Genomic DNA, 56,853 nt, shown 5'->3' with positions numbered 1-56,853 from the left:
GATCTTCTCGCGGGGATTCACCTCGTCACAAGCCGGACGGAGCGCGGTCGTCTAGCGCAGGTCTATCGCGATCAATGCGTAACAACGACAAAGAGCGGGACCCAGTGAGACTGGTTCCCGCTCTTCATGCATGGCACCTACGCTGGTCAACCGCATCATCGTGCTGGTTGAGGCGAAGTGCCCCCGGCAGGATTCGAACCTGCGCACACGGCTCCGGAGGCCGTTGCTCTATCCCCTGAGCTACGGGGGCGTGTCGGGCGCGGTTTTTGCGGCGACGGGTAGAACCCTACCAGCTCTTTCGGGGTCGTCATGAACGGTTTCTGGGGGTGCGGGAGGCGGTGATGGAGGGGGTTCGGATCTTGAGGGGCGGGTGGGGGAAGGATCGCCCGAGCGGGGTGGAAGTGGGGAAAAGCCGGACGCGATCGTGGGTGCGGACCTACTCTCGACTTGTGCCAGGCGCGTCGGGTCGGGTGCTTGTTGTGGACGACAACAAGGTCATCCGGCAACTGATCAGGGTCAATCTCGAGCTGGAGGGTCTCGAGGTCGTGACCGCGGCCGATGGTGTCGAGTGTCTGGATGTCGTCCATCAGTTTCGGCCGGATGTGGTCACCCTGGACGTGGTGATGCCCAGGCTGGACGGACTGCGCACCGCCGCCCGTCTTCGGGACGATCCGCGTACCCGCAACCTTCCCCTCGCCATCGTGAGCGCCTGTACGCAGTACGAGGTCGAGAGCGGTCTCGAAGTGGGCGTCGACGCCTTTCTGGCCAAGCCCTTCGAACCCGCCGAACTCGTGCGGCTCGTACGGCAGTTGATGGAACGGCGGAGTGCTCCGGCCGTTGGTTCCGGCACCACCTCGTTCGGGAGCGCCGAGAGTGCCGAGAGTGTGTACGGACCCGGGGAGACCGAGCGCGCCGGGCAGGCCGGCGGCTGAGGCCCAACCGCTGAGGCCCGGCGGGGCGGGGAGGGCTACTCGCTGTCCGCGGCCGCGTCGGCCGTTCGCCATGCATGTCCCTGTGCCCATTCGTCACGTGCCGCTTCCTCGACGGCGGTAGACGCGCGCCTCACCAAACCCACCAAACCCACCAAACTCACCGAGCTCATCAAGTCCGCCAAGCCCACCGCGTCCCCGGTCGGCACCGCCTCTCGCCAGCCGGCACCGACCCTCAGCAGCCGCCACCGGCCCTCTCCACCAGCCTGCCCCCGCCCCCGAGCCGTCCACATCCCGGACCCTCCCCAAACCCATTCGCCTACCCACCCCCCTCCTCGCCTACGCTTGTCCCGTGACCCCCGTCGAGCTCTCCCGTACCGTCCTGTGCGCCGTCCGGCGTGCAGTGGACGCGGGCGAGCTCACCGTGCCGGTGCCCGAGCGGGCGGTCGTCACGGCCCCCGGGCCCGGGGGATGCGGCGACTACGCCACGAACGTCGCTCTGCAGCTGGCCCGCCCCGCCGGACGTCCACCCCGGCAGGTCGCCGAGATCCTCCGGCCGCACATCACCGGCGCCCAGGGTGTGACGCGGGTCGAGATCACCGGTCCCGGCTTCCTCAACATCACCCTCGCCGGGGGAGAAGAGGCGCTGGTCCAGGAGATTCTGCGACGCGGCGACCGGTACGGGTTCATCGACGAGCCGCTCACGGACACCGAGCCGCCCGCAGAGACTGGGCCGACCACAGAGACCGAGCACGCCCGGAAGCCCGTGCAGCCCATCGTGCAGCTGCACCACCCCTGCGAAGTCCGCGCCGCCGTCACCGCCCAGGTTGTCGCGCGGATCCTCCGTTCCCAGGGCGCCCTCGTCCGTACGTCCTGCGACTCGTCCCGCGACTCGTCCTGCGAGGCCGAGCTCGACCCGGCATGGGCGGCCCCCCTCGGCGTGACCGTCGACGCCCACGGCGATCGTCCCGGCGCCCCGGCTCGCGTCGACATCGACCCCGTAGACCTCGTCGCCCCCGTTGACCTCGCTGAACCCGTACTCCTCCGGCCCGTACCCCCCACCCAAGACCCCACCCCCCTCGGCCGCGACGCCGCCCGCTGGGCTCTGCTTCATCCCGCCGGGCACGATCGGTCCCGGATCACCGCGGACCATCTCGTCCAGCGTGAGAGCAACCCCCTCTTCCGGGTCAGGTACGCCCACGCCCGCACCCGGGCCCTCACCCGTAACGCCGCCGCCCTCGGCTTCACCGGCGCCGTTGGCGACGTACGAAACACCCACCACGACACCCACCACGCCGAGGACCTCCTCGGCGCCCTCGCCGCGTACCCCCACGTGCTCGCCGCCGCAGCCCGGCACCGTGCGCCGGATCGGCTTGCCCGGCATCTCGTCGTCGTCGCCGACGCGCTGCTCGCCGTTCAGCACACGGTGCTCCCGCTCGGCGACGAGAAACCCTCGGCCGCCCACCGCGCCCGGCTCGCGCTCGCCGAAGCCGCCGGGACGGTGCTGGCCGGCGGCCTGTCCCTGCTCGGCATCAGTGCCCCTGACCATCTTTGAGGAAGCCCACACAGACATGAGCCGTTCCGCACACCCCGCCGGGCCCCGCCACGCCGACGTCCTGACCGAGGGCCACTACTCCGCCCCGGCCGCCGACCTCAACGCCCTCGACCCGAAGGTGTGGGCCCAGACCGTCACCCGTACGGCCGACGGAGTCGTCAGCGTCGGCGGCCGGGAGGTGACGGCGCTCGCCGAGGAGTTCGGCACCCCCGCCTACTTCCTCGACGAGGCCGACTTCCGGGCCCGCGCCCGCGCCTGGCGTACCGCCTTCGGGCATGACGCCGACGTGTTCTACGCGGGGAAGGCCTTCCTCTCCCGTGCCGTCGTGCGCTGGCTGCATGAAGAGGGACTCAACCTCGACGTCTGCTCCGGCGGCGAACTCACCACCGCGCTCTCCGCCGGCATGCCCGCCGACCGCATCGCCTACCACGGCAACAACAAGTCGACGGGAGAGATCCAGCGGGCCATCGAGGCCGGCGTCGGGCGGATCGTCCTCGACTCCTTCCAGGAGATCGTTCGCGTCGCGCACATCGCGCAGAGCCTGGGCAAGCGGCAGCGCGTGCAGATCCGGGTGACCGTCGGCGTCGAGGCCCACACGCACGAGTTCATCGCCACGGCCCACGAGGACCAGAAGTTCGGGATCGCGCTGGCCGACGGGCTGGCCGCCGAAGCCGTACGGCGCGCGCTCACCCTCGACGGGCTCGAACTCATCGGGATCCACAGCCACATCGGGTCGCAGATCTTCGACATGGCCGGCTTCGAGGTCGCCGCCCGCCGGGTCGTCTCCCTGCTCGCCCAGATCCGGGACGAGCACGGTATCGAGCTGCCCGAGATCGACCTCGGCGGCGGCCTCGGCATCGCGTACACGAGTGAGGACGACCCGCGCGAGCCCCACGAGATCGCCAAGGCGCTCGGCGAGATCGTGACGAGGGAGTGCGAGGCCGCCAAGCTCCGTACGCCCCGCATCTCCGTCGAGCCCGGCCGCGCCATCGTCGGCCCGACCGCCTTCACCCTCTACGAGGTCGGCACCATCAAGCCCCTCGACGGACTGCGTACGTACGTCTCCGTCGACGGCGGCATGTCCGACAACATCCGTACCGCGCTGTACGACGCCGAGTACAGCGTCGCCCTCGTCTCCCGTACGAGCGACGCCGAGCCGATGCTCGTACGCGTGGTCGGCAAGCACTGCGAGAGCGGGGACATCGTCGTCAAGGACGCCTTCTTGCCCGCCGACCTGGCGCCCGGCGACCTCATCGCTGTGCCGGCCACCGGCGCGTACTGCCGCTCGATGGCCAGCAACTACAACCACGCCCTGCGCCCGCCGGTCGTCGCGGTCCGCGACGGCGAGGCGCGGGTGATCGTCCGCCGGGAGACGGAGGAGGACCTCCTGCGTCTCGACGTCGGTTGAGAGAATCAAGGGCAATCATCCCGGGTCGGGCGGAAGATCTCCTGTCTTCCGCCCGCCTGCAAATGAAATAGACATCTCACGATCCGGACGAGGGATAGAAACTCCCGTCCGGTGAGTGAGACTGGTCCCACCGTTACGGTATGAGGAAACGAGGTCGGATGATGCGTACGCGTCCGCTGAAGGTGGCGCTGCTGGGCTGTGGGGTTGTCGGCTCAGAGGTGGCGCGCATCATGACGACGCACGCCGACGACCTCGCCGCGCGCATCGGAGCCCCGGTGGAGCTGGCGGGTGTCGCCGTACGGCGGCCCTCCAAGGTCCGTGAGGGCATCGATCCGGCCCTCGTCACCACCGACGCCACCGCGCTCGTCAAACGCGGGGACATCGACGTCGTCGTCGAGGTCATCGGCGGTATCGAGCCCGCTCGTACGCTCATCACCACCGCCTTCGAGCACGGCGCCTCCGTCGTCTCCGCCAACAAGGCGCTCCTCGCCCAGGACGGCGCCGCGCTGCACGCCCTCGCCGAGGAGCAGGGCAGGGACCTCTACTACGAGGCCGCCGTCGCCGGTGCCATCCCGCTGATCCGCCCGTTGCGCGAGTCCCTCGCCGGCGACAAGGTCAACCGGGTGCTGGGAATCGTCAACGGCACCACCAACTTCATCCTCGACAAGATGGACAGCACGGGCGCCGGTTACCAGGAGGCGCTCGACGAGGCCACCGCCCTCGGGTACGCCGAAGCCGACCCGACCGCCGACGTCGAGGGGTTCGACGCCGCCGCCAAGGCCGCGATCCTCGCCGGCATCGCCTTCCACACGCGCGTACGTCTCGACGACGTGTACCGCGAGGGCATGACCGAGGTCACCGCCGCCGACTTCGCCTCGGCGCGGCGGATGGGCTGCACCATCAAGCTGCTCGCCATCTGTGAGCGGGCCGCGGACGGCGGGTCCGTCACCGCGCGCGTGCACCCCGCCATGATTCCGCTCAGCCATCCGCTCGCCTCCGTGCGCGGCGCGTACAACGCCGTCTTCGTGGAGTCGGACGCCGCGGGCCAGCTGATGTTCTACGGGCCCGGCGCGGGCGGCGCCCCGACCGCGTCCGCGGTCCTCGGCGACCTCGTCGCCGTCTGCCGCAACAAGCTCAGCGGCGCGACCGGACCCGGCGACTCCGCGTACACCCAGCTGCCCGTCTCGCCCATGGGCGAGGTGGTGACCCGCTATCACATCAGTCTCGACGTGGCGGACAAACCGGGCGTTCTCGCCCAGGTTGCGACCGTGTTCGCCGAGCACGGTGTTTCGATCGATACGGTTCGCCAGCAGGGTAAGGACGGCGAGGCCTCTCTCGTCGTCGTCACCCACCGCGCGTCCGACGCGTCCCTGAACGGGACCGTCGAGGCGTTGCGCAACCTCGACACCGTGCGGGGTGTCGCCAGCATCATGCGGGTTGAAGGAGAGTAGCCAGCAATGACCCACCAATGGCGCGGAATCATCGAGGAGTACCGGGACCGGCTGCCGGTGTCCGACACCACGACGGTCGTGTCGCTCCGCGAGGGCGGTACGCCGCTCGTGCCGGCGCAGGTGCTCTCCGAGCGCACGGGCTGCGAGGTCCACCTCAAGGTCGAGGGCGCCAACCCGACCGGGTCCTTCAAGGACCGCGGTATGACCATGGCCATCACGCGGGCCAAGGAGGAGGGCGCGAAGGCCGTCATCTGCGCGTCCACCGGCAACACGTCGGCCTCCGCCGCCGCTTATGCCGTACGGGCCGGAATGGTGTGCGCCGTTCTCGTCCCGCAGGGCAAGATCGCGATCGGCAAGATGGGCCAGGCCCTCGTGCACGGCGCGAAGATCCTCCAGGTCGACGGAAACTTCGACGACTGTCTGACGCTGGCGCGCGCGCTGTCCGACAACTACCCGGTGGCGCTGGTCAATTCGGTGAACCCGGTGCGTATCGAGGGCCAGAAGACCGCCGCCTTCGAGATCGTGGACATGCTCGGCGACGCTCCCGACATCCACGTCCTGCCGGTGGGCAACGCGGGCAACATCACCGCGTACTGGAAGGGCTACACCGAGTACGCCGTCGACAAGATCGCCAAGGGGACCCCGCGCATGTGGGGATTCCAGGCCTCCGGTTCCGCTCCCATCGTGCGCGGCGAGGTCGTCAAGGACCCCTCGACGATCGCCACCGCGATCCGGATCGGCAACCCGGCCTCGTGGAAGTACGCGCTGGCCGCGCGGGACGAGTCGGGCGGCTTCATCGACGAGGTGACGGACCGTGAAATCCTGCGCGCCTACCGGCTGTTGGCCGCGCAGGAGGGCGTCTTCGTGGAGCCCGCGTCCGCCGCGTCCGTCGCCGGCCTGCTGAAGGCCGCCGAGCAGGGCAAGGTCGACCCGGGGCAGCGCATCGTCTGCACGGTGACCGGAAACGGCCTCAAGGACCCCGACTGGGCCGTCGCGGGCGCCCCGCAACCCGTCACGGTCCCGGTCGACGCGGCCACCGCCGCAGAACGGCTTGGCCTGGTGTAACGCGGGTTCCTGCCCCTTATCGGCTCCCTTGTCGGCCGCCAGCGAGTGAGCCGAAGGGGCGCGCCGGTGTCGAGAGGCCGAACGCGCGGAGGCCCGACGAAGGAGGGTCGAGCACGATCGGCCTCTCGACACCGGCTTCTGCGCCCCGGAGGCGAACCGAGCTCCAAAAAAAGGGGGGTGCACAAGGGGCTTACGACACGCATCGTGCGCCTCCTGTGCGCCCTATGTCGCCACAGAACCTTCCTTCGATAGGCTGTACCGAACCCGCCCGCCGCATATGCCGCGGTGCCGCGCCGCCGTTGCGGCCTCCGGGTCTTCCGCATTTTCCGTATGTCTCGCAGGATTTCGAAAATCTCGCAGCTCAAGCTCAAGGAGAGTCATCGAGCGATGGCCGGTCCAGCGTTCCGCGCCGCCGCCGTCCGGGTGCGCGTCCCCGCCACCAGTGCCAACCTCGGCCCGGGCTTCGACGCCTTCGGTCTGTCACTGGGGCTGTACGACGACGTGGTCGTCCGGGTGGCCGACTCCGGACTGAACATCGACATCGCGGGTGAGGGCAGCGAGACGCTCCCGCGCGACGAGAGCCACCTCCTCGTACGTTCCCTGCGCACCGCCTTCGATCTGCTGGGCGGTCAGCCGCGCGGTCTGGAGATCGTCTGCGCCAACCGCATCCCGCACGGCCGCGGTCTCGGCTCCTCGTCCGCCGCGATCTGCGCCGGCATCGTGGCCGCACGCGCTGTGACCATAGGCGGCGACAGCAGGCTCGACGACGAGGCGCTGCTGGAGCTCGCCACCGAGATCGAGGGCCACCCCGACAACGTCGCGGCGTGTCTGCTGGGCGGTTTCACACTGTCCTGGCTGGAGGGCGGTTCGGCGCGCGCGATCAGGATGGAGCCCGCCGGTTCCATCGTTCCGGTGGTTTTCGTACCGGCCAGGCCGGTACTGACCGAGACCGCCCGCGGACTGCTGCCGCGCACCGTTCCGCACGTCGACGCCGCCGCCAACGCGGGCCGCGCCGCACTGCTCGTCGAGGCGCTGACCAGGCGCCCCGAGCTGCTGCTGCCCGCCACCGAGGACCGGCTGCACCAGGAGTACCGCGCCCCCGCCATGCCGGAGAGCACGGCGCTGGTGGAGCGGCTGCGGGCCGACGGAATCCCGGCGGTGATCTCCGGCGCGGGGCCCACGGTGCTCGCGCTCGCCGAGGACACCGTGGCCGACAAGGTCGCACGACTGGCGGGCGAGGGCTGGGCCGCCAACCGGCTGGGCCTCGACGCCACGGGAGCGAGCGTGCTGCCGCTCGCTCCGGTCAGCGTCCATTGACTACTGACTACGTACGGTTGCCGGATTTGGAGAGGGGGAATGTTTGTTGGATCCGGTAGTGTTAATCTCAAGTCTGCACCCGACCCCACCATGGCGAGGTGCTTCGTGTCCCCGTCCGGGACAACACTTCTTCCGGGAGCCTCCCAAACTGCTCTGTGCCACGCATTTGGGTGCTACGCGCTGAGCGGTGCTGAGCACGCTCCGGAACCGGCGTGACCGAGCCGATCGACACCGCACCTCAGTGCCGCGGCTCCGGGAAACGCCATCCCAGAAATTCCCTCCGCCTTTTGGCGGACCACCGCCCCGGCACGGTCCACACAAGCAAGGACCACTGTCGGACAGCACAACCGGTCGCCGAGCCAGACAGGCCGACGTCCGCTCCAGGGAAGGACCCTTCGTGAGCGACACCACCGATCTGATGGGCGCACGTGTCGAGGAGACCGTTGCCGCGCCCGCCACGGACGCCTCCGCGCCTGCCACCGGTGCCGGCTCCCGTCGGCGCCGCGGTACCGGCCTTGAGGGCATGGTGCTGGCCGAGCTGCAGCAGGTCGCATCCGGCCTTGGCATCAGGGGCACCGCGCGGATGCGCAAGAGCCAGCTGATCGAGGTCATCAAGGAGGCGCAGACGGGCGGGGGTGCTTCGGCCAAGTCCGCTGCTCCCGCCGCGGATGCCGCCGAGACCAAGCCCAAGCGCCGGGCCACCTCGAAGGCCCGTACGGGCGCCGGCGAGGAGGCTGCGCCGCCCGCCGCCAAGTCCGCCGACAAGAAGGCGGACCAGGGCGAGAAGGCCGAGAAGGCCGTGGCCCAGCAGCAGATCGAGATTCCTGGTCAGCCCGCCAGCGACGACGCCCCGGCCGAGCGCCGTCGGCGTCGCGCCACGGCCGAGGCCGGCAGCCCCGATTCGGGGACCAGCATCGCTGCCGAGGCGAAGACCGAGCCGAAGGCCGAGGTCTCCGTGGCCTCCGGCGAGGCCAAGGGCGACGCCGGTGACGGTGGGGCCGACGGCCGTCAGGGCCGCCGCGACCGTCGTGACCGGGACCGCGGCGACCGCAGTGGCCGGGACCGCGACCGCCGTGGCAAGAGCGACGAGCAGCAGGGCGGCGGCCAGGGCGGCCAGAGCGCCGGCAACCAGGAGCGCCAGCCGCGCCAGGACCGGCCGGACCGCCAGGACCGTCAGGACCGGCCGGACCGCCAGCAGCAGGGCGGCGGCCGCCAGGACCGGCAGGACCGTCAGCGTGACACCGGGCCGCAGGACGACGACGACTTCGACGGCGGACGCCGTGGACGCCGTGGCCGTTACCGGGACCGCCGAGGCCGCCGAGGCCGCGACGAGTTCGGCCCCAACGAGCCGCAGGTCGCCGACGACGACGTCCTGATCCCCGTCGCGGGCATCCTGGACATCCTCGACAACTACGCGTTCATTCGTACGTCGGGCTACCTGCCCGGTCCGAACGACGTGTACGTCTCGCTCGCCCAGGTCCGCAAGAACGGTCTGCGCAAGGGTGACCACGTCACCGGCGCCGTCCGGCAGCCCAAGGAAGGCGAGCGCCGCGAGAAGTTCAACGCGCTGGTCCGCCTGGACTCCGTCAACGGCATGGCGCCCGAATCAGGGCGCGGGCGACCGGAGTTCAACAAGCTGACGCCGCTCTACCCGCAGGACCGCCTCCGTCTGGAGACCGACCCGGGCATCCTCACCACCCGCATCATCGACCTCGTCGCGCCGATCGGTAAGGGCCAGCGCGGTCTGATCGTGGCCCCGCCGAAGACCGGCAAGACCATGATCATGCAGGCGATCGCCAACGCGATCACGCACAACAACCCCGAGTGCCACCTGATGGTCGTCCTGGTCGACGAGCGTCCGGAAGAGGTCACCGACATGCAGCGGTCGGTGAAGGGCGAGGTCATCTCCTCGACCTTCGACCGTCCGGCCGAGGACCACACCACGGTCGCGGAGCTCGCCATCGAGCGTGCCAAGCGCCTGGTGGAGCTGGGCCACGACGTCGTCGTACTGCTCGACTCGATCACGCGTCTGGGCCGTGCGTACAACCTGGCCGCTCCGGCCTCCGGCCGCATCCTGTCCGGTGGTGTCGACTCGACCGCGCTGTACCCGCCGAAGCGCTTCTTCGGTGCCGCGCGCAACATCGAGGACGGCGGCTCGCTGACCATCATGGCCACCGCGCTGGTCGACACCGGCTCGCGCATGGACGAGGTGATCTTCGAGGAGTTCAAGGGCACCGGCAACCTCGAACTCAAGCTGGACCGCAAGCTCTCCGACAAGCGGATCTTCCCGGCGGTGGACGTGGACTCGTCCAGCACCCGTAAGGAAGAGATCCTGCTGGGCAGCGACGAGCTCGCCATCACCTGGAAGCTGCGTCGCGTGCTGCACGCGCTCGACCAGCAGCAGGCGATCGAGCTGCTGCTCGACAAGATGAAGCAGACGAAGTCGAACGCCGAGTTCCTGCTGCAGATCCAGAAGACGACACCGTCGCCGGGCAACGGCAACGACTGACGTCATCAGGCCAGTTGGTACCGCTGAGGGCCGTCCCCGTTCACACGGGGGCGGCTCTTCGCGTTGCCGGGTCGAAGGCTGGCTGAAAAGCGTCGGTGGAGAGACCTTCACCACAGCTGTGAAGATCGCCACGGGTTCCCGGAGGGATCACTTCAGCGGTCGAAGACGCAGGTGAGCGGCCACCTGCCGGTCTCGGCTCTCACTCAGCGTGTCCACCGGGGCACAGTGCGGACACAGAGCGCTGTGCAACCCTTTTTTCGGTTTCAACGTCTGAACAGACGGGTCCTGACAGAGACGTCACGGCAGACGACCATGCCTGACCCCGACAGCAGGGGGTAACCGACCGCACGAGGACTGAGGAGCTCATGTCTGCCGAGAGCACGCCGGAACCCGGCACCCCGGAGCACTCCGGTACCAGCGGCCCGCGCCACCGCGCCAAGGGCCAACGCCGCAAGCCGCGGAGCAAGCGCCACAAGGCGCTCGTCGTCACGGCCTGGGCGGCCGCGGGTGTCGTCGTCCTGGGCGGCACCGGCCTCGGGTACATGTACTTCACGCTCAACGGCAACATCAAGAGCGTCGACATCAACCAGGCACTCGGCACCGACCGGCCCCTGGACGTCGACAACGGCTCGCAGGACATCCTCGTCCTCGGCTCCGACACCCGCTCCGGCAGCAACAAGAAGCTCGGCGGCGGCACCGACGACGGCAGCGCCCGCTCGGACACCGCGATGGTCGTGCACGTCTACGAGGGCCACAAGAAGGCCAGCGTGGTCTCCATACCCCGCGACACCCTCGTGGACCGCCCCGAGTGCACCGACGCCGAGGGCGACACGCACGAGGCCGACGACGGGGCGATGTTCAACTCGGCGTACACGACAGGCGGCGCCGCCTGCGCGGTCAAGACCGTCGAGTCGATGACCGGCATCCGCATGGACCACTACGTCGAGGTCGACTTCAGCGGCTTCCAGAAGCTCATCGACGAACTCGGCGGCGTCGAGGTCACCACGACCAAGGACATCAAGGACCCCGACAGCCACCTGGACCTCAAGGCCGGCGAGCACCGGCTCACCGGCAAGCAGGCGCTCGGCCTCGTCCGCACCCGGCACGGCGTCGGAGACGGTTCCGACCTCGGCCGCATCCAGCTCCAGCAGGCGTTCATCAAGGCCCTGGTCAACCAGGTCAAGGAGATCGGCGTACTGACCAGCCCCAAGAAGCTGTACGACCTCGCCGACACCGCGACGAACGCCGTCACCACCGACTCCGACCTCGACTCGCTGAGGGACCTGGCGTCCTTCGCCGGCGGGCTCAAGGGCATCAGCTCGTCGAAGATGAACATGGTGACGATGCCGGTCCAGTACGACCCGGCCGACGGCAACCGCGTCCTCGTCGACAAGACCAAGGCCGAGCTGGTCTGGGACGCGCTGAAGAACGACCGGGCGATCCCGAGGGCGGCCACCAAGGGCAACGCCACCGGTGACGCGAAGGGTGTCGTCAGCGGCGGCTGACGGCCGGGGAATAGATCACCGCGTCCCCCGGTTTTGGGGGATGCGGCCAGTCCTGGCAGACTGGTACGTCGGCCCCGGTTCACGCTCCCGCATCCCGCGGCGGCGACCCGGCGCCCTCCCGAAACTAGGAGACACCTTGAAGCGCGACATTCACCCCGAGTACGTCGAGACCCAGGTCAGCTGTACCTGTGGCGCGTCGTTCACCACCCGCAGCACGATCTCCAGCGGCACCGTCCGCGCCGAGGTCTGCTCCGAGTGCCACCCGTTCTACACGGGCAAGCAGAAGATCCTCGACACCGGTGGCCGTGTGGCCCGCTTCGAGGCCCGCTTCGGCAAGGCTGCCGCCGCCAAGAAGTAGCGACCTCACAGCGCCGGTCTTCGGTGCCCCCGCGCAGGGGGTGCCGGGACCGGCGCTTTGCGGTGCAGCCCCTATTCGTCGTACCTACGTCCCTGAGCTCCGTATCGGTGCCGGGACAGCCCATTGGAGCCGGAGATGTTCGAGGCGGTCGAGGAACTCATCGGCGAGCACGCCGATCTGGAGACGAAGCTCGCTGACCCGTCGGTCCACGCCGACCAGGCCAACGCGCGCAAGCTCAACAAGCGCTACGCCGAGCTGACCCCGATCGTCGCGACGTACCGCTCCTGGAAGCAGACCGGGGACGACATCGAGACGGCGAAGGAGTTCGTCGCCGACGACCCCGACTTCGCCGCCGAGGTCAAGGAGCTGGAGAAGCAGCGCGAGGAGCTCACCGAGAAGCTCCGGCTGCTGCTTGTCCCGCGTGACCCCAACGACGACAAGGACGTCATCCTGGAGGTCAAGGCGGGCGCGGGCGGCGACGAGTCGGCCCTGTTCGCCGGCGACCTGCTGCGCATGTACCTGCGGTACGCGGAGCGCGTCGGCTGGAAGACCGAGATCATCGACGCCACCGAGTCCGAGCTGGGCGGCTACAAGGACGTCCAGGTCGCCGTGAAGACCAAGGGCGGCCAGGGTGCCACCGAGCCCGGCCAGGGTGTGTGGGCCCGGATGAAGTACGAGGGCGGGGTGCACCGCGTGCAGCGGGTGCCGTCCACCGAGTCGCAGGGCCGTATCCACACCTCGGCGGCCGGTGTGCTGGTCACGCCCGAGGCCGAGGAGGTCGACGTCGAGATCCACGCGAACGACCTGCGGATCGACGTCTACCGGTCCTCCGGGCCCGGCGGCCAGTCCGTCAACACCACCGACTCCGCCGTACGCATCACGCACATTCCCACCGGAGTCGTCGCCTCCTGCCAGAACGAGAAGAGCCAGCTGCAGAACAAGGAGCAGGCGATGCGTATCCTGCGCTCCAGGCTCCTTGCCGCGGCGGTGGAGGAAGCGGAACGGAATGCAGCGGACGCCCGCCGCAGCCAGGTCCGTACCGTCGACCGCTCCGAGAAGATCCGTACGTACAACTTCCCGGAGAACCGCATCTCGGACCACCGCGTCGGCTTCAAGGCGTACAACTTGGACCAGGTGCTCGACGGTGATCTCGACGCCGTGATCCAGGCGTGCGTCGACGCGGACTCGGCCGCGAAGCTCGCCGCCGCGTAAGGCCCGCAAGGCATGTAAGGCACGTAAGGCACGAAAAAGTACCCACAAGTACATATCCGTACGACGGACAACAGCTCAGCCCGGAGGACCAGCGTGCAGCAACATCTTGGGGGGCGACCCCCAAACCCCCGCGGCGTGCTGCTCGCGGAAGTGGCCCAGGCCACGCAGCGGCTGGCCGACGCCGGAGTGCCCTCGCCGCGCAACGACGCCGAGGAACTCGCCGCCTTCGTGCACGCCGTGAAACGGGGCGAGCTGCACACCGTCAAGGACTCGGACTTCGACGCCCGTTACTGGGAGGTCATCGCGCGCCGGGAGGCCCGCGAACCGCTCCAGCACATCACCGGGCGGGCCTACTTCCGGTACCTGGAACTCCAGGTCGGGCCAGGGGTGTTCGTGCCCCGCCCGGAGACCGAGTCCGTCGTCGGCTGGGCCATAGACGCCGTACGCGCCATGGATGTCGTGGAACCGCTGATCGTCGACCTGTGCACGGGGTCCGGGGCCATCGCGCTCGCCCTCGCGCAGGAGGTGCCGCGCTCCCGCGTACACGCCGTGGAGCTGTCCGAGGACGCCCTCAAGTGGACCCGTAAGAACGTCGAGGGGTCCAGGGTCGACCTGCGCCAGGGCAACGCGCTGGACGCCTTCCCCGACCTCGACGGCCAGGTGGACCTCGTCATCGCCAACCCGCCGTACATCCCGCTCACCGAGTGGGAGTACGTCCAGCCCGAGGCCCGGGACCACGACCCCGAACTCGCCCTGTTCTCCGGCGAGGACGGACTCGACCTCATCCGCGGCCTGGAGCGCACCGCGCACCGGCTGTTGCGCCCGGGCGGCGTCGTTGTCGTCGAACATGCCGACACCCAGGGCGGCCAGGTGCCGTGGATCTTCACCGAGGAGCGGGGCTGGGCCGATGCCGCCGACCACCCCGACCTCAACAACCGGCCGCGGTTCGCGACCGCCCGCAGGGCGATGCCATGACCGCGGCGACTTCTTGCGTGGACGACGTGGAAAACGTTAAATGCGCGGCCAAAGGGGCCCGCGTGTTCGAGGAGGCTTGCTGATGGCACGGCGATACGACACCAACGACGCGACCGACCGCTCGACCGGTCTGCGTGAGGCCGCGTCGGCCGTCCGCCGAGGCGAGCTCGTGGTGCTGCCGACCGACACCGTGTACGGGGTCGGCGCCGACGCGTTCAGCTCCGAGGCCGTCACCGATCTGCTGGAGGCCAAGGGGCGCGGCCGGAGCATGCCCACGCCCGTCCTCATCGGCTCCCCGAACACGTTGCACGGCCTGGTCACGGACTTCTCCGAGATGGCGTGGGAGCTCGTCGACGCCTTCTGGCCGGGCGCGCTGACCCTGGTCGCCAAGCACCAGCCGTCCCTCCAGTGGGACCTGGGGGACACCCGTGGCACCGTCGCCGTGCGCATGCCGCTGCACCCGGTCGCCATCGAGCTGCTCACCGAGGTCGGCCCGATGGCCGTCTCCTCCGCGAACCTCACGGGACACGCGGCGCCCGAGGACTGCGACGCCGCGCAGGAGATGCTCGGCGACTCCGTCTCGGTCTACCTGGACGGCGGCCCGACGCCCGGCATCGTGCCCTCCTCGATCGTCGACGTGACGGGCAAGGTGCCCGTGCTCCTGCGTGCGGGCGCCCTGTCGGCCGAGGAGCTGCGAAAGGTCGTACCCGACCTCGAGGTGGCGAATTGACAGCCCCTGACGCGGGGCGTGGCATAGGTACGGGGACGGGGTTCACGGGGGCTTACGGCGACGGGGCCACGGGGGACTCCTTCCGCATCCTCCACGTCAGCACCGGCAACGTGTGCCGCTCGCCGATCACCGAGCGGCTGACCCGCCATGCCCTGGCGGACCGGCTCGGCGACCCGCTGTGGGGCGGCCTGATCGTGGAGAGCGCCGGCACCTGGGGCCACGAGGGCGCGCCCATGGAGGCCAACGCGGAGGCGGTCCTGGCCGACTTCGGCGCGGACGCCTCCGGCTTCGTGGGCCGCGAACTCCTCGACGAGCACGTCATCAGGGCCGACCTGGTCCTGACGGCCACCCGCGACCACCGCGCCCAGGTCATCTCCATGGGCCACTCGGCGGGCCTGCGCACCTTCACCCTGAAGGAGTTCACCCGCCTGGTCCGCGCCATAGACCCCGCCACGCTCCCGCCCCTGGAGGACGGCATGGTCGAACGCGCGCGTGCCCTGGTCCGCGCCGCGGCGGCTCTACGCGGGTGGCTCCTGGCCCCGACGGCGGAAGCCGACGAGGTGTACGACCCGTACGGCGCCCCCCTGCCCTTCTTCCGCTCGGTGGGCGACGAAATCCAGCAGGCCCTGGATCCGGTGGTGACGGCACTTACGGGGGTACCGGCTCGGGCGTAACACCGGGCGCAGCAGGGGACTCGGTTCTACATTGGACATAGCGTCCCCCCGCCGAGGTCCGGAGTCCGCCATGCCGGTCACACATGCGCTTGAAGGTCCGCTGTCGGTCGATGTGCTCGGCCGGCAGGATCCGGAGCTGGCCGAGATCCTCCTCGGGGAGCTGGAGCGGCAGTCGACGACGCTCCAGCTGATCGCCGCCGAGAACGTCACCTCGCCGGCCGTGCTGGCCGCCCTGGGCTCGCCGCTCGCGAACAAGTACGCCGAGGGATATCCCGGCGCCCGGCACCACGGCGGCTGCGAGCTGGTCGACGTCGCCGAGCGGGTCGCCGTGGCCCGCGCGAAGGCCCTCTTCGGCGCCGATCACGCCAACGTGCAGTCCCACTCCGGGAGTTCGGCCGTGCTCGCCGCGTACGCCGCCCTGCTGCGGCCCGGCGACACCGTCCTCGCGATGGGCCTGCCGCACGGCGGCCACCTCACGCACGGCTCGCCCGTCAACTTCTCCGGCCGCTGGTTCGACTTCGTCGGCTACGGGGTCGAGGCGGAGTCCGGGCTCATCGACCACGAGCAGGTGCGGACTCTGGCCCGCGCCCACCGGCCGAAGGCGATCGTGTGCGGGTCGATCTCGTATCCCCGGCACATCGACTACGCCGCCTTCCGGGAGGTGGCCGACGAGGTGGGCGCGTATCTCATCGCCGACGCCGCCCATCCCATCGGGCTCGTCGCCGGGGGAGCGGCGCCCAGCCCGGTGCCGTACGCCGATGTCGTGTGCGCGACCACCCACAAGGTGCTGCGCGGCCCGCGCGGCGGCATGCTGCTGTGCGGGAGCGAACTGGCCGAGCGGGTGGACCGGGCGGTCTTCCCGTTCACCCAGGGCGGCGCCCAGATGCACACCATCGCCGCGAAGGCAGTCGCGTTCGGCGAGGCGGCAACACCGGCGTTCACCGCGTACGCCCATCAGGTGGTCGCGAACGCCCGGGTGCTGGCGCGGGGTCTGGCCGCCGAGGGCCTGGCCGTCACCACGGGCGGCACCGACACCCACCTGCTGACCGTCGACCCGGCCCCGCTGGGCGTGGACGGCCGCACCGCCCGCGGCCGCCTCGCCGCCGCCGGAATGGTCCTCGACACCTGCGCGCTGCCGCACCCGGACGTGCGCGGACTGCGCCTGGGGACGGCCGCCGTCACCACCCAGGGCATGGGCGAGGCCGAGATGGCCCGGATCGCCGTACTCTTCGCCGTGGCGCTGCGGGACGAGTCGGCAGGGCGCCAGGTGCGTGAAGAAGTACGGGAGCTGTCCGGCAGATTTCCGCCGTATCCGGCCTAGAGCGGGGTAGGAGCGCGTTGGTACACAGCCACTCGTGCAACCATCGGCTCTACCCGGAAGTCCCCAACCGTATGCGCACGAAGCTAGGGTGTGGGGCTGAGATGGCCAGCGAGACTTGTGGGGAAGCCCGTGCGTGAATACCTCCTGACGCTCTGCATCACGGCCGCGGTGACGTACCTGCTGACCGGGCCGGTGCGGAAGTTCGCGATCGTGGCCGGAGCGATGCCGGAGATCCGGGCACGTGACGTGCACCGGGAGCCCACACCGCGGCTCGGCGGCATCGCGATGTTCTTCGGACTGTGCGCCGGTCTGCTGACCGCCGACCACCTGACGAACCTCAACGAGGTGTTCACCAACTCCAACGAACCGAGGGCCCTGCTCTCCGGCGCCGCGCTGATCTGGCTGATCGGCGTCCTGGACGACAAGTTCGAGATCGACGCCCTGATCAAGCTCGGCGGCCAGATGATCGCCGCGGGCGTCATGGTCATGCAGGGTCTGACGATCCTGTGGCTGCCGGTCCCGGGCGTCGGCTCGGTCTCGCTGACCCAGTGGCAGGGCACGCTGCTGACCGTCGCGCTCGTCGTGATCACCATCAACGCCGTGAACTTCGTCGACGGCCTCGACGGCCTCGCCGCCGGCATGGTGTGCATCGCGGCCGCCGCGTTCTTCATGTACGCGTACCGCATCTGGTACGGCTACGGCCTCGAGTCCGCCGCCCCCGCCACCCTCTTCTCCGCGATCCTCATGGGCATGTGCCTCGGCTTCCTGCCGCACAACATGCACCCCGCGCGGATCTTCATGGGCGACTCGGGCTCGATGCTCATCGGCCTGGTGCTCGCGGCCGGTGCCATCTCCATCACCGGGCAGGTCGACCCCGACGCGATGAACCTGTTCGCCGGGTCCGAGAAGGAGGCCGTGCACCAGACGGTGCCGGTCTACATCCCGTTGCTGCTGCCGCTGACGATCATCGCCGTCCCGGCGGCCGACCTGGTGCTGGCCATCGTGCGGCGCACCTGGAACGGCCAGTCGCCGTTCGCCGCCGACCGCGGCCACCTGCACCACCGGCTCCTGGAGATCGGGCACTCGCACAGCCGGGCCGTGCTCATCATGTACTTCTGGTCGGCGCTGATCGCGTTCGGCGCCCTCGGCTACTCCGTGAACTCCGGGGCCATGTGGATCGTGCTCGGCATCATGGCGCTCAGCGCGGTGGGCCTCGTGCTGCTCCTGCTGCCGCGCTTCACGCCGCGCGCCCCGCGCTGGGCCGAGCACTTCGTGCCGCCCCGCTACCGCCGCCGCAAGGGGATCGCCCAGCAGGCCGGAGAGGCCTGCGACGGCGCCGAGACCACGGAGGCTGCGGAGAGCGTGCCCGCGGACGCGTATACGGCGAACGGCGGGGCAGACGAGGAGCCGAGCGACGAGTCGGACTCCGGCGAACGTCGTACGCCGGTCACGGTCGGCGTCTCAGGAGTCAACGGGGCGACCGCTGTTGGCCCCCGTTCGCGCCTCCTGGAAGGGCGCGAGGCCGGCACGTCGCGCTGACGGAAGGTAAGAATCCGATAAGAGCGTCGCGAGGGCGCCATCGGAGCCGCATCCGTAAACCGCCCCAATAGCAGACAAGTTGGTCTCCTGAGTGCACAAACGCGCAGGTTCACTCTCATGTGTGACGCCGGGCACACCAACCAGGTAAAGACCTCATCAAATAGTTTGTGATACGGTTCACGAGACCCCGGGGGCAGAGCCGAAGGACCGCAGTGCGACGGTCCATTGGCGTGAGGTTCTCTCTCGTTCCCGGACTACGCTCGTCCATGACGACACCCTTCCCCCTTGAGTAAGCGGAGTTGCCGCCATGCCGTCCAACGACGTCCGGATCCTTCTCCAAGCCGCTGTGCCCACAGCTGCCGTCGGCGCGATCGCCGTCGCTGTCAGTGCTGTGGTCGCCGGTGGCAAGGGGGCGATCGGGGCCGTTGTCGGCACGCTGGTGGTCATCGCCTTCATGGGGCTCGGACTCTTCGTTCTGCAGCGCACGGCCGCATCTCTTCCGCAGCTGTTTCAGGCCATGGGTCTGATGCTCTACGTCTCCCAGTTGCTGCTCCTGCTGATCTTCGTGTCCCTCTTCAAGGACACCACCCTGTTCAATCCCAAGGCGTTCGCGGTCGCCCTGGTCCTGGGGACCGTCACATGGATGGCCGCGCAGGCCCGGGCGCAGATGAAGGCCAAGATTCTTTACGTAGACCCCGATTCGGAGAGTGGGAAGTCCGAAAAGTCCGGGTCGTCGACGTGAAGGGTAGGGCCGGGATAAATGCCTGTTCGGGATCCTGCTATCGTCCGGTGCCAACTGCGGCATCGCGGGCGCGGGCATCTGAGCTGACGCCTGCTCAATCGCGAGGCTCGATGCCCCCCAGCCGCCCCCATATCCGTAACACCAGTCCAGTGCCGACTCGCGGCTGCGCGCCGCGCCGACACAACGAGGTTGCCGTACCTATGCGTCACGCCGAAGGAGCCCGTGGTGAGTGCTGACCAGACCCAGCTCGCCTTTGAGTGGAACTGTCGGATCATGGCCGACAACGGCTGCGGCTTCCCGGCTCCGGGCCTGCACTCGTTCCTCTTCAAGCCGATCGTCGAGGTCGGTGGGTTCGAGTTCAACAAGGTGATGCTGCTCGCCCTGCTCACCACGCTCGTTGTCGTCACCTTCTTCTACGCCGCGTTCGGCAAGGCGAAGGTGATCCCCGGCAAGCTCCAGATGATCGGCGAGATGGGGTACGACTTCGTACGCCGCGGGATCGTCTACGAGACGATGGGGAAGAAGGAGGGCGAGAAGTACGTCCCCCTGATGGTCTCGATCTTCTTCTTCGTATGGATCATGAACATCTGGTCCGTGATCCCGCTGACCCAGTTCCCGGTCTCCTCGGTCATCGCGTACCCGATGATCCTCGCGCTCATCGTGTACCTGATCTGGGTGCCTCTGACGTTCAAGCGGCACGGCTTCGTCGGTGGCTGGAAGAACATCACCGGCTACGACAAGTCGCTGGGCCCGATCCGCTGGCTCGTGTCGTTCATCGAGTTCTTCTCGAACCTCCTTGTGCGGCCCTTCACCCACGCGGTGCGACTCTTCGCCAACATGTTCGCCGGCCACCTGATGCTGGTGATGTTCACCGTCGCCTCCTGGTACCTGCTGAACAGCTGGCTGGTTCCTGCCGCCGGGGTCTCCTTCGTGATGACCATGGGCATGATCCTCTTCGAGCTCTTTGTGCAGGCCGTTCAGGCGTACGTCTTCGTACTGCTGGCCTGCACGTACATCCAGGGCGCTCTCGCCAAGCACCACTGAGCGCCCTCCACAACCCCCTAAGCGCCCGATGGTCAACCCCCATCGGTCCATGAAAGAGAAGGAAGTAACGGCATGTCCGCGACCCTCGAACTCGCCGCTCTCACCGGTGACATCAAGGCCCTCGGCTCCATCGGTTACGGCCTCGCTGCCATTGGTCCCGGCATCGGCGTCGGCATCGTCTTCGGTAAGGGCACTGAGGCTCTGGCCCGTCAGCCCGAAGCCGCCGGCCTGATCCGCGCCAACCAGATCCTCGGTTTCGCCTTCTGTGAGGCGCTCGCCCTCATCGGCATCGTCATGCCGTTCGTCTACGGCAGCTGACAGCTGAAGACGAACAGCCCCGTTAGACGAAAGGCACTGATGTGATCGCCAACCTGGTACAGCTGGCGGCCGAGGAAGAGCAGAACCCGCTCATCCCGCCTGGCCCCGAGCTGCTCGTCGGCACCATCGCCTTCGCCATCGTGTTCTTCTTCTTCTGGAAGAAGCTTGTTCCGAACATCAACAAGGTTCTGGACGAGCGCCGCGCGGCGATCGAAGGTGGTATCGAAGAGGCCGACGCCATGAAGACCGAGGCCCAGAGCGTCCTGGAGCAGTACAAGGCTCAGCTCAACGAGGCCCGGCACGAGGCCGCGCGTCTGCGCCAGGAGGCGCAGGAGCAGGGCGCCACGCTCATCGCGGAGATGCGCGCGGAAGGCCAGCGGCAGCGTGAGGAGATCGTCGCCGCCGGTCACTCGCAGATCGCGGCCGACCGCAAGGCCGCCGCGCAGGCGCTGCGCCAGGACGTCGGCAAGCTGGCCACCGACCTGGCCGGCAAGCTCGTCGGCGAGTCCCTCGAGGACCACGCCCGGCAGTCGCGCACGATCGACCGGTTCCTCGACGGCCTCGACGAGACCGCTTCGAAGGCCGAGGCCACGCGATGAACGGAGCGAGCCGCGAGGCCCTGGCAGCCGCACGTGAGCGTCTCGACGCGCTGACGGACAACACGTCCGTCGACGCGGCGCAGCTCGCCGACCAGCTGGCCGCCGTCACCGCGCTGCTCGACCGCGAGGTGTCGTTGCGTCGGGTCCTCACCGACCCGGCGCAGGGCGGCGAGGCGAAGGCCGAACTGGCCGGACGCCTCCTCGCGGGCCAGGTCAGCGGCACGACCGCCGACCTGGTGGCCGGTCTGGTGCGCTCCCGCTGGTCGCGTTCGCGCGACCTGGTGGACTCCGTCGAGGAGCTGGCCGACACCGCCGACCTCACGGCGGCGCAGCAGGCGGGCGCCCTGGACGAGGTCGAGGACGAGCTGTTCCGGTTCGGCCGGATCGTCTCTTCGAACACCGAGCTGCGGGCCGCGCTGACCCACCGCGGCGCCGGCACCGGACCCAAGAGCGAGCTGCTGCGCAGCCTGCTCGGCGGCCGGGCCAACGCCGTCACCGAGCGGTTGGTCACGCGCCTTGTGACCGCGCCCCGGGGACGTAGCCTGGAATCGGGACTCGAGTCCCTGTCCAAGCTCGCCGCCGACCGTCGCAACCGCATGGTCGCCGTCGTCACCTCGGCGGTTCCGCTGAGCGACGCGCAGAAGCAGCGCCTCGGTGCCGCCCTCGCGAAGCTCTACGGCCGTCAGATGCACCTCAACCTGGACGTGGACCCCGAGGTCCTCGGCGGGATCAGGGTGCAGGTCGGCGACGAGATCATCAACGGTTCCATCGCGGACCGGATCGACGACGCCAGCCGCCGCATGGCGGGCTAGCAGCAACGCAGCAACTCAATACGCACGCATCACCACGTAGTACTTACGGCCCTGGTTGGGCCGTGCAGAGGATTCCTGGGGGCTGACCCCAGACCCCCCAAGAAAACTTCGGGCCCAACAAGGAGAGCAGGGAACCCAGATGGCGGAGCTCACGATCCGGCCGGAGGAGATCCGGGATGCGCTGGAGAACTTTGTCCAGTCGTACAAGCCGGACGCGGCCTCGCGCGAGGAGGTCGGTACGGTCACCCTTGCCGGCGACGGCATCGCGAAGGTCGAGGGCCTGCCCTCGGCCATGGCCAACGAACTGCTGAAGTTCGAGGACGGCACCCTCGGTCTTGCGCTCAACCTCGAAGAGCGCGAGATCGGTACCGTCATCCTCGGCGAGTTCAGCGGTATCGAGGAGGGCCAGCCGGTCACCCGTACCGGCGAGGTCCTGTCGGTCGCCGTGGGCGAGGGCTACCTCGGCCGCGTGGTCGACCCGCTCGGCGCCCCGATCGACGGCCTCGGCGAGATCGAGACGTCCGGCCGCCGCGCCCTCGAGCTGCAGGCCCCGGGCGTCATGGCCCGTAAGTCGGTGCACGAGCCGATGGAGACCGGCTACAAGGCCGTCGACGCGATGACCCCGATCGGCCGTGGCCAGCGTCAGCTGGTCATCGGTGACCGCCAGACCGGCAAGACCGCCCTGGCCGTCGACACGATCATCAACCAGCGTGACAACTGGCGCACCGGCGACCCGAAGAAGCAGGTCCGCTGCGTCTACGTCGCCATCGGCCAGAAGGGCTCGACCATCGCCTCCGTGCGTGGCGCCCTCGAAGAGGCCGGCGCGCTGGAGTACACGACCATCGTCGCCGCCCCGGCGTCCGACCCGGCCGGCTTCAAGTACCTGGCGCCGTACACCGGTTCGGCCATCGGCCAGCAGTGGATGTACGAGGGCAAGCACGTCCTCATCATCTTCGACGACCTCTCGAAGCAGGCCGACGCCTACCGCGCCGTGTCCCTGCTGCTCCGCCGTCCGCCGGGGCGCGAGGCCTACCCCGGTGACGTCTTCTACCTGCACTCCCGTCTGCTGGAGCGCTGCGCGAAGCTCTCCGACGAGATGGGCGCGGGCTCGATGACCGGTCTGCCGATCGTCGAGACGAAGGCCAACGACGTCTCGGCGTTCATCCCGACCAACGTCATCTCCATCACCGACGGCCAGTGCTTCCTGGAGTCGGACCTGTTCAACGCCGGTCAGCGCCCCGCGCTGAACGTCGGTATCTCCGTCTCCCGAGTCGGCGGTTCCGCCCAGCACAAGGCGATGCGCCAGGTCTCCGGCCGTCTTCGCGTGGACCTCGCCCAGTTCCGTGAGCTGGAGGCGTTCGCCGCCTTCGGTTCCGACCTGGACGCCTCCTCGAAGGCCCAGCTGGAGCGCGGTCAGCGGATGGTCGAGCTGCTCAAGCAGGCTCAGTACCAGCCGATGGCCACCGAGGACCAGGTCGTCTCCGTCTGGGCCGGTACCACCGGCAAGATGGACGAGGTCCCGGTCAACGACATCCGCCGCTTCGAGAAGGAGCTCCTGGAGTACCTGCACCGCAAGGAGCAGGGCCTCATGACCTCCATCAAGGAGGGCGGCAAGATGTCGGACGACACCCTGCAGGCCATCGCCGACGCGATCGCGGACTTCAAGAAGCAGTTCGAGACGTCGGACGGCAAGCTGCTCGGCGAGGACACCCCTGCCGCCGCGGGCAAGTGACGACGGAAGGGACCTGACTCATGGGAGCCCAGCTCCGGGTCTACAAGCGTCGCATCAAAACCATCACCGCGACCAAGAAGATCACCAAGGCGATGGAGATGATCGCCGCCTCGCGTGTCGTCAAGGCGCAGCGCAAGGTGGCGGCCTCCACGCCGTACGCGACCGAGCTCACCCGCGCGGTCACGGCGGTCGGGACCGGTTCGAACACGAAGCACCCGCTGACCACGGAGGCGGAGACGGCGACCCGTTCCGCGGTGCTGCTCCTCTCGAGCGACCGCGGACTGGCCGGCGCCTTCAACTCCAACGCCATCAAGGCGGCGGAGCGGCTGACCGCACGTCTTGAGGCCGAGGGCAAGGAGGTCGACACGTACATCGTCGGCCGCCGCGGTCTGGCCCACTACAACTTCCGTGAGCGCAAGGTCGCGGAGTCGTGGTCGGGCTTCACCGACCAGCCCACGTACGCGGACGCGAAGAAGGTCGCCGTTCCGCTGATCGAGGCCATCGAGAAGGAGACGGCGGACGGCGGCGTGGACGAACTCCACATCGTCTACACCGAGTTCGTCTCGATGATGACGCAGACGGCGGTCGACAGCCGCCTGCTGCCGCTGCGCCTCGAAGAGGTCGCGGAGGAGTCGCACGCCAAGGGCGAGATCCTTCCGCTGTTCGACTTCGAGCCGTCGGCGGAGGACGTCCTGGACGCCCTCCTGCCGCGGTACGTCGAGAGCCGTATCTACAACGCGCTGCTCCAGTCGGCCGCCTCCAAGCACGCGGCCACCCGCCGCGCGATGAAGTCGGCGACCGACAACGCGGGAGACCTGATCACCAGCCTCTCCCGACTTGCCAACGCGGCCCGCCAGGCCGAAATCACCCAGGAAATCAGCGAGATCGTCGGTGGCTCCGCAGCCCTGGCCGACGCGTCCGCGGGGAGTGACAGGTAATGACGACGACAGTTGAGACGGCCGCTGCCACGGGCCGCGTCGCCCGGGTCATCGGCCCGGTCGTCGACGTGGAATTCCCCGTCGACGCCATGCCGGAGATTTACAACGCCCTTCACGTCGAGGTGGCCGACCCGGCCAACGCCGGCGAGAAGAAGCTGCTGACCCTGGAGGTCGCCCAGCACCTGGGTGACGGCCTGGTCCGCACCATCTCGATGCAGCCCACCGACGGCCTGGTCCGCCAGGCCGCGGTGACCGACACCGGCAAGGGCATCAGTGTCCCGGTCGGCGACTTCACCAAGGGCAAGGTGTTCAACACCCTCGGTGAGGTGCTGAACTCGGACGAGAAGTTCGAGGGCGAGCGCTGGCCCATCCACCGCAAGGCTCCGGCCTTCGACCAGCTCGAGTCCAAGACCGAGATGTTCGAGACCGGCCTGAAGGTCGTCGACCTTCTCACCCCGTACGTCAAGGGTGGAAAGATCGGTCTGTTCGGTGGTGCCGGTGTCGGCAAGACCGTGCTGATCCAGGAAATGATCATGCGTGTCGCCAACCTCCACGAGGGCGTCTCCGTCTTCGCGGGCGTCGGTGAGCGCACCCGTGAGGGCAACGACCTCATCGCGGAGATGGAAGAGAGCGGTGTTCTTGACAAGACCGCTCTTGTCTTCGGCCAGATGGACGAGCCCCCGGGCACCCGTCTGCGCGTGGCGCTGTCCGGTCTGACCATGGCGGAGTACTTCCGCGATGTGCAGAAGCAGGACGTGCTGTTCTTCATCGACAACATCTTCCGCTTCACCCAGGCCGGTTCCGAGGTGTCCACCCTGCTCGGCCGTATGCCGTCCGCGGTGGGTTACCAGCCGAACCTGGCCGACGAGATGGGTCAGCTCCAGGAGCGGATCACCTCGACGCGTGGTCACTCGATCACCTCGATGCAGGCGATCTACGTCCCCGCGGACGACCTGACCGACCCGGCGCCTGCCACCACCTTCGCCCACCTCGACGCGACGACGGTTCTTTCCCGTCCGATCTCCGAGAAGGGCATCTACCCGGCCGTGGACCCGCTGGACTCCACGTCCCGCATCCTGGACCCGCGGTACATCGCGCAGGACCACTACGACACCGCCATGCGGGTCAAGACGATCCTGCAGAAGAACAAGGACCTCCAGGACATCATCGCGATCCTCGGTATCGACGAGCTCGGCGAGGAGGACAAGCTCGTCGTCCACCGTGCCCGTCGCGTGGAGCGCTTCCTGTCCCAGAACACCCACGCCGCCAAGCAGTTCACCGGCGTGGACGGTTCGGACGTACCGCTGGACGAGTCGGTCGCCGCGTTCAACGCGATCTGCGACGGCGAGTACGACCACTTCCCGGAGCAGGCGTTCTTCATGTGCGGTGGCATCGAGGACCTCAAGTCCAAGGCCAAGGAGCTCGGCGTCTCCTGAACCTCGTGTTCGTGAAGAGGGGCGGGTGCGTCCCGCCCCTCTTCGTACGCCTACTAGACTTTGACCCAACACCCGGCAGCAACCGCCGGGTGGTGACCCGAGGAGCCCACCTTGGCTGCTGAGCTGCATGTCGAGCTCGTCGCCGCGGACCGCAGTGTCTGGTCCGGCGAGGCCACCCTGGTCGTCGCGCGTACCACGTCCGGCGACATCGGCGTCATGCCCGGTCACCAGCCGCTGCTCGGTGTGCTGGAGTCGGGCCCGGTGACCATCCGTACGAGTGATGGTGGAACGGTCGTCGCCGCGGTGCACGGCGGTTTCATCTCGTTCGCGGACGACAAGCTGTCGCTGCTGGCCGAGATCGCCGAGTTGTCGGACGAGATCGACGTCCAGCGTGCGGAGCGGGCGCTCGAGCGCGCGAAGTCGGACGCCGACGCGTCCGCCGAGCGTCGTGCGGACGTCCGTCTGCGTGCGGTGGCGGTGCGCTGAACGCAGCGCACCACAGGAAGTGACTCAGCCGCGGCCAGGACCGGAGATTTCTCCGGACCGGGTCGCGGCTGAGGCGATGCGGATGCTTTTTTCCGTTCCGTTACCTAGGAGACGAGGAGGTCGGTGTCGATGGTCCTCGCTCTGACTGTGTGCGGGTCGGTAATCGTGCTGGTGGCGCTGGCACTCCTCGTCTTCCACCTGCGCCGCAGACTGATCCAGCGCTCCGGCGGCACCTTCGACTGCAGCCTCCGCTGGAACGCCCCCGAGAAGAGCGACACCAGCGGCAAAGGCTGGGGCTACGGCATCGCCCGCTACAACGGCGACCGCATCGAGTGGTTCCGCATCTTCTCGTACGCCCACCGCCCGCGCCGCGTCCTGGAACGCTCGTCGATCGAGGTGATGGGCCGCCGCGCCCCGGACGGCGACGAGGAACTGGCGCTGCTCTCCGACGACACCGTCCTCGCCTGCGTCCATCGCGGTACACGCCTCGAACTGGCGATGAGCGAGGACGCGCTGACCGGTTTCCTCGCGTGGCTCGAAGCAGCCCCGCCCGGTCAGCGCGTCAATGTTGCGTGACAGGCTGGTCAGCCGATAGTTGAGACCGCGTTCACGAGTTCACCGTTCGTCGTGTCGCCGCTGAACTCCCAGAAGAACGCGCCGCCCAGGCCCTGGTTTCTGGCCCAGGTCATCTTCGTACCGATGGTGGCCGGGGTGTCGTAGCTCCACCAGTTGGTGCCGCAGTGCGCGTAGGCCGTGCCGGCGATGGTGCCGGTGGCCGGGCAGGACGTCTTGAGGATCTTGTAGTCCTCGATGCCCGCCTCGTACGTGCCGGGGGCCGCGCCGGTCGCTGTGCCGCCGGGGGCGGACTGGGTGACGCCGGTCCAGCCGCGGCCGTAGAAGCCGATGCCGAGCAGCAGCTTCTTCGCGGGTACGCCCTTGGCCCTGAGCTTGGCGATCGCGTCGGCCGAGTTGAAGCCGGCTGTCGGGATGCCGGGGTAGGAGGTGAGCGGGGAGTGCGGGGCGGTCGGGCCGGTGGGGGCGAAGGCGCCGAAGTAGTCGTACGTCATCACGTTGTACCAGTCGAGGTACTGGGCGGCGCCGCCGTAGTCGGCCGCGTCGATCTTGCCGCCGGCGGAGCCGTCCGCGGTGATGGCCGCGGTGACCAGGTAGTTCGGGCCGAACTCGGCGCGCAACGCGGCGGAGAGGTTCTTGAAGGCCGCCGGGCCCGAGGTGTCGCAGGTCAGGCCGCAGGAGTTCGGGTACTCCCAGTCGATGTCGATGCCGTCGAAGACATCGGCCCAGCGCGGGTCTTCGACCACGGCCTTGCAGGACTTGGCGAAGGCGGCCGCGTTGGCGGCGGCCTCACCGAAGCCGCCGGAGTAGGTCCAGCCGCCGAAGGAGTACAGCACCTTGATGTGCGGGTACTTGGCCTTCAGCTGGCGCAGCTGGTTGAAGTTGCCGCGCAGCGGCTGGTCCCAGGTGTCGGCGGTGCCGCTGACGGACTGGTCGGCGGTGTACGCCTTGTCGGTGGCTGCGTAGGCGTCGTCCAGGACGCACTTGCCGCCCTTGACGTTGCCGAACGCGTAGTTGATGTGGGTGATCTTCTGTGCGGAGCCGGAGGTCACCAGGTTCTTGACGTGGTAGTTGCGGCCGTAGACGCCCCACTCGGTGAAGTAGCCGAGCTTGACCTTGTCGCCGGGGTCAGGGCCCGGTCCTGTGCCGCCGGTGGTGCGCACCGCGACCGAGCCGCTCACCGGTCCTGTCTGGTCGGCGGTGTCGCGGGCCTGGACGGTGTAGGAGTAGTCGGTGCCGGCGGTGAGGCCCGTGTCGGTGTACGAGGTGCCGGTCACCGTGGCGACCTTGGCGCCGCCGCGCAGGACGTCGTAGTTCTTGACGCCCTTGTCGTCGGTGGCCGCGCTCCAGGAGAGCTTCACCGAGGTGTTGGTGACGGCGGAGGCGGTCGGTTTGCCGGGCGCGGAGGGGGCGCTGTCGCCGGGGACGGTGCCGCCGCCGTCACAACTGCCGCCGTTGAGCTTGCAGTTGGCGGGGGAGCCGGGGCCGGAGCCGTTGAAGCCGAAGGAGACGCTGGCGCCGGGGGCGAGGGTGCCGTTCCAGGACTTGTTCTTGGCGGTCCAGTGGGTGCCGGAGGACGTCACGTCCGCGTCCCAGGCCGAGGTGACGGACGTACCGGAGGGGAAGTCCCACTCGACCGTCCACGAGCTGATGCCGGTGGTGCCGGTGTTCTTGACGGTCCACTTGCCTTCGAAGCCGGTGCCCCAGTCCTGGGTCTTGGCGTAGGTGGCGGTCGCCGAGGTGGCGGCGGAGGCGGGGCTCGCGAGCCCGACCATGGCGGCGAACGGCAGGAGCAGGGTGGTGAGCCCTGCCACGGCTCTCTGCCCGAAGCGGTGTCTGAGGCGCATCCGCGTCTCCTAGGGGGAGTTTGATGAGGTGGGCAGGACAATAGAAAGGTCTGGACCATAGGTCAATAGGTCCAGACCAGTGAGAGCGTGCGGTGCGGTTACTTGTTACACGCCCAATTCCTGCGCGAGCACGGCCGCTTGAACCCGGCTGCGCAGCTCCAGTTTTCCCAGCAGGCGGCTGACGTGGGTCTTCACGGTTGCCTCGGCCATGTCGAGTCGTATTCCGATGTCGGCGTTGGACAGTCCCTTTCCGAGGCAGGACAGCACCTCCCGCTCCCGCCTCGTCAGCGAGTCGAGGACGGCCGGGTCGGTGGACGGCTCGCGGGCGGGCCTCGCGGCGAACTCGGCGATCAGCCGGCGGGTGACCGCGGGCGCGACGATCCCCTCGCCGCGTGCCACCGTGCGGACCGCGTCCAGCAGGTCACGCGCCTCGGTGTTCTTCAGCAGGAAGCCGGCGGCGCCCGCGCGCAGCGCCCCGAAGACGTACTCGTCGAGGTCGAAGGTGGTCAGTACGAGCACGTCGGCGAGCTCCTCGGCGACGACCAGGCGGGTGGCGGAGACGCCGTCGAGCCGGGGCATCTGGACGTCCATCAGGACCAGATCGGGGCGGAGTTCACGCGCCAGCGCCACCGCCTGCTCGCCGTCCGCGGCCTCGCCGACCACCTCGATGTCGGGGGCGCTGCGCAGGATGAGGACGAGACCGGCGCGTACGGCGGACTGGTCCTCGGCGACGAGCACGCGGATCATTCGGATTCTCCTTCGGTGACCGGGAGGGTGACGTGTACGGCCCAGATCTTGCCGTCGGCGGAGTCCTCGGGGCCGGCCTCGAAGCTGCCGTGCAGCAGGGCGACCCGCTCCCGCATCCCGACCAGTCCCGCGCCCGAGCCGGGGGCGCGCGGGCCGTCGTCGCGGGCGCCGCCGTACGGGCTGGTCACCCGCACGTCGAGGGCGTGGTCGCGCTGGGCGATGCCGACGGTGACACGGCCGGCGGAGGCGTGCTTGAGGGCGTTGGTCAGGGATTCCTGCACGATGCGGTAGGCGGCCAGTTCGACCGGGGTCGGGAGCGCGGTGTGCGTGCAGTCGAGGTCGACGTCGAGGCCGTTGGCGCGGGCGTGGTCCACGAGCGCGCCGAGTCCGTCCAGTGTGGGCGCGGCGGCCGGCTCGGTGTCACCGCTGCTGTCACGCAGTATGCCGATGAGGCGGCGCATCTCGGCCAGCCCTCCGACGCTGTTCTGGCGGATGACGCCGAGTGCCTCCTTGGAGGTGTCCGGGTCGTCGAGGGAGAGCGCGGCGGTGGAGTGGATGGCGATCGCCGACAGGTGGTTGGCGACCATGTCGTGCAACTCCCTTGCCATGCGGGCGCGTTCGGAGCTGACGGCCTGGCTGCGGTCCATCTCGGCGAGCAGTGCGGTCTGCTGGGCGCGCAGGCGGGCGGCCTCGGCGGCGTCGCGGTGGTTGCGGACGATCCAGCCGGTGGCGGCGGGCGCGAGCGTCACCAGGCCGATGACCACGCCGATCAGCACCCCCTCCGGCACACGCCACACCGCGGTGGGTACCACGGTGCCGATCACCGAGAGCAGTCCCATGATCCAGGGGATGCGGCGGGCCGAGGCGGGCGGCCCGTACAGCACGGACGCGTACACGAGGTCCGTGAACATGACGACGGTGACCAGGCTGCCTTGCGTGACGGTGTCGCAGGTCAGCGCGACTGTGCCGACCAGGAGGACCGTACGCGGGCGGACCCGCCGCAGCAGCTCGCAGCCGGCCATCACGAAGAGCGGCAGCAGGACCGGCCAGCGGCCCTCCCAGAGCACCATCGGCTCGTCGCCGGGCCGGGTGCCGAGTCCGATGCCCCACAGCAGGAGGCCGCCGAGCAGGCCCGCGAGCGCGATCCGCACGTCGTCGGGGTGGGGGCGGGGGAGTCGTACGGCCATGGTTCCCATCCAACACGGCGTACGCGCCCGGCGCCTGATCCTGGGGAACGGTCCGCGGCTACATCGAAGGATGCAGTGCCGTTTCGTCACTGGCGACGACGATCGCGGCCGGTCCCGCCGGGAGCCTGGAAGGGTGACCGAGAGGAGCGAACCGTGATCGTCACGCTGATCATCGTCTGTGAGGTCGGCTTCTGGGTGCTGCTGGCCGCAGGCCTGGCCACCCGCTATCTGCTCAGGATGCCGCGTACCGGCCTCGCGCTGCTGCTGTGCGAGCCGCTCCTGGAGGTCGTGCTGCTTGTCGTCACCGCCATCGACCTGAAGAACGGCGCCGATCCCAGCTGGAAACACGGTCTTGCCGCGCTCTACATCGGCTACACCGTCGGCCACGGCCACCGGACGGTGAAATGGCTCGACGGGCATGCCGCGCACCGGCTGGGCGGAGCCGCGCCCCCGGCAGGACCGCCGCGCTACGGCATGGCCCGCGCCCGCCACGAGGGCAGGGTCTGGCTCGGCACGGTCGTGGCCGCCGCGGTCGCGAGCGGGCTGCTCCTGATCGCGATGTGGTACGTGGGTGACGCGAACCGTACGAGCTCACTGGAGAGCTGGATGTTCACCGCCTGGCGGACGGCCGGCATCCACGGGCTGGTCGCGCTCAGTTACGCCCTCTGGCCGAGGAAGGCGCCGGCCGGCACGGAGGCGGAACACGAGCTCATGTCCACGAAGGAGAGTGCCCGTCGATGAACCGGATGAACCGGATGAGCCGGTCGCGGAAGAACCTGCTGGACGGCACCGCCACCTTCGCGGTCGGCCTGGTGCTGTGGCTGTTCACCGGGGGAGTGGAGGTTCCGGTCGTCACCCTGACGAAGGCCGGCCTGGTGATGATGTGCGTCGGCGCCGTCCTCGTCACGACGGGCCTGTACCAGGCGGCGCGCACCTCGCCGGGTGCCGGACGAGGTTAGGGCCCTCTGATGGGCCGCCGCGGCGTCACGAAGTCCGGTGCGATGACCGTGCCCCGTAGGGGCGCGGGGCAGTGACATTGAGCGGCTCCGCCGCGGGGCGCGACCAGCCACGGACGGCCCGCAGCCGGAGTGCCGCACTTCCGGCGGCAGCGGAGCGCTCAGCGCTCCCCGCCCGGGACCCACAGCACGTCCCCGACCTCCTTGTTCGCCGTCCTGGCCAGGATGAACAGCAGGTCCGACAGCCGGTTCAGGTACGTCGCCGTGAGCGGGTTCATCACCTCGCCGTGGGCCTCGAACGCGGCCCACGTCGAGCGCTCCGCCCGGCGGACCACCGTGCACGCCTGGTGCAGCAGGGCCGCGCCGGGCGTGCCGCCGGGCAGGATGAAGGAGCGGAGCTTCTCCAGCTGCTCGTTGAAGTGGTCGCAGTCCGCTTCGAGCTTGTCGATGTAGAACTGCTCGACACGAAGGGGCGGGAACTCCGGCTTCTCCACCACCGGCGTCGACAGGTCCGCGCCCACGTCGAACAGGTCGTTCTGGACGCGGACGAGGACCTTGACGACCTCCTCGGCGAGGCCGCCGAGGGCGATCGCCGTGCCGATGACCGCGTTCGCCTCGTTCACGTCGGCGTACGCCGCGATCCGCGGATCGGTCTTGGCGGTCCGGCTCATGTCGCCGAGGGCGGTGGTGCCCTGGTCGCCGGTCCTGGTGTAGATGCGCGTCAGATTGACCATGCGGCCAGCGTAGTTACGCCCCGGCCTTCCGGAAGACCCGTGTGCCCACTGTCACGGCGAGTCCCGCGAAACCGAGGGCCACCAGGACGCCGTACAGCATGGAGTCGGTCGCGTACGAGCCGACGTACGCGTCCCGCATCGCGTCCACCAGATAGCGGAACGGCATGAGGTGCGAGAGGACGTCCAGCCAGCCGGGGGCCAGCGTCATCGGCAGCATCAGGCCGGACAGCAGCATGGAGGGCATGCTCACGGCGTTGACCGCGGGGCCGAACGCCTGCGGCGAGGCGCTCCTCATGGCCAGCGCGTACGACAGCGAGGCCAGCGAGACGGTCAGCAGCGCGACGAACCCGAAGCCGATCAGGATGCCGGCGACCGGCGCGCGCAGGCCCATCACCAGGGCGGCCAGGACCAGCAGTACCGCCTGGAAGACGAAGACCGCCGCGTCGCGCAGCACCCGGCCGAGCAGCAGCGCGAGCCGGCTGACCGGGGTGACGCGCATCCGCTCCACGATCCCGGCGTTCTTCTCAAGGATGATCATGAACCCCGCGAACCCGGCCCCGAACAGACCGAGTTGGAGCAGCAGCCCGGGCACCAGGATCTGCCAGGAGCTGCCGCCCCCGCCCAGCGGCAGGTCGGTGAGCAGCGGGCCGAAGAAGAGCAGATACAGCAGCGGCATCAGCACGCCGAAGAGCATCGCGAATCTGGAGCGCAGGGTCTGGCGGGCGTAGCGCCCGAAGATCAGCGCGGTGTCGTGCAGAAGCATGGCGGTCCTAAACGGCAACGGGGGTGGAGTCGGCCGGGGCGGGGCCGCGGCCGGTGATGGCGAGGAACGTGTCCTGGAGCGTGGCGTCGATGGAGCCGCCGTACTCGAGCTTGAGCGCGCCCGGCGTGCCCTCGGCCACGACGACGCCCTTGTCGACGATCACGAGCCGGTCGGCGAGGGCGTCCGCCTCGTCCAGGTAGTGCGTGGTGAGGAAGACGGTCGTGCCGTGTTCGTCGCGCAGCCGTCGCACGAGGTCCCAGAGGTCCGCGCGGCTCGCCGGGTCGAGCCCGGTCGTCGGCTCGTCGAGGAAGAGCACCTGCGGGCGGTGCGTGAGGCCGAGCGCGATGTCGAGCCGGCGCCGCTGGCCGCCGGAGAGCGCCGCCGTCTTCCGGTCGAGGAGGCCGGTCAGGTCCAGGTCGCGGGCCAATTCCTCGGCGCGCTCGACCGCCTGCTCCTTCGTCAGGCGGTAGAGCCGTCCCTGGGTGACCAGTTCCTCGCGTACGGAGATCTGGGGGTCGACGCCGCCCGACTGGGCGACATAGCCGCACGCGCGGCGGACGCCCGCCGGGTCGGTGGCCAGGTCGTGGCCCGCGACGGTGGCGGCGCCGCCGGTGGGGGCGAGCAGGGTCGTGAGCATCCGGAGGGTGGTCGTCTTGCCCGCTCCGTTCGGGCCGAGGAAGCCGAGGATCTCGCCCGGCTGAACGGTGAGGTCGATGCCGCGCACCGCCTCCACGGGGCCGTGCTTGGTCTGGAAGGTCCGGGCCAGTCCGGCCGTACTGATGATTGCCATGCGTCCAAGAAAAACAGAGTCACTTAAATTTTGCAATGCCACCAAAATTTGAGGGAGCCCAGGAATCCTTGATCCGGCCTACGATGAGTCCATGGCAGAGGGGCTCAGGGAGCGGAAGAAGCGCGAGACCAGGCAGCGCATCTCGGACATCGCCACGGGGCTGTTCCTGGAGCACGGCTTCGTGACGGTGACGATCGCCGACATCGCGGAGGCGGCCGACGTCTCCGTGAACACCGTGTACAACTACTTCCCGGCCAAGGAGGACCTCTTCTTCGACCGCAGCAAGGGAGTCGTCGGCCGGCTCTCGCGCTGGGTGCGCGGCCGGGGCGAGGGCGAGTCGGCGGCCGCCGCCGTCCTGCGCGAGCTGCGCGAGGAGGTCGAGGCGGTCTCGCCCCGGGTCGGGCTGATGGAGGGGTACGACCGGTTCATGCGCGTCATCCACGGCGCGCCCGCCCTCCGGTCCCATCTGTGGAGCCTCCAGCAGGAGGTCCACGACGACCTGGAGGAGACCCTGCGCAAGGACACGGGCGCGGCCCCCGGTGATCCGCTGCCGGGTCTGATGGCCGGCCAGATCGGCTGGATCCACCAGACGGTCATGGCCACCGTCGGCCGCGAGATGGTCGCCAGACGCAATCCGGACGAAGTGTCGCGCGAGGTGCTGGTGCTGCTCGACGAGATGGAGGACCTGTTGAGCGAAAAGGTGCTCAACTACGCGGTCCGGGGCGCGCGGTGAGCCATCCGGTGTGATGTCCGTCCTATGGCACGTGACGCGCATTACTTACCGGTCACACAGCCCCTCACGAGCGCTAGGGTCCGCCGGAGAGGCAACATAAACAGTGTGTTAGGGGAGTCGGACAGTGGCACGGAAGCTTGCCGTCATCGGCGCCGGACTCATGGGGTCCGGTATCGCCCAGGTCTCAGCGCAGGCCGGGTGGGACGTCGTCCTGCGGGATGTCACCGATGAGGCGCTGACCCGTGGCACCGACGGCATCAAGGCCTCGTACGACAGGTTCGTGAGCAAGGGGAAGCTGGACGGGGGCGCGGCCGAAGAGGCGCTGGGCCGCATCACCACGACCACCGACCTGGACGCGGTCGCCGACGCCGACATCGTCGTCGAGGCCGTGTTCGAGAAGCTGGAAGTCAAGCACGAGATCTTCCGCGCGCTCGACAAGCTGGTGAAGGACGAGGCCGTACTCGCCTCCAACACCTCCGCCATCCCGATCACCAAGATCGCGGCGGCCACCGAGCGCCCGGAGCGGGTCGTCGGCGTCCACTTCTTCTCACCGGTCCCGATGATGCAGCTGTGCGAACTGGTGCGCGGCTACAAGACGAGCGACGAAACGCTCGCCACCGCACGGGAGTTCGCCGAATCGGTCGGCAAGACCTGCATCGTCGTCAACCGCGACGTGGCCGGCTTCGTGACCACCCGGCTCATCTCGGCGCTGGTCGTCGAGGCGGCCAAGCTGTACGAGTCCGGCGTGGCCACCGCCGAGGACATCGACCTCGCCTGCAAGCTGGGCTTCGGCCACGCCATGGGGCCGCTCGCCACCGCGGACCTGACGGGCGTCGACATCCTCCTGCACGCGACGAGCAACATCTACACGGAATCCCAGGACGAGAAGTTCGCCCCTCCGGAGCTGATGCGCCGGATGGTTGACGCCGGTGACATCGGGCGCAAGAGCGGGCAGGGCTTCTACACGTACTGATTCACGCTGGTGCACGCACTGACTCCGCGGTGATCTTTACCGCTCACTCCTCAGAGTGAATTCGGTATCGGTTCGCTTACAGAGGGCAACTTCTGCCCCCGTACGGCAGTCAGTCCTGGCAACACAGGATCAGTTCTGGCAGCACAGGACACGAGAAGAAGCTGAGCACGAAACGCACTCTCGGGGAGCGCATATGCACATCAGGGGCGACCACGCCGAGCTGGTCGTCGGGGGCCGCCTCGACGTCGTCAGCGCGGCGGACGCCCGTACGGTCCTGCACTCGGCCGTCGACGACGGAGCCGGCGACCTGGTGCTCGACCTGTCAGAGCTGGACTCCTGGGATGCCACCGGACTCGGTGTCATCATGGGGGCCCACCGGCGGGCGGGGCGGTGCGGCCGGAGGCTTGTGCTGCGCGGCGTCCCGCCGCAGATGCAGCGCCTGTTGGTGGCGACCCGGCTCCACCGCATCCTGGCGATCGAGGGCGGTATCGGGGTGGATTCACTGCCGCGGGTGTAATGGGCCGCCCCGCTTGTAGGGACAGCTCGCACAATCCTCACGAAGCTGTGACGTCTCGGACGGCGCGGTACCCCGTGTGTTCGTAGATACTGTGCGAAGGTTTAGGGTTCGGCTGCCCACTGATCGACGAACCCGTCAGCGGGCGCCGGACCAGAAGCGACAGCGCGGTGTGCGGTACGGCCGGGAGGGGCTCGGCACACGACGCTTTTGGGGGGCTTGGACCTATGGACCCGATGAACCGGGGACCCGAAGAGTACGGCCATGACGACGGCTCGGCGCCTCGGCAGCGTCCGCCGCGTGATCCGCTGACGCACGCCCTGGGGGGAAACTCCCAGCACACGCCGGCACCGGCCCGCACCGTCCAACTCGTGTCGGGCGACCATCTGCTCACCGTCAACCCCGTCGACGGCAGCGAGATCGAGCGCTGCCCACCGGGCGAGCGGCCGCCGCGGCCCACGAGGTTCGGCGCCGACGAACGTACCGAGCTGGCCCACGCGGCACGGCCGCCCGTACCACCCGGGCCCGCACTGCCCAGGCTGCCGCTGCTGGAGCGCCAGGAAGAGCGTGAGCGGCTTGTACGCCTGCTCGCGCGCGGGCGTTCCGTACGGCTCACCGGGCCCTCGGGTTCGGGCCGCACCGCGCTCCTGGACGCCGTCGCGGACGACTGCGCGGACCTGGCGCCCGACGGCGTCGTACGCCTCAGCGGCCACCACCGCACCGTGGACGACGTGCTGCACGATCTCCTCGCCGCCGTCTACAAGTCAGCGCTCTACCGACCGGAACAGGACGAACTGCTCGCCCTCGTCCACGACATCGGCGCGGTCGTCGTCCTCGACGACGTGGAGTTCGGCGCCGGCGCGCTCGACGAGCTGCTCGACGCCACACCCGAGTGCGCCTTCCTGATCGCCGCGACGCCCGACATCGCCGCGCCGTCCACCGACTCGCTCCTCGAAGAGGTCTTCCTCGGCGGTCTTGGCCGCGGCGGTGGTCTCGAACTCCTGGAGCGCGCCGTCGGACGCGTCCTGACCGAGGACGAGGCGAACTGGGCGGGCGACCTCTGGTTCGAGTCCGAGGGACTGCCGCTGCGCTTCGTGCAGGCCGGCGCGCTCCTTCGGCAGCGCGACCAGCTTCGCGCCGACCCGAACGCCTTCGACGAGTTCGGCTACTACGAGGACGCGCCCATAGACGCGCCCTTCGACGCCGAGGACGGCCACGACGTACCGCTGCCCTCGCTCGCCGAGGGGGCCGCGCCCGCCGCGCTGCTCGCCTCCCGGCTCAGCGAGTCGGCGCGCGCCACGCTGCGCTTCGCGGTCGCGCTGGGCGGCGAGGTGCCGCACCAGGCGCATCTGCCCGCGCTGATCGGCGACACGCACGCGGACGCGGCGCTCGCCGAGCTGGTCGGCTGCGCGCTCGTCACCCCGGTCGGCTCGCACTACCGGCTCGCGGCCGGTGTGCAGACCCAGCTGGAGGCCGTCGGGTACGCGTCCGACACCGAGGACCGGGCGCGCACCGCCGCGGAGCACTACGCCTGGTGGGCCGCGCATCCGTCGGTCACCCCGGAGCGGGTCGCCGCCGAGGCGGACGCAGTGCTCGCGGCGCTGGCCGCCCTGGTGCCGGTCACCGTGCCGCTGGACGAGGCCGAGGACGCCGAGGACGACGAGAGTGCCACCGCCGTACGGCTGGCGCGGGCGGCCGCGCCGGCGTTCGCCGCGGGGCTGCACTGGAGTGCCTGGGAGCGCGCGCTGCGGGCCGGCAGCGAGGCGGCCCGGCTCGCCGGCGAGGTCTCGGATCAGGCCTATTTCCACCACGAGTTGGGCATCCTCGCGCTCTGCGGCGGACAGCTCGACCGGGCCCGCGCCGAACTGGAGGCCTCCATCGGGCTGCGCGGCGCCCTCGCCGACAAGCGCGGCACCGTCGCGGGCCGCCGGGCCCTCGCACTGGTCGCGGACCGCGACGGCAGCACGCCGCCGGTCGGGATCGGTTCGACGGCGGGCGAGGAGGTGCCCGACGCGCGGTACGAGGAGTCGGCGTCGCCGCCCGGTGGCGTACCGGCCCCGTTCCCGCCGGTCTCCTCGCTCCAGCAGCCCGGCGAGCCCGCCACGTTGATCACCAACCGGAGCGGGTCCGCCTCCTCGGCGAAGCCCGGCCGGGTCCAGGGCCTGGTCAACGGCACCCGGCGCAATCTGGTGGCCGCGGGCGCGGGAGCGCTCCTGGCCGCCGTGCTCGGCACGGTGGTGACGCTCGGCGCGACCTCGAACCCCGACGACCCGTCGGACAAGGTCGGCGTCAACCCGTCGGCCAGCGCGGGCGAGGACGGCAGCGGCCTCGGCGCGGACCGGCCGCAGCGTGACGACGGCAGCAGCGGTGATTCGGACTCGACGGCCCGTCCGACGGACCCGGGGGAGGACGGGATCGTGGGTACCTCGGACGACCCGACGCCGACTTCGAGCACGGAGCCGTCGGACGACCCGAGCGGGTCGAAGGAGCCGAGCGATCCGGCCACGTCCACGTCGAAGCCGCCGTCCTCGTCCAAGCCGCCGACCACCAGCAGGCCGCCGTCCTCGTCGAGGCCGCCGACCAGTACGTCGCCGTCTCCCTCGCCGACACCGACACCGACGGAGACGGAACCCACCGGGGAGCCGACGGAACCTTCGTCCCCTCCGCCGGAGGACTCGACCTCGGCCAGCGGGCCGGCCAGCAGTGCCCCGCAGTCCAGCCCGGCCGAGAGCGGCGGTTCCACGACCGCGAGCGGCCCGGCGAGCAGCGCGCCGCAGTCGCCGACCGGCTCCGGTACGGGGACGGGCACGACCAGCGCGTAGTCGGTGCTCTGAGCGGCCGGCCAGGACAGCCTCGTACGGCATGACGGTGGGCCGGGACCTTGCGAGAGGTCCCGGCCCACCGTCACGTGGTCATGCCGTCAGAACAGCCGGAGCTTGTCGTCCTCGATGCCGCGCAGGGCGTTGTAGTCGAGGACCGTGCAGCCGATGCCGCGGTCCGTCGCCAGCACACGGGCCTGCGGCTTGATCTCCTGGGCCGCGAAGATGCCGCGTACCGGTGCGAGGTGCGGGTCGCGGTTCAACAGATCCAGGTAGCGGGTGAGTTGCTCCACGCCGTCGATCTCGCCGCGCCGCTTGATCTCCACGGCGACCGTCCCGCCGTCGGCGTCGCGGCACAGGATGTCGACCGGGCCGATGGCCGTCATGTACTCGCGGCGGATCAGCGTGTAGCCGTCGCCGAGGGTCTCGATGCGGTCGGCGAGGAGCTCCTGGAGGTGTGCCTCCACGCCGTCCTTGATCAGGCCGGGGTCCACGCCGAGCTCGTGCGAGGAGTCGTGCAGGACCTCCTCCATCGTGATGATGAGCTTCTCGCCCGCCTTGTTGATGACGGTCCAGATGCCTTCGTCCTCCCCCGAGCCCTCCTTCAACGTGCAGGGCGGCGACATCCAGTTGAGGGGCTTGTAGGCCCGGTCGTCCGCATGGATCGAGACACTGCCGTCCGCCTTCACCAGGATGAGGCGGGGAGCCGACGGGAGATGGGCGGTGAGCCGGCCCGCGTAGTCAACGGAGCAGCGGGCAATGACGAGACGCATGGTCGGCAACGCTACTCGACCGGCACGGTTCCACGCGATTCGGCCCGGGATCCCCTCAACCGGAGTCCTTCGGGTCGCCCCTGTTTCCCCGGATAAGCCCTGTTCAAAAGTGGCCGGTTGTGAGCAGGTTGAGTCCTCACGGAGTTCCCAATGTCCTGGTGCGGGCACGAACAGTTGCTTACCGTATAAACGGGAGGTCGCGAAGCGTGTACTCAGCGTGTTCGGTACCGCGCTCTCCCGCCCTGTCCGTCAACCCCCTCCCCCGAGGGGGTGCGAGAGGAGAACCCATGTCGCTGGACGTCTCACCGGCCCTACTCGAACAGGCCGAGCGAGGCGAGGTCGACGAAGCGGAATTCGTCGACTGCGTCCGGACCTCCCTGCCCTACGCCTGGGAGATGGTCAGCTCCCTGGTGGCTCAGCTGAAGGTCGACGGCGGCAACTTCGCCGACAACCAGACGCCGCCGCCGGACGAGCAGGCGCGTGGCCAACTGCTGCGTGCGCTCGCGAGTGACGCGATACGCGGTGCGCTGCAGCGGCACTTCGGAGTGCGGCTGGCCTTCCAGAACTGCCACCGGGTGGCGGTGTTCCCGCTGGACGGTTCGGTGGACGACACGCTGGCCCGTTTCACCTCGGTGCGCAGTCAGCTGCTCAACCAGTCACCGGAGTTCCGGGACTGCTGAGCAGCGGTGCCGCACTGCTTGCCGCTCCGTACGCGGGAGGTGCATCTGTACGGGGCGGCAAGCTCCCCGCGTCCGGGGCCGGTTCGGCCCGGGCGCAAGCCCCGCTCAGTCAGGGCGCGACCCGCTCACCGCAGGCGTGGCAGTACTTCGCCCCCCAGCCGCCGTACGTTCTCCTCCGTCGCCGCCAGATCTCCGGAGCCCTCCACCAGGAGGGCGAAGCGGGTGATCCCCGTACGCTCCGAGGTCGCCGCGAGGCGGTCGGCGCACAGGCGTGGCGTGCCCACCGGGTGGAGCCCGCAGAGGAGTTCGGTGTAGGCCAGCGGATCCCGCATCGAGCGCGCGCGGCCGTCCACCGTCACATGGGCGTCGAGCCCCTGCCGCAGCCAGCCCGGCATGGCCTTGAGGAGCGTCTCGACGGCCTCGGTGCGCCGGTCCGCGATCTGTGCGATACCGGCCGAGACATGGGCGGCGCCCGCGATCTCCTCGGGCGAGTACCCGGCGGCTCGCGCGTGCGTACGCCACAGCGCGACCATCTCGGCCTTCTCCTCGTCCCCCACATGCATGCCGAGGAGCATCGCAAGGCCGCGCTCGGCGGCCATCCGGACACTCGCCGGCGAGGTGCAGGCGACGACGACCTCGGGCCCCGCACTGTCCGTCAGGGCCTCCGACGGCCGGGGGACGACCGCCACCTCACGGAAGCCGAAGCGCTCCGAGCCGCCCGCGACGGACGGTTCGCGCAGCCAGCGCACCAGCAGATCGAGTGATTCCGGGAACCCCGTCTCGTACGCCTCCAGACCCGACCCGAAGACCTCCAGGTCGACCCACGGCCCGCCGCGCCCCACCCCGAGCGAGAAGCGTCCGCCGGACGTCACGTGCAGCAGCGCGGCCTGCTCGCCGAGCGCCACCGGGTGGACGGTGGGCAGCACGCTGACCGCCGTGCCGACGCGGATGCGGCGGGTGCGGCCGAGCAGTAACGCGGCGAGTGTGACGGCCGACGGGCAGGTCCCGTACGGCACGAAGTGGTGCTCGGCCAGCCAGACCGCGTCGAGGCCCGCCTCCTCGGCGACCTCCGCGGACCGCACCGCGCGATGCAGTGCCTCCCCCTGGCCCTGTCCCGGGAACTGGGCCGCCAGTACAAAACTTCCTACGCGCATGGCACTCCTGCCTCCTTGGTGCCGACGCGGCTCCCCGTCCCGCATAACTGTCTGACACGTGCCAAAGACACGGCTTGGCAGAGAGATTGGCGGATTGTCTGCAGAATGAGCCGGCCGTGCGGGGGTTCTGTGGGGGTCGGCACAGGACGCGTACCCGGGGGCGCGCCGCGTAGGCTTAACGCGGCCCGTGCTCCCTGTATAGCTCCGTGAGGTGTCCTGTGTCCCCGCGTCGCAACCGTCCCAAGGACGCCGGCAGCTCCGGCCCGAGCGCGGACGGAGATCCCGCCGACCGCTACGGGGGCTGGCAGTCCCTGGAGAGCTGGCAGGGCGAGGCGTGGAGCGTGCGCCATGTCGCGGGCGCGAGCGCACAGGGCAAGACATACCGCTGCCCGGGCTGCGACCAGCAGATCCCCTCCGGCGTTCCGCATGTGGTCGCCTGGCCCGAGCACTCCGGCGTGGACGAGCGGCGGCACTGGCACAAGGCCTGCTGGAACGCGAAGGACCGCCGCACCACGCGGGTGCAGCGGTCCCGGAACGCGCCACGGTTCTGAGCTCCTGAACCGAATCCGGCTCCCCGCGCCTACACGTCCCGCCTCTCCAGCAGGGCGTAGGCCCCGGCGATCGCCGCGGCGGTCAGGCCGGCGAGCAGGGCGAGCTGAGGGCCGCCGCCCCCGGTCTCGTTGTCCAGCTGGAAGATCCGGGCGAGCGCGTTGGGAGCGTTGTACTCCATCATCTTCTCGCCGATGGGGCGCATGCTCTCGGAGATCATCAGGAACGCGGGCATGATCGCGGGCACCAGCACCACACCGAGCATCGCGGTGATCGCACCCGCCGAGTGCCGCAGCATCGAGCCGACGGCGAGCGCGAGCACACCGAGCAGCGACACGTACAGCGCGCCCATCACGACGGTCCCGGCCCAGCCGACGTCGGACGCCCCGCTGTGCATCCCCGACGTGACGAGGCCGACGAACCCGATGGCGAAGGCCGACACGGTGAACGCGACCGTGAAGAAGACCATCAGCTTGGCGGTGAGCACCCGGTAGCGCTGCGGCGACGCCGTGAACGTCGTACGGATCATGCCCGTGCCGTACTCGGACGAGATGACCAGCACGCCCAGCGTGATCAGGCAGATCTGCCCGAGGATCAGTCCGAAGAAGGCCGGCAGGGTGAACGGGACGTCGACGTAGTCGGCGTCGTTCGTCTGGGCGGCGACCAGGAGACCGATGCCGACGACCAGCAGCAGGAAGATGCCGAGCGTCCACATCGTGGAGCGCAGCGACTTGATCTTCGTCCACTCGGAGGTGAGCGCGTGGCCGAGGTGGGTGCGCGTGATGGGGATCGGCGAGGTGTACGAGGTGCCGGGCGCCGCCTGCCAGTTGGGGGCAGGGGCGGCCTGCTGCTGCATCTGGTGCTGGGGCGGCGTGCTCATCGGGCGTCCTCGGGCTTGGTCAGGTCGGGGGCGGCGGCGGGCGGGGCCGACGCGGCCTGGGCGTACGGGTTCGGCTGGCCGGCGGGCGGTGCGGGGGCGGCCGGGGCGCCGTACGGGCCCGCGGGCGGCTGCGGCTGTCCCTGCGGCATCGTGAAGGGCTGCCCGCCCTGCTGGGGCGGCGGCGGGGCGTACCAGCCCGGCTGGCCCTGACCCGGCACCGGCATCTGCTGCGGCGGCATCATGCCCGGCGGCAGCTCCGGCTGGAGACCCGCGCGCTGGTCGGTGGTGGAGCGGTAGTCGACGGCGCCCTGCGTCATCCGCATGTACGCCTCCTCCAGCGAGGCCTGGTGCGGGGAGAGCTCCCACAGGCGTACGTCCGCGCCGTGCGCGAGGTCGCTGATGCGCGGCAGCGGCAGGCCCATGACACGCAGCGCGCCGTCCTGCTCGGGCAGCACCTGGCCGCCCGCCTCGGTCAGCGCGGCCGTCAGCTTCTCGCGCTGCTGCGGCTCGGTCTCCGGGGTGCGGACCCGGGCGAAGTCCGCCGAGTTGTGCGAGATGAAGTCCCGCACGCTCATGTCGGCGAGCAGCTGACCGCGGCCGATCACCACGAGGTGGTCGGCGGTGACGGCCATCTCGCTCATCAGGTGGGAGGAGACGAAGACGGTCCGGCCCTCCGCGGCCAGCGACTTCATCAGGTTCCGCACCCACAGGATGCCCTCGGGGTCGAGACCGTTGATCGGCTCGTCGAAGAGCAGCACCTGCGGGTCGCCGAGCAGCGCGGCCGCGATGCCGAGCCGCTGGCCCATGCCGAGCGAGAAGCCCTTGGAGCGCTTGCGTGCCACGTCCTGGAGCCCGACGACACCCAGCACCTCGTCCACTCTTCGGGCCGGGATGCCCGACAGCTGCGCGAGGCACAGGAGGTGGTTGCGGGCGTGCCGGCCGCCGTGCACGGCCTTGGCGTCGAGCAGCGCACCGACCTGGCGGGGGGCGTTGGGCAGCTTGCGGTACGGATAGCCGCCGATCGTCACCTGCCCGGAGCTGGGGTTGTCGAGCCCGAGGATCATGCGCATCGTCGTCGACTTGCCGGAACCGTTGGGCCCGAGGAAGCCGGTGACGGCACCCGGCCGCACCTGGAAGGAAAGGTTGTACACGGCCGTCTTGGCGCCATAGCGCTTCGTCAGGCCGACTGCCTCGATCATGCTCCGCACCCATCGAAAGGTTCAGGACGTCGGGGCACACGCCCCCGTAAGGGTTAGGAGGATATCGGGGAGCTGACGGTTCCCTTCAAGACTGAGCAAAAAACCGCGGGTCTCAAGGGCGGGTGGGGAGTGCGGGGAGCGAGTCGTCGAGCGGGGGCAGGTCGTCGTAGAGCCGCAGCACGGGGGAGTCGTCGACGTACGGCAGGAATTCCGTCTGGGGCAGTACCCAGCCCTCCTGGCCGAAGATCAGCGTGCCCTGTTCGCGCAGGTCCCGGTCGGCGCCGGCCCGCAGCACCCAGGTGGCCGGATCGGGGCCGAGCAGGTCCCGCAGCCGGGGTGACGCGGCGAGGAGCGTGGCCAGCAGCGCGGACTGGTCGCCGCCGCCCGGGCGGGGCAGGCCGGTGGCCGGGTCGGCGAGCACGCCGTGCGCGCTGAAGTAGATGTACGCGCCGCCGAGCCGCTCGCCTGACGGCATCGTCATCCCGAACTCGTCGCCCGGGAGTATCGCCCGCCGGTAGTCCGGGAACTCGGTGTCGTCGACCGCCTTGAGCTGCGTCGAGTCCAGCCAGGCGACGACGAGCGTGGTCTCCGCGGCCCGGTCGACGTACGGCGTCCCCGCCACGTAACCCGCCGGGCTGATGTGCCCGGAGCAGCCGACCCCGATACCGCGCACCCGCACCGGCACCATCGGCACCGTCGCCGGGATGCCGAGCCGGGTGAGCTTGTGCGCGACCTGACCGGGCGAGGCGTTGGAGCCGACGGAGATGACCGGGTGGCGCCGGCCGGTGACCACCTGGCCGAGCCCGGCGAGGGCCTCGTCGAGCCGCTGCTGCTCCTGCCGCTCCTCCACGTACCACTCGCCCAGGCGCAGCGGCCGTACGTCGAGCTGGAGCAGTTCGTCACCGGTGAGCAGGGAGGGCTCCGGGGTGGGGCGGCCCGGATACGTCAGAGGTGCCTTGGCGGGCACGTCGTCCAGGCCAAGGGCCGCGAGGCTTCGGTCCTTCGTGGTCACGGTGACGCCCTTCGGAGGTGGTCGCGCGATACGGGCAGAGCCTTCCACACGAGGTGTACCCGGCACGGGCCGAACCTCGCATGCCGGATGCGGTTGGCCGCGGCGGCCGGCGGGCAGAATGCCGTCTCATTGTACGAGCACTGGGGAACTCGGTTACGGGGGAGACGAGTTGAGCACACGGTGGCGAGCGGGGCGGCCCGGCGGGCACCCCCGCTTCCGTACGTCCGTTCGCTGGTGGATCGCGGGCCGGACCGTCCACGCACTGCTGCTGATGACGCTCGGCGCGCTGGCCGCGCTCTCCGTCGCCGTCGCGACGGTGTGGACGCTGACCGAGCACTCGCCGCGGTCGATGGGGGAGCGGTTCTCCGACCGGGAGCGGCTGGTCGCCCTCAGCCTCACGGCGCTGCGGGCCTGCGTCGGCGCGGGCGACCTGGCACCCGAGCAGGACAGCACCGCGCACCAGGTGCTCGCCACGGTCGCCTCGGTCACCGGCTCGCTGGTACCCGCGGTACTCCTCGGCATCGTACTGATCAAGATGTTCGCGCTGCGGCCCTTCGTCTGGCGGCAGCGGGCGAGCGTCTCGCAGGCCTGGACCGCGGACTTCCCGGGCTACTCGCGCCTGCACGCCGACAGCGATCACGCGATCATCGCCGTCCGCTTCTACAACCGCTTCGACAACCTCTCGGTCGTCGACCTGCGGGCCCGCGCCCATCTGCGCTACCTGGAACGCTCGCCCCACGACGGCAGCCTGGTGATCTACAAGCAGTGGCTCAAGGTCCTGGACGCGCAGGGGGACCCGGCCGACGAGCGGTCCTGGCTGGCGGTCGAGCGCGGAGCGCCGTTCACCGTGTGGATACCGGTCGAGGCGCCGGTGCCCGAGCTGCCCTTCCGGCACATCCAGGGCAAGGACCTGTCGGGCTCGCACGGGGTGAAGCTGCTCGTCCGGCTGACGGCGCGGACCGTGGGTCTGGGCACCGAGGTCGCGGACGAGCGGTGGTTCGACCTTTCGGCGGGCGACTTCGAGCTCGGCCGCTTCGTCCCCCTGGAGCCCGACCTGAACAAGGACGTGTGGCGGTGGCGCGGGTGGTCGGGCTTCGACGGCCTGATGCCGCCCCCGCCGCCGGACGACCCGGAACCTACGCGTCCCGCCGCTTGAGCAGCGCGTACCCGCCGAGCAGCGCCACCAGCACCCACAGCACCATGATCCCGAGGCCGCCCCAGGGCCCGTACGGGGTGTCGTCGTCGACCGGTGTCACCACCTGCATGATCCTGCTGCCGGCCTGGTCGGGCAGGTAGCGGCCGATCTTCTCGGTCGCGGAGACATTGCCCAGGATGTTGGAGATCAGGAAGAAGAACGGCATCAGGATGCCGAGGGAGAGCATCGGGCTGCGCAGCATCGTCGCGACACCCATCGAGAAGACGGCGATGAGGGTCATGTAGACGCCGCCGCCGATGACCGCGCGCAGGACGCCCGGGTCGCCGATGGACACCTTGTGGGAGCCGAGCATGGCCTGCCCGAGGAAGAAGGCCACGAAACTGGTGACGAGAGCGACGACGAAGGCAAGCCCGGTCGCCACCGCGACCTTGCTGAACAGGAAGGTGCCGCGCTGCGGGACGGCGGAGAGCGAGGTGCGGATCATGCCGGTGCTGTACTCGTTCGAGACGACGAGCACGCCGAACACGATCATCGCCAGCTGACCGAGGCTCATGCCCGCGAAGCTGATGAACGTCGGGTCGAAGGAGAGCTTGTCGTTCCTGCTCATATTGTCGAACTCGTTCTTCGACAGGGCCGAGATCAGCATGCCGAGGGCGATGGTGACGACCACCGCGAGCCCGAGCGTCCACACCGTGGACGCCACTGACCGGATCTTGGTCCACTCGGACCGGACGACCTGGGTCGCTGCCATGGTTCAGCCCTTCCCCGCCGGTGTGTCCGAGTGCGCGTGGTACTCCACCGACTCCGCCGTCAGCTGCATGAACGCCTCCTCAAGCGAGGCCTGCTGGGGACTCAGCTCATGCAGGACGAGCTGGTGCTGCGCGGCCAGCTCACCGAGGCGCTCCGGTTTCTCGCCGTCCACCTCGACCGTCCCGTCCGCCGTCTCGACGGCGGCGATCCCGGCCCCGTGCAGCACGTCGAGCAGCCCCTCGCGCTGCGGGGAGCGGAGCCGGACGTACGAGCGCGAGTTCCGCTGGATGAAGTCGGCCATGGACGTGTCGGCCAGCAGCCGGCCCTGGCCGATCACCACGAGATGGTCGGCGGTCAGCGCCATCTCGCTCATCAGGTGCGAGGAGACGAAGACCGTACGTCCCTGGGCCGCGAGGGACTTCATCAGATTCCGGATCCAGTGGATGCCCTCGGGGTCGAGCCCGTTGACCGGCTCGTCGAACATCAGGATCCGCGGATCACCGAGCAGCGCACCCGCGATACCGAGCCGCTGGCCCATCCCGAGCGAGAACCCCTTCGCCTTCTTGCGCGCCACCGGCGTCAGACCGACCGTGTCGAGCACCTCGTGCACCCGGCTCTTCGGGATGCCGTTGCTCTGCGCGAGGCACAGGAGGTGGTTGAAGGCGCTACGGCCACCGTGCATGGCCTTGGCGTCGAGCAGCGCGCCGATGTACGTCAACGGGTCCCTGAGCCGGTCGTAGTGCCGCCCGTCGATCCGCACGTCCCCCGCGGTCGGCCGGTCGAGCCCCAGCATCATCCGCATGGTCGTGGACTTCCCGGCCCCGTTCGGCCCCAGAAACCCCGTAACGATCCCCGGCCGCACGGCAAACGTCAGCCGATTAACCGCCATCTTCTCCCCGTACCGCTTGCTCAGCCCTTCAATCTCGATCATGCGGTCACGCTAAAACGCAACGAAGCCCCCTGCCACTTCAAGGCAGAGGGCTCCGTCAGCGCCCCGTAAGGGTCGCGGGGCTGTGTCAATTTGCGGCTCCGCCGCGCGGGCGCGACCAGCCACGGGCCCCTTAAGGGGCGCGGGGAACTGCGCGACCAGCCACAACGGCCCCGCAGATCCCCACAACCCGCACTTACCGAGACTGCTGCGCCGGCACACCACGCGAGATCGGCTCATCTTCAGCGGGCGTACCGGCGGCAGCGACAGCCGCCCCAGTCAGCGTCGCCAACATCTCGCGCACATTCGTCAGCTGCGCGTTGATCGAGTCGCGACGGTTGGTCAGCGCCGCCAGCTCGCGCTCGGACTCGGAACGAATCCGGTCCGCCTTGGCGTTCGCGTCGGCCACGATGTCCTCGGCCTGGCGCTGAGCCGTCTCGACCGTCTGACGGGCGCGACGCTCCGCGTCCGTACGCAGCTTCTCGGCCTCCAGGCGGAGCTGCTCCGCGCGGTGCTCGATCTCCGCGAGGCGCTTCTCGGCCTTGGCCTGACGCGAGGCCAGGTCGCGCTCGGACTGCTCGCGGCGCTTGGCGAGGTTCGTCTCGAAGTCGGCGGCGGCCTGAGCGGCCTTCGCGCGGGTCTCCTCGAAGAGGGCGTCCGCCTCCTCACGCTTGGACTGCGCGTCCTTCGTCGCCTCCTGGCGCAGCTGAGAGGCGTCGCTCTTGGCCTTCTCGACGATCCGGACGCCCTCGTCCTCCGCCTTGGCCTTGCGGTCCGCAGCGAACGATTCTGCGTCGTTACGCACCTGCTGGGCCGCCGACTCGGCGAGCTCACGGTGCTGTTCGGCCGCGCGACGGGCCTCCTCGCGCAGGTCCTTGGCCTCCTCCTCGGCGAGGCGGAGGATCTTCTCGACGCGCGCGCCGAGACCCGCGTACGACGGTTCTGCGTCGCTGACCTGGGCCTGGGCGTTCTGCGTTTCGAGATGGAGCTCCTCGATGCGCTTTTCCAGGGCGGTGATACGGGCCAGAGCGCTGTCACGGTCGGAGACGAGCTTCGAGATGCGTTCGTCCACCTGAGCGCGGTCGTACCCACGCCGCACAAGCTCGAAGCCGTAGGGGGAAGTGTCGCTCATGGGGTTCCTGTCGAATGAGACCGGTGAGGTGATAGGGGAATCCTAGGGGTCAAGGCGGCGTGTCATCGAGCAGAAGCCCGATTGATCTGGAGAATGACACCCTTTTTGATGGCTAACTGCCGGAGCGCTTGCCAGAGACTTTGCTGAAGCTCCACTTGAAGTCCCTGACAAGCACGGAAGTTGTACTTTGGCTAGCCCTCCGACGGCTTGCCACCCGATCGAGTCGCACCGGCCGCAGCGCCCGCCTTGACGCCACCGTCCTTCGCGCTCGACGGGGCCTCAAAGGACTCCAACGCCTCAAGTACGTCCTGGACACGGGAAATCTCGGCATTGATGTCCTCGCGGCGGCGGAGCAGCACTTCGAGTTCGCGCTTGCCCTCCTCGACCGCCGCCCGCGCCTCGCGCACCGCCTCGGTTCTGATCTCCTCGGCCTCGGCGATGAGCGCGGCCTTCTTCTGCTCGGCTTCCTTGAGAAGGCCCTCCGCCTTGCGCACGGCGGCGATACGGACCTTGCTCGCTTCGGAACTGGCCTCCGCGACCAGGTCCTTGGCCTTCGCCTCGGCTTCCCGCAGCTGGTCCTCGGCCGCCTTGATCAGCGCGTCGCAGCGGTCGCCCGCCGCCTTCATCGTCTCGGCGGACTCGCGGCGGGCCCGCTCGTGCAGCTCCTCGATCTCACCGGTGATCCGGTCGCGCAGCTCCTCCGCGCGCTCCCTTATCGCCGTGGCGTCCCGGCGCGCGCCGACCAGCAGCTCGTCCGCGTCCGTACGGGCCCGCTCCACCAGGGAGTTGCCCTCGACGGTCGCCTCGGAGACCAGCCGCTCGGCCTCGTTGCGAGCCGCGCCGACCATGGTGTCGGCCTGGCCCTCGGCGTCCGCGGTGGTCTTGTGCGCGGTCTCCTGCGCCTCCGTCATCAGCTTGTCGGCCTCGGAAGCGGTCTCCGTGATCAGCTTGTCGACCTGCTCGGCCGCCTCGGAGCGACGCTTGTTGGCCTCCTTGCGGGCCTCGTCAAGCGTGTTGTCGGCCTCGTCGCGCGCGTTCGACATGAGCCGGTCGGCCTCCGCCGCCGCCTCGGCCTTGACGCGCGCCGCCTCGGTACGGGTCCGCTCGGCATGCTGCTGCGCGGAGCCGACCGTCTCGGCGGCCTCGGCACGCAGCCGCTCCGCGTCGCCCGTCGCGTCCGAGATCAGCTTCTCGGCCTTCGCCACGGACTCGGAACGGACCCGCTCCGCCTCCGCGTTGGTCTCCGCGGTGAGCCGCTCCGCCTCGGACCTCGACTCGGTGATGAGGGTGTCCGCCTGCGTCGCCGCGTCCGACCGGATGCGGTTGGCGTCCTCGCGGGCCTCGGCCCGGCTGCGCGACGCGTCCTGCTCGGCCGACGCGATGGTCTCCGACGCCTCCGTACGGGCCCGCTGGGCGTACTCGGAGGCGTCCGAGCGCAGCCGCTCCGACTCGGCGATCGCCTCCGAGACCGTGCGCTCCGCGAGGGCCTTGGCGGCCTCCGACTCCTCCCGCGCCTCACGCCGGACCCGGTTGCCGTCCTCGGTGGCCCGCTCCCGCTCCGCGTACGCGTCGGCGCGGACCCGGTCCGCCTCCTCCTGCGCCTCGGTACGGGTGCGCTCCGCCACGTGCTCGGCGGTGCTGCGCAGCCCCGCGATCTCGTCCTGGGCCTGCTCGTGCAGCCCCGCCACCGAGTCGCGTACCTGCTGGGCGGTCTGCTCGGCGGCCGACACCATCTCGGTCGCCCGGCGGTCCGCCTCCTCGACCAGCCGTACGGCCTCGGTCTGCGCCTCCTCCACGCGGTTGCGCGCCGAGGCCAGCAGCTCCTCGCTCTGCTCGCGCGCCCGCTCCCGCTCCTGGCCGGCCTCCTGCCGTGCGGCGCCGAGGAGTTCCTCGGCCTCGCGGCGGCGCCTGGCGGCCTCCTCCTGGGCGGCGGACAGCGCCTCGGCGGCCTCCGTGGCCAGCCGCTCGGCGGCGGCCTGCGCCTCCGCCCGTACGCGGTCGGCGGTGTCCTGTGCCTCCGACTTCAGCCGCTCGGCCTCCGCCGCGGCCTCCGAACGCAGCCGTACGGCGACGGACTCGCCCTCGGCCCGCGAGGTGGACGCGTCCGCGGCGGCCTCGTTACGAAGCCGCTCCGCCTCCGCCTCGGCCTGCGCCTGCAGCGTACGGATCCGCTCGGCGGCCTCGCCGCGCAGCCGGTCGTTCTCCTCGGCGGCCTCGCGACGCAGCCGCTCGGCCTCCGCGCGTGCGTCGGTCAGCGCCTGCTCGGCGGCGGCGACGCGCTCCTCGGCCTCCGTGTGCAGCCGGGCCAGGTCCTGCGCGGCCTCGGCGTGCCGGGCCTCTATGGCCCGCTCGGTCTCCTCGTGCAGTTCCCTGGCGGCCCGCTCGGCCTCCGTCTTGATGCTCTCGGACTGCTCGACGGCCTCCGCGCGGTGCCGCTCGGCCTCGGTGCGGGTGCGCTCCAGGGTCTCCTCGGCCTGGCGGCGCAGCGTCGTGGCGCGCTCGATGGCCTCGGTGCGCAGCCGCTGGCTCTCGGTCGTCGCGTTGGAGCGCAGCTCGTCCGCGTCGGCCTTGGCCTTCGCGAGCAGCTCCTCGGCGGTCTTGGCCGCCTCCTCGATCTGCTGGACGGCCTCGCGCCGGGCCTCGGAGCGGAGCTGCTCGCCCTCGGCGACCGCGTCCGCACGCAGCTGCTCGGCCTCGCCGCGCAGCCGGCGCGCCTCCTCCTGCAGCTCGACCGTCTTGGCGCGGTAGTCCTTGGTGTCGTCCTTCGCCGCGCCCTTGAGCCCCTCGGCGATGTCGTGCGCCTGGGCGCGCAGCCGGTCCGCCTCGGCCTCCGCCTCGGAGCGGATCCGCTCGGCCTCCTCGGCCGCCGCCTTGGTGGTCGTCTTGGCTTCCTCGGACGCCTTGTTCAGGACGTCCTCGGCCGTCCGAGCCGCCTTGGCGAGCTGGGACGCGGTCTCCTCGGCGGTGAGGCTGCGGGCGTTCTCCTCGGCCTCCGCGACGATCTTCTCGGCCTTCGCGCGGGCGTCCGCGACGACCTGGTCGGCCTCGGCCTTGGTGGTCTCGGCCTCCTTGGTGGCCTCGCCGACCAGCCGGGCGACCTGCTCCTTGGCCGTACGGGTGCGCTGCTCGTTCGCCGACTCCGCGCCGGCCAGGGCCTTGGCGGCGGCCTCCTTGGCCTCGGCGAGGACCTTCTCCGCCTCGGCCCGCGCCTCGCGCAGCGCGGTCTCGGCCTCGCTGACGCGCTGCTCGGCGGCCCGGCTCAGCTCGGTGGCCTGACGGCGCGCACTGTCCGTGTCGGTCGCGGTCGAGCTGCGCAGCTGCTCGGCGTGGTCGGTGGCCTCCTGGGCCTGCGTGGACGCCGCGTTCAGCAGCCGCTCGGCGTCGGTACGGGCCCGGCGCAGCAGCGCCTCGGCCTCCGAACGCGCCTGCTCGGCATCGCTCTGCAGTCGCTGACGGGCCTCCGAGGTGACCCGCTCGGCCTCCGCGCGGGCGGCGGCCAGGGCCTGCTCGGCCTCGCCCCGCGACTCGTCGAGGAGCCGGCGGGCCTGCTGCTCGCTGCGGGCGCGCAGCTGCTCGGCCCACGCTACGTTCTCGTTGACGTGCGACTCGACGTTCTGCCGGCGCTCCGACAGCTCCTGGTCGAGCTGCTGGCGGCGGGTGACCGCCTCCTGGTGCAGCTCCGCCTGGAGGCGGGCGGCCTGCTCGGCGTGCTCCTGGAGGATCCGCTGCGTCTGCGCGCGGGCCTGGCTCAGCTCCCGCTCCGCGTCCTGGCGCAGCTGGTCCGCCTGGATCTGCGCGTTACGGAGCAGCTGCTCGGCCTGATAGCCCATGTCGGCGCTGTCGTAGGCAGGCCGGGTCGCCAGATTGCGCCGCGCCTCATGCAGCTTGGCGCGCAGCACCTCGACTTGATAGCCGAGATCCTCGGCGTGCTGGACGGCCTTCTCCCGCTCGGTCTTCAGCCGTTCCATCTCGGCCTCGAACCGAGAGAGGTGGTCGACGTCAGCCGCCGGCTCTCGCTCCTGGCGTTCGTAGCCCCGCACTGCGCGGTCCCATCCGTCCCCTGGTCGCAAGTCACTCCAAACGAGCTCCGTCCATCCGCCGAACGGGGCCCCCGGGGAATGGTGTCAGATCAATGGCGGAGCATGGGCTGCTGCCCCGACGCTCGTCCCCCGAAACCTGGACCCCGGCCCTCGGATCCTGACGAAGAGGACCCGGACCGCCCCGAAGAAGCGACGGCCGTCCCCAACCCTACCGGGCCGCCTCCTTCCGTCGTCCTGGCCAACCGGCTTTTCCGGCTGGCGGCTCCGGAGGCCCGATGGAATATGGAATACGGAGGTCAGTGCTCAGGTGACTCAACGGGCGCCGAAGTGACCAGTTCCGTCAGGACGCCATGGCAGTCCTTCGGGTGCAGGAAGGTGATCCTGGAACCCATCGATCCCCTGCGCGGCTCGTCGTACAGCACCCGTACGCCCTTGTCCCCGATGTCCGCCCCGTCCGCGTCGACGTCCGCCGTGCCGAAGGCGATGTGGTGCACGCCCTCACCGTTCTTGGCCAGCCACTTTCCGACGGCCGAGTCCTCGCGGGTGGGTTCGAGGAGCTGCAGGTAGGAGGCGCCACCGTCGGACGTCTCGTTGATCTTGAGCATGGCCTCGCGTACGCCCTGCTCCTCGTTGACCTCGGAGTGGTACACCTCGAAGCCGTACGTCGCACGATAGAACTCGACGGTCCTGTCGAGGTCGAAACAGGCGATCCCGATGTGGTCGATTCGCGTCAGCATGCTGTTAGTGCAGCGCTCCGGAGGCGGTTACGCAACGTGCGCGCGATCACACGCCACGCCGGATGACGAGTGGCGTACCGCTCAGTACATTCAAGTAAACCCTCGTTCACTCCTCAGCTGTGCAAGCTGGAAGGGGATCGCTCCTCATGTCGTCTGGAACGAACAGCACCACCTCCGTCATCGTCGCGGGTGCCCGCACTCCGATGGGACGGCTGCTCGGCTCCCTGAAGTCCTTCTCCGGGGCCGACCTCGGTGGTTTCGCGATCAAGGCCGCCCTCGACCGTGCGGGTATCGGTGGCGACCAGGTTCAGTACGTGATCATGGGGCAGGTGCTCCAGGCCGGGGCAGGGCAGATCCCGGCACGTCAGGCCGCCGTCAAGGCGGGCATCCCGATGAGCGTCCCGGCGCTCACGATCAACAAGGTCTGTCTCTCGGGGCTCGACGCCATCGCCCTCGCGGACCAGCTCATTCGCGCCGGCGAGTTCGAGATCGTGGTCGCCGGCGGCCAGGAGTCCATGACCAACGCACCCCATCTGCTGCCGAAGTCCCGTGAGGGCTACAAGTACGGCGCGATCGAGATGCTCGACGCGATGGCGCACGACGGACTGACGGACGCCTTCGAGAACATCGCCATGGGCGAGTCGACCGAGAAGCACAACACGCGCCTCGGAATCCTCCGGCCCGAGCAGGACGAGATCTCCGCCCTGTCGCACCAGCGGGCCGCCGCCGCGCAGAAGAACGGGACCTTCGAGGCCGAGATCACCCCGGTTGAGATTCCGCAGCGCCGCGGCGAGCCCGTCGTCTTCAGCGAGGACGAGGGCATCCGCGGCGAGACGACCGCCGAGTCGCTGGGCAAACTGCGGCCCGCGTTCACTAAGGACGGCACGATCACCGCCGGCTCCGCCTCGCAGATCTCCGACGGCGCGGCCGCCGTGGTCGTCATGAGCAAGGCCAAGGCGCTGGAGCTCGGCCTGGAGTGGATCGCGGAGATCGGGGCGCACGGAAATGTCGCCGGGCCCGACAACTCTCTCCAGTCGCAGCCCTCGAACGCCATTCAGCACGCGCTGAAGAAGGAGGGCCTGAGCGTCGGAGATCTTGACCTGATCGAGATCAACGAGGCCTTCGCGGCCGTCGCCGTCCAGTCAATGAAGGACCTCGGCGTATCCACGGAAAAGGTGAACGTCAACGGCGGCGCGATCGCCCTCGGCCACCCGATCGGCATGTCCGGCGCCCGCCTCGTACTGCACCTCGCCCTCGAACTGAAGCGGCGGGGCGGTGGCGTGGGTGCCGCCGCGCTGTGCGGTGGCGGTGGGCAGGGTGACGCGCTGATCGTGCGGGTACCCAAGGCCTGACGCGGTTTTCTTCACGCCCTACTGCCGGTGATCTACCGAACGGAGTTGTCGATGCAGGACGTCGCCTCGCTGGTGGCCCAGGCCAGGGAAGGCCGGCCGCGGGCCGTGGCCCGGCTGATCTCCCTGGTGGAGGGGGCGTCCCCGCAACTCCGCGAGGTCATGGCCGCGCTGGCCCCGCTGGCGGGGAACGCGTACGTCGTGGGGCTCACCGGCTCGCCCGGCGTGGGCAAGTCGACGTCCACGACGGCGCTCGTCAGCGCGTACCGGCGACAGGGCAAGCGAGTCGGCGTCCTCGCCGTCGACCCGTCCTCGCCGTTCTCCGGCGGGGCGCTGCTCGGTGACCGGGTACGGATGTCGGAGCACGCGTCGGACCCCGGTGTGTACATCCGCTCCATGGCCACGCGCGGGCACCTCGGCGGACTCGCCTGGGCCGCGCCCCAGGCGATCCGGGTGCTGGACGCGGCCGGCTGCGATGTCGTGCTCGTCGAGACCGTGGGCGTCGGGCAGTCCGAGGTCGAGATCGCCTCGCAGGCGGACACGTCCGTGGTGCTCCTCGCGCCAGGCATGGGCGACGGGATCCAGGCCGCCAAGGCCGGAATCCTGGAGATCGGTGACGTGTACGTCGTCAACAAGGCCGACCGGGACGGCGCGGACGCGACGGCTCGCGAGCTCAACCACATGCTGGGCCTCGGCGAGTCCCGTGGGCCCGGTGACTGGCGGCCGCCGATCGTGAAGACCGTCGCGGCGCGGGGTGAGGGCATCGACGAGGTGGTCGAGGCGCTGGAGAAGCACCGGGCGTGGATGGAGGAGCGGGGGGTGCTTGCCGAGCGGCGGCTCGTCCGGGCCTCTCGGGAGGTCGAGACGATCGCCGTCACGGCACTCCGGGAGCGGATCGGGGACCTGCACGGTGACCGGCGGCTCAGCGCCTTGGCCGAGCGGATCGTGGCGGGGGAGCTGGATCCCTACCGGGCGGCGGACTCGCTGGTGGCGGGATTGACGGAGGCCTGAGCCCGAGGGGGTGCGCTGTCGGGTGCGGGTGAGTGGGGGCTGGTCGCGCCCCGCGGCGGAGCCGCAGATGTCACAGCCCCGCGCCCCTGAAAAGCGGGGCTGCGCCCCTGCTTTTCCCCTCAGTCCCTTCACCTCTCAGCCCCGTCCCGCACCAACTCAGCCCGTCCGGCGTTTGAGGACGAGGCCGTTCAGGCCGATAGCGGGGGTCTGGG

General features: G+C 69.9%; 52 protein-coding genes and 1 tRNA gene. 36 read left to right on the top strand and 17 right to left on the bottom strand.

Going from position 1 to position 56,853, the window contains the following annotated elements; translation table 11 throughout:
• Positions 1-178 precede the first annotated feature (178 nt).
• A tRNA-Arg gene (locus tag AB0I18_RS08510) sits at positions 179-250 on the bottom strand.
• A gap of 91 nt (positions 251-341) precedes the next feature.
• Here AB0I18_RS08510 and AB0I18_RS08505 point away from each other — a divergent pair.
• From AB0I18_RS08505 to AB0I18_RS08385, 25 genes are all read left to right on the top strand, one after another.
• Positions 342-932 carry a response regulator gene (locus tag AB0I18_RS08505; protein WP_363104717.1) on the top strand — a complete coding sequence of 197 codons (591 nt, stop codon included), beginning with the start codon at positions 342-344 and terminating at the stop codon, positions 930-932.
• A gap of 349 nt (positions 933-1,281) precedes the next feature.
• A complete protein-coding gene (nrtL, locus tag AB0I18_RS08500; RefSeq protein ID WP_363104626.1) occupies positions 1,282-2,484 on the top strand; it encodes an ArgS-related anticodon-binding protein NrtL in 1,203 nt (400 codons plus the stop codon).
• Between the two features lie 16 nt (positions 2,485-2,500).
• Complete coding sequence (gene lysA, locus AB0I18_RS08495) at positions 2,501-3,892, top strand: diaminopimelate decarboxylase (RefSeq protein WP_363104625.1); 1,392 nt, start codon at positions 2,501-2,503, stop codon at positions 3,890-3,892.
• Positions 3,893-4,053: 161 nt separating this feature from the next.
• Positions 4,054-5,343 carry a homoserine dehydrogenase gene (locus AB0I18_RS08490; protein WP_363104716.1) on the top strand — a complete coding sequence of 430 codons (1,290 nt, stop codon included), beginning with the start codon at positions 4,054-4,056 and terminating at the stop codon, positions 5,341-5,343.
• Between the two features lie 6 nt (positions 5,344-5,349).
• Positions 5,350-6,408, top strand: a complete 1,059-nt coding sequence (gene thrC / locus AB0I18_RS08485) for a threonine synthase (protein ID WP_363104624.1) — start codon at positions 5,350-5,352, stop codon at positions 6,406-6,408.
• Between the two features lie 387 nt (positions 6,409-6,795).
• On the top strand, positions 6,796-7,725 hold the full coding sequence (thrB, locus tag AB0I18_RS08480; RefSeq protein ID WP_363104623.1) for a homoserine kinase: 930 nt from the start codon (positions 6,796-6,798) through the stop codon (positions 7,723-7,725).
• Between the two features lie 397 nt (positions 7,726-8,122).
• Entirely contained in the window at positions 8,123-10,234 is a 2,112-nt protein-coding gene (gene rho, locus AB0I18_RS08475; protein ID WP_363104622.1) for a transcription termination factor Rho, read from the top strand.
• Between the two features lie 365 nt (positions 10,235-10,599).
• Complete coding sequence (locus AB0I18_RS08470; protein WP_363104621.1) at positions 10,600-11,739, top strand: LCP family protein; 1,140 nt, start codon at positions 10,600-10,602, stop codon at positions 11,737-11,739.
• 136 nt (positions 11,740-11,875) lie between these two features.
• Positions 11,876-12,097, top strand: a complete 222-nt coding sequence (rpmE, locus tag AB0I18_RS08465) for a 50S ribosomal protein L31 (protein WP_010984345.1) — start codon at positions 11,876-11,878, stop codon at positions 12,095-12,097.
• Positions 12,098-12,232: 135 nt separating this feature from the next.
• Positions 12,233-13,309, top strand: coding sequence for a peptide chain release factor 1 (prfA, locus tag AB0I18_RS08460; RefSeq protein WP_363104620.1), 1,077 nt, complete (start codon positions 12,233-12,235; stop codon positions 13,307-13,309).
• 135 nt (positions 13,310-13,444) lie between these two features.
• Positions 13,445-14,284, top strand: a complete 840-nt coding sequence (gene prmC, locus AB0I18_RS08455) for a peptide chain release factor N(5)-glutamine methyltransferase (RefSeq protein ID WP_363104619.1) — start codon at positions 13,445-13,447, stop codon at positions 14,282-14,284.
• Positions 14,285-14,366: 82 nt separating this feature from the next.
• Positions 14,367-15,014: an L-threonylcarbamoyladenylate synthase gene (locus AB0I18_RS08450; protein ID WP_363104618.1), complete on the top strand. Its 648-nt coding sequence runs from the start codon at positions 14,367-14,369 to the stop codon at positions 15,012-15,014.
• A complete protein-coding gene (locus AB0I18_RS08445; RefSeq protein ID WP_363104617.1) occupies positions 15,011-15,688 on the top strand; it encodes a protein-tyrosine-phosphatase in 678 nt (225 codons plus the stop codon). The genes AB0I18_RS08450 and AB0I18_RS08445 overlap by 4 nt, the downstream gene beginning before the upstream one ends.
• 70 nt (positions 15,689-15,758) lie before the next feature.
• Entirely contained in the window at positions 15,759-17,009 is a 1,251-nt protein-coding gene (gene glyA / locus AB0I18_RS08440) for a serine hydroxymethyltransferase (protein WP_363104616.1), read from the top strand.
• Positions 17,010-17,138: 129 nt separating this feature from the next.
• Positions 17,139-18,548, top strand: a complete 1,410-nt coding sequence (locus AB0I18_RS08435; protein ID WP_363104615.1) for an MraY family glycosyltransferase — start codon at positions 17,139-17,141, stop codon at positions 18,546-18,548.
• A 307-nt stretch (positions 18,549-18,855) separates the two neighbouring features.
• A complete protein-coding gene (locus AB0I18_RS08430; protein WP_363104614.1) occupies positions 18,856-19,290 on the top strand; it encodes a hypothetical protein in 435 nt (144 codons plus the stop codon).
• 273 nt (positions 19,291-19,563) lie between these two features.
• Positions 19,564-20,334 carry a F0F1 ATP synthase subunit A gene (atpB, locus tag AB0I18_RS08425; protein WP_363104715.1) on the top strand — a complete coding sequence of 257 codons (771 nt, stop codon included), beginning with the start codon at positions 19,564-19,566 and terminating at the stop codon, positions 20,332-20,334.
• Between the two features lie 72 nt (positions 20,335-20,406).
• The gene (atpE, locus tag AB0I18_RS08420; protein ID WP_363104613.1) at positions 20,407-20,652 is read left to right on the top strand and encodes an ATP synthase F0 subunit C; all 246 of its coding nucleotides are present in this window, start codon (positions 20,407-20,409) and stop codon (positions 20,650-20,652) included.
• Between the two features lie 41 nt (positions 20,653-20,693).
• Positions 20,694-21,251 (top strand): F0F1 ATP synthase subunit B, encoded by a 558-nt coding sequence (locus AB0I18_RS08415; protein ID WP_363104612.1) that lies wholly within the window; start codon positions 20,694-20,696, stop codon positions 21,249-21,251.
• A complete protein-coding gene (locus AB0I18_RS08410; RefSeq protein WP_363104611.1) occupies positions 21,248-22,063 on the top strand; it encodes a F0F1 ATP synthase subunit delta in 816 nt (271 codons plus the stop codon). Before AB0I18_RS08415 ends, AB0I18_RS08410 begins: the two co-directional genes overlap by 4 nt.
• Positions 22,064-22,202: 139 nt before the next feature.
• Entirely contained in the window at positions 22,203-23,795 is a 1,593-nt protein-coding gene (gene atpA, locus AB0I18_RS08405; protein ID WP_363104610.1) for a F0F1 ATP synthase subunit alpha, read from the top strand.
• Between the two features lie 20 nt (positions 23,796-23,815).
• Positions 23,816-24,733 (top strand): F0F1 ATP synthase subunit gamma, encoded by a 918-nt coding sequence (locus AB0I18_RS08400; protein WP_363104609.1) that lies wholly within the window; start codon positions 23,816-23,818, stop codon positions 24,731-24,733.
• Positions 24,733-26,169: a F0F1 ATP synthase subunit beta gene (gene atpD, locus AB0I18_RS08395; RefSeq protein ID WP_363104608.1), complete on the top strand. Its 1,437-nt coding sequence runs from the start codon at positions 24,733-24,735 to the stop codon at positions 26,167-26,169. The genes AB0I18_RS08400 and atpD overlap by 1 nt, the downstream gene beginning before the upstream one ends.
• A 111-nt stretch (positions 26,170-26,280) precedes the next feature.
• The gene (locus tag AB0I18_RS08390; protein ID WP_363104607.1) at positions 26,281-26,655 is read left to right on the top strand and encodes a F0F1 ATP synthase subunit epsilon; all 375 of its coding nucleotides are present in this window, start codon (positions 26,281-26,283) and stop codon (positions 26,653-26,655) included.
• 129 nt (positions 26,656-26,784) lie between these two features.
• Positions 26,785-27,231 carry a DUF2550 domain-containing protein gene (locus tag AB0I18_RS08385; RefSeq protein WP_363104606.1) on the top strand — a complete coding sequence of 149 codons (447 nt, stop codon included), beginning with the start codon at positions 26,785-26,787 and terminating at the stop codon, positions 27,229-27,231.
• Between the two features lie 8 nt (positions 27,232-27,239).
• On the opposite strand, the gene AB0I18_RS08380 is transcribed toward AB0I18_RS08385, so the two are convergent.
• The 3 genes from AB0I18_RS08380 to AB0I18_RS08370 form a co-directional block, all read right to left on the bottom strand.
• Entirely contained in the window at positions 27,240-29,075 is a 1,836-nt protein-coding gene (locus tag AB0I18_RS08380; RefSeq protein WP_363104605.1) for a glycoside hydrolase family 18 chitinase, read from the bottom strand.
• 105 nt (positions 29,076-29,180) lie between these two features.
• Positions 29,181-29,822 (bottom strand): response regulator transcription factor, encoded by a 642-nt coding sequence (locus AB0I18_RS08375; protein WP_363104604.1) that lies wholly within the window; start codon positions 29,820-29,822, stop codon positions 29,181-29,183.
• Positions 29,819-31,009, bottom strand: coding sequence for a histidine kinase (locus tag AB0I18_RS08370; protein ID WP_363104603.1), 1,191 nt, complete (start codon positions 31,007-31,009; stop codon positions 29,819-29,821). The genes AB0I18_RS08375 and AB0I18_RS08370 overlap by 4 nt, the downstream gene beginning before the upstream one ends.
• Before the next feature lie 153 nt (positions 31,010-31,162).
• Here AB0I18_RS08370 and AB0I18_RS08365 point away from each other — a divergent pair, with 153 nt between their 5' ends.
• Positions 31,163-31,750 (top strand): hypothetical protein, encoded by a 588-nt coding sequence (locus AB0I18_RS08365; protein ID WP_363104602.1) that lies wholly within the window; start codon positions 31,163-31,165, stop codon positions 31,748-31,750.
• Positions 31,751-31,764: 14 nt separating this feature from the next.
• Entirely contained in the window at positions 31,765-31,968 is a 204-nt protein-coding gene (locus AB0I18_RS08360; RefSeq protein ID WP_363104714.1) for a DUF5708 family protein, read from the top strand.
• Positions 31,969-32,126: 158 nt separating this feature from the next.
• On the opposite strand, the gene AB0I18_RS08355 is transcribed toward AB0I18_RS08360, so the two are convergent.
• From AB0I18_RS08355 to AB0I18_RS08345, 3 genes are read right to left on the bottom strand one after another with little or no spacing between them, the layout of a single operon-like run.
• Positions 32,127-32,699 (bottom strand): cob(I)yrinic acid a,c-diamide adenosyltransferase, encoded by a 573-nt coding sequence (locus AB0I18_RS08355; RefSeq protein WP_363104601.1) that lies wholly within the window; start codon positions 32,697-32,699, stop codon positions 32,127-32,129.
• A 13-nt stretch (positions 32,700-32,712) separates the two neighbouring features.
• Complete coding sequence (locus tag AB0I18_RS08350; RefSeq protein WP_363104600.1) at positions 32,713-33,462, bottom strand: ABC transporter permease; 750 nt, start codon at positions 33,460-33,462, stop codon at positions 32,713-32,715.
• Positions 33,463-33,469: 7 nt separating this feature from the next.
• On the bottom strand, positions 33,470-34,252 hold the full coding sequence (locus AB0I18_RS08345; protein WP_363104599.1) for an ATP-binding cassette domain-containing protein: 783 nt from the start codon (positions 34,250-34,252) through the stop codon (positions 33,470-33,472).
• Between the two features lie 91 nt (positions 34,253-34,343).
• Here AB0I18_RS08345 and AB0I18_RS08340 point away from each other — a divergent pair, with 91 nt between their 5' ends.
• The 4 genes from AB0I18_RS08340 to AB0I18_RS08325 all read left to right on the top strand — a co-directional run bounded on the left by AB0I18_RS08340 (position 34,344) and on the right by AB0I18_RS08325 (position 39,294).
• Positions 34,344-34,985: a TetR/AcrR family transcriptional regulator gene (locus AB0I18_RS08340; protein ID WP_363104598.1), complete on the top strand. Its 642-nt coding sequence runs from the start codon at positions 34,344-34,346 to the stop codon at positions 34,983-34,985.
• Between the two features lie 124 nt (positions 34,986-35,109).
• Positions 35,110-35,958: a 3-hydroxyacyl-CoA dehydrogenase family protein gene (locus AB0I18_RS08335; RefSeq protein ID WP_363104597.1), complete on the top strand. Its 849-nt coding sequence runs from the start codon at positions 35,110-35,112 to the stop codon at positions 35,956-35,958.
• Positions 35,959-36,151: 193 nt separating this feature from the next.
• On the top strand, positions 36,152-36,475 hold the full coding sequence (locus AB0I18_RS08330; protein WP_363104596.1) for an STAS domain-containing protein: 324 nt from the start codon (positions 36,152-36,154) through the stop codon (positions 36,473-36,475).
• A 224-nt stretch (positions 36,476-36,699) separates the two neighbouring features.
• The gene (locus tag AB0I18_RS08325; protein WP_363104595.1) at positions 36,700-39,294 is read left to right on the top strand and encodes an ATP-binding protein; all 2,595 of its coding nucleotides are present in this window, start codon (positions 36,700-36,702) and stop codon (positions 39,292-39,294) included.
• A 98-nt stretch (positions 39,295-39,392) separates the two neighbouring features.
• Here AB0I18_RS08325 and nucS read toward each other — a convergent pair whose 3' ends face one another.
• Positions 39,393-40,064: an endonuclease NucS gene (gene nucS / locus AB0I18_RS08320; protein ID WP_363104594.1), complete on the bottom strand. Its 672-nt coding sequence runs from the start codon at positions 40,062-40,064 to the stop codon at positions 39,393-39,395.
• Positions 40,065-40,351: 287 nt separating this feature from the next.
• On the opposite strand from nucS, the gene AB0I18_RS08315 reads away from it, so the two are divergent.
• Positions 40,352-40,744, top strand: a complete 393-nt coding sequence (locus tag AB0I18_RS08315) for an SCO5389 family protein (RefSeq protein WP_363104593.1) — start codon at positions 40,352-40,354, stop codon at positions 40,742-40,744.
• 125 nt (positions 40,745-40,869) lie between these two features.
• Here AB0I18_RS08315 and AB0I18_RS08310 read toward each other — a convergent pair whose 3' ends face one another.
• A complete protein-coding gene (locus AB0I18_RS08310; RefSeq protein WP_363104592.1) occupies positions 40,870-41,898 on the bottom strand; it encodes an LLM class flavin-dependent oxidoreductase in 1,029 nt (342 codons plus the stop codon).
• A 218-nt stretch (positions 41,899-42,116) separates the two neighbouring features.
• Here AB0I18_RS08310 and AB0I18_RS08305 point away from each other — a divergent pair, with 218 nt between their 5' ends.
• On the top strand, positions 42,117-42,449 hold the full coding sequence (locus AB0I18_RS08305) for an ATP/GTP-binding protein (protein WP_363104591.1): 333 nt from the start codon (positions 42,117-42,119) through the stop codon (positions 42,447-42,449).
• A gap of 29 nt (positions 42,450-42,478) precedes the next feature.
• Here AB0I18_RS08305 and AB0I18_RS08300 read toward each other — a convergent pair whose 3' ends face one another.
• The 3 genes from AB0I18_RS08300 to AB0I18_RS08290 form a co-directional block, all read right to left on the bottom strand.
• Entirely contained in the window at positions 42,479-43,327 is an 849-nt protein-coding gene (locus AB0I18_RS08300; protein WP_363104590.1) for an ABC transporter permease, read from the bottom strand.
• Positions 43,324-44,526 carry an ABC transporter ATP-binding protein gene (locus AB0I18_RS08295; protein WP_363104589.1) on the bottom strand — a complete coding sequence of 401 codons (1,203 nt, stop codon included), beginning with the start codon at positions 44,524-44,526 and terminating at the stop codon, positions 43,324-43,326. The genes AB0I18_RS08300 and AB0I18_RS08295 overlap by 4 nt, the downstream gene beginning before the upstream one ends.
• A 112-nt stretch (positions 44,527-44,638) precedes the next feature.
• Positions 44,639-45,538 (bottom strand): hypothetical protein, encoded by a 900-nt coding sequence (locus AB0I18_RS08290; protein WP_363104588.1) that lies wholly within the window; start codon positions 45,536-45,538, stop codon positions 44,639-44,641.
• 169 nt (positions 45,539-45,707) lie between these two features.
• Here AB0I18_RS08290 and AB0I18_RS08285 point away from each other — a divergent pair, with 169 nt between their 5' ends.
• Positions 45,708-46,694: a hypothetical protein gene (locus tag AB0I18_RS08285; protein ID WP_363104587.1), complete on the top strand. Its 987-nt coding sequence runs from the start codon at positions 45,708-45,710 to the stop codon at positions 46,692-46,694.
• Here AB0I18_RS08285 and AB0I18_RS08280 read toward each other — a convergent pair.
• The 5 genes from AB0I18_RS08280 to mce all read right to left on the bottom strand — a co-directional run bounded on the left by AB0I18_RS08280 (position 46,675) and on the right by mce (position 54,281).
• Positions 46,675-47,445, bottom strand: coding sequence for an ABC transporter permease (locus AB0I18_RS08280; RefSeq protein WP_363104586.1), 771 nt, complete (start codon positions 47,443-47,445; stop codon positions 46,675-46,677). The two genes, AB0I18_RS08285 and AB0I18_RS08280, sit on opposite strands and share 20 nt — an antisense overlap.
• 3 nt (positions 47,446-47,448) lie before the next feature.
• On the bottom strand, positions 47,449-48,375 hold the full coding sequence (locus tag AB0I18_RS08275; protein WP_363104585.1) for an ATP-binding cassette domain-containing protein: 927 nt from the start codon (positions 48,373-48,375) through the stop codon (positions 47,449-47,451).
• Positions 48,376-48,568: 193 nt separating this feature from the next.
• A complete protein-coding gene (locus AB0I18_RS08270; protein ID WP_363104584.1) occupies positions 48,569-49,504 on the bottom strand; it encodes a cellulose-binding protein in 936 nt (311 codons plus the stop codon).
• A gap of 191 nt (positions 49,505-49,695) precedes the next feature.
• The gene (scy, locus tag AB0I18_RS08265) at positions 49,696-53,544 is read right to left on the bottom strand and encodes a polarized growth protein Scy (RefSeq protein ID WP_363104583.1); all 3,849 of its coding nucleotides are present in this window, start codon (positions 53,542-53,544) and stop codon (positions 49,696-49,698) included.
• Positions 53,545-53,840: 296 nt separating this feature from the next.
• The gene (gene mce, locus AB0I18_RS08260; protein WP_363104582.1) at positions 53,841-54,281 is read right to left on the bottom strand and encodes a methylmalonyl-CoA epimerase; all 441 of its coding nucleotides are present in this window, start codon (positions 54,279-54,281) and stop codon (positions 53,841-53,843) included.
• Between the two features lie 146 nt (positions 54,282-54,427).
• Between mce and AB0I18_RS08255 the strand changes: the two genes are divergently transcribed.
• Both AB0I18_RS08255 and meaB read left to right on the top strand, forming a co-directional pair.
• A complete protein-coding gene (locus tag AB0I18_RS08255; RefSeq protein ID WP_363104581.1) occupies positions 54,428-55,633 on the top strand; it encodes an acetyl-CoA C-acetyltransferase in 1,206 nt (401 codons plus the stop codon).
• Positions 55,634-55,684: 51 nt separating this feature from the next.
• Complete coding sequence (gene meaB / locus AB0I18_RS08250; RefSeq protein WP_363104580.1) at positions 55,685-56,641, top strand: methylmalonyl Co-A mutase-associated GTPase MeaB; 957 nt, start codon at positions 55,685-55,687, stop codon at positions 56,639-56,641.
• The last annotated feature ends 212 nt before the right edge of the window (positions 56,642-56,853 follow it).

This window comes from Streptomyces sp. NPDC050704 (assembly GCF_040654355.1).
GTDB lineage: Bacteria > Actinomycetota > Actinomycetes > Streptomycetales > Streptomycetaceae > Streptomyces.
This window is presented reverse-complemented; position numbering and strand designations above follow the sequence as displayed.

Excerpts from the sequence above, each read along its gene's own strand:
- AB0I18_RS08505 (WP_363104717.1), top strand. The coding sequence starts at position 342 with ATGGAGGGGGTTCGGATCTTGAGGGGCGGGTGGGGGAAGGATCGCCCG.
- lysA (WP_363104625.1), top strand. The coding sequence starts at position 2,501 with ATGAGCCGTTCCGCACACCCCGCCGGGCCCCGCCACGCCGACGTCCTG.
- AB0I18_RS08490 (WP_363104716.1), top strand. The coding sequence starts at position 4,054 with ATGCGTACGCGTCCGCTGAAGGTGGCGCTGCTGGGCTGTGGGGTTGTC.
- thrC (WP_363104624.1), top strand. The coding sequence starts at position 5,350 with ATGACCCACCAATGGCGCGGAATCATCGAGGAGTACCGGGACCGGCTG.
- thrB (WP_363104623.1), top strand. The coding sequence starts at position 6,796 with ATGGCCGGTCCAGCGTTCCGCGCCGCCGCCGTCCGGGTGCGCGTCCCC.
- AB0I18_RS08470 (WP_363104621.1), top strand. The coding sequence starts at position 10,600 with ATGTCTGCCGAGAGCACGCCGGAACCCGGCACCCCGGAGCACTCCGGT.
- prfA (WP_363104620.1), top strand. The coding sequence starts at position 12,233 with ATGTTCGAGGCGGTCGAGGAACTCATCGGCGAGCACGCCGATCTGGAG.
- AB0I18_RS08450 (WP_363104618.1), top strand. The coding sequence starts at position 14,367 with ATGGCACGGCGATACGACACCAACGACGCGACCGACCGCTCGACCGGT.
- glyA (WP_363104616.1), top strand. The coding sequence starts at position 15,759 with ATGCCGGTCACACATGCGCTTGAAGGTCCGCTGTCGGTCGATGTGCTC.
- AB0I18_RS08430 (WP_363104614.1), top strand. The coding sequence starts at position 18,856 with ATGCCGTCCAACGACGTCCGGATCCTTCTCCAAGCCGCTGTGCCCACA.
- atpB (WP_363104715.1), top strand. The coding sequence starts at position 19,564 with ATGGCCGACAACGGCTGCGGCTTCCCGGCTCCGGGCCTGCACTCGTTC.
- atpE (WP_363104613.1), top strand. The coding sequence starts at position 20,407 with ATGTCCGCGACCCTCGAACTCGCCGCTCTCACCGGTGACATCAAGGCC.
- AB0I18_RS08410 (WP_363104611.1), top strand. The coding sequence starts at position 21,248 with ATGAACGGAGCGAGCCGCGAGGCCCTGGCAGCCGCACGTGAGCGTCTC.
- atpA (WP_363104610.1), top strand. The coding sequence starts at position 22,203 with ATGGCGGAGCTCACGATCCGGCCGGAGGAGATCCGGGATGCGCTGGAG.
- AB0I18_RS08400 (WP_363104609.1), top strand. The coding sequence starts at position 23,816 with ATGGGAGCCCAGCTCCGGGTCTACAAGCGTCGCATCAAAACCATCACC.
- atpD (WP_363104608.1), top strand. The coding sequence starts at position 24,733 with ATGACGACGACAGTTGAGACGGCCGCTGCCACGGGCCGCGTCGCCCGG.
- AB0I18_RS08385 (WP_363104606.1), top strand. The coding sequence starts at position 26,785 with ATGGTCCTCGCTCTGACTGTGTGCGGGTCGGTAATCGTGCTGGTGGCG.
- AB0I18_RS08380 (WP_363104605.1), bottom strand. The coding sequence starts at position 29,075 with ATGCGCCTCAGACACCGCTTCGGGCAGAGAGCCGTGGCAGGGCTCACC.
- AB0I18_RS08375 (WP_363104604.1), bottom strand. The coding sequence starts at position 29,822 with ATGATCCGCGTGCTCGTCGCCGAGGACCAGTCCGCCGTACGCGCCGGT.
- AB0I18_RS08370 (WP_363104603.1), bottom strand. The coding sequence starts at position 31,009 with ATGGCCGTACGACTCCCCCGCCCCCACCCCGACGACGTGCGGATCGCG.
- AB0I18_RS08360 (WP_363104714.1), top strand. The coding sequence starts at position 31,765 with ATGAGCCGGTCGCGGAAGAACCTGCTGGACGGCACCGCCACCTTCGCG.
- AB0I18_RS08355 (WP_363104601.1), bottom strand. The coding sequence starts at position 32,699 with ATGGTCAATCTGACGCGCATCTACACCAGGACCGGCGACCAGGGCACC.
- AB0I18_RS08350 (WP_363104600.1), bottom strand. The coding sequence starts at position 33,462 with ATGCTTCTGCACGACACCGCGCTGATCTTCGGGCGCTACGCCCGCCAG.
- AB0I18_RS08345 (WP_363104599.1), bottom strand. The coding sequence starts at position 34,252 with ATGGCAATCATCAGTACGGCCGGACTGGCCCGGACCTTCCAGACCAAG.
- AB0I18_RS08340 (WP_363104598.1), top strand. The coding sequence starts at position 34,344 with ATGGCAGAGGGGCTCAGGGAGCGGAAGAAGCGCGAGACCAGGCAGCGC.
- AB0I18_RS08330 (WP_363104596.1), top strand. The coding sequence starts at position 36,152 with ATGCACATCAGGGGCGACCACGCCGAGCTGGTCGTCGGGGGCCGCCTC.
- AB0I18_RS08325 (WP_363104595.1), top strand. The coding sequence starts at position 36,700 with ATGGACCCGATGAACCGGGGACCCGAAGAGTACGGCCATGACGACGGC.
- nucS (WP_363104594.1), bottom strand. The coding sequence starts at position 40,064 with ATGCGTCTCGTCATTGCCCGCTGCTCCGTTGACTACGCGGGCCGGCTC.
- AB0I18_RS08315 (WP_363104593.1), top strand. The coding sequence starts at position 40,352 with ATGTCGCTGGACGTCTCACCGGCCCTACTCGAACAGGCCGAGCGAGGC.
- AB0I18_RS08310 (WP_363104592.1), bottom strand. The coding sequence starts at position 41,898 with ATGCGCGTAGGAAGTTTTGTACTGGCGGCCCAGTTCCCGGGACAGGGC.
- AB0I18_RS08300 (WP_363104590.1), bottom strand. The coding sequence starts at position 43,327 with ATGAGCACGCCGCCCCAGCACCAGATGCAGCAGCAGGCCGCCCCTGCC.
- AB0I18_RS08295 (WP_363104589.1), bottom strand. The coding sequence starts at position 44,526 with ATGATCGAGGCAGTCGGCCTGACGAAGCGCTATGGCGCCAAGACGGCC.
- AB0I18_RS08280 (WP_363104586.1), bottom strand. The coding sequence starts at position 47,445 with ATGGCAGCGACCCAGGTCGTCCGGTCCGAGTGGACCAAGATCCGGTCA.
- AB0I18_RS08275 (WP_363104585.1), bottom strand. The coding sequence starts at position 48,375 with ATGATCGAGATTGAAGGGCTGAGCAAGCGGTACGGGGAGAAGATGGCG.
- AB0I18_RS08270 (WP_363104584.1), bottom strand. The coding sequence starts at position 49,504 with ATGAGCGACACTTCCCCCTACGGCTTCGAGCTTGTGCGGCGTGGGTAC.
- mce (WP_363104582.1), bottom strand. The coding sequence starts at position 54,281 with ATGCTGACGCGAATCGACCACATCGGGATCGCCTGTTTCGACCTCGAC.
- AB0I18_RS08255 (WP_363104581.1), top strand. The coding sequence starts at position 54,428 with ATGTCGTCTGGAACGAACAGCACCACCTCCGTCATCGTCGCGGGTGCC.
- meaB (WP_363104580.1), top strand. The coding sequence starts at position 55,685 with ATGCAGGACGTCGCCTCGCTGGTGGCCCAGGCCAGGGAAGGCCGGCCG.